Source organism: Nitrospina sp. P1_D6 (assembly GCF_052156615.1).
GTDB lineage: Bacteria > Nitrospinota > Nitrospinia > Nitrospinales > Nitrospinaceae > Nitrospina.
On sequence record NZ_JBQKUN010000007.1, the window covers coordinates 1 to 53,604 of the forward strand.

Annotated in this window: 64 protein-coding genes (1 of these 64 only partly in view); 26 read left to right on the forward strand and 38 right to left on the reverse strand. The window is 58.0% G+C overall.

Annotated features, from left to right (window positions below; all coding sequences use genetic code 11):
• The 6 genes from ACTRXA_RS11985 to ACTRXA_RS12010 all read left to right on the forward strand — a co-directional run.
• A partial coding sequence (locus ACTRXA_RS11985) for a transposase (protein WP_442427427.1) occupies positions 1-193 on the forward strand: 193 nt, incomplete at its 5' end.
• Between the two features lie 253 nt (positions 194-446).
• The gene (locus ACTRXA_RS11990; protein WP_442427428.1) at positions 447-725 is read left to right on the forward strand and encodes a hypothetical protein; all 279 of its coding nucleotides are present in this window, start codon (positions 447-449) and stop codon (positions 723-725) included.
• A gap of 777 nt (positions 726-1,502) precedes the next feature.
• Positions 1,503-1,640, forward strand: a complete 138-nt coding sequence (locus ACTRXA_RS11995) for a hypothetical protein (RefSeq protein ID WP_442427429.1) — start codon at positions 1,503-1,505, stop codon at positions 1,638-1,640.
• Positions 1,641-2,069: 429 nt separating this feature from the next.
• Complete coding sequence (locus tag ACTRXA_RS12000) at positions 2,070-2,474, forward strand: CBS domain-containing protein (protein ID WP_442427430.1); 405 nt, start codon at positions 2,070-2,072, stop codon at positions 2,472-2,474.
• 192 nt (positions 2,475-2,666) lie between these two features.
• On the forward strand, positions 2,667-4,823 hold the full coding sequence (locus ACTRXA_RS12005; RefSeq protein ID WP_442427431.1) for a caspase family protein: 2,157 nt from the start codon (positions 2,667-2,669) through the stop codon (positions 4,821-4,823).
• Positions 4,824-4,831: 8 nt separating this feature from the next.
• Positions 4,832-5,317: a hypothetical protein gene (locus ACTRXA_RS12010; RefSeq protein ID WP_442427432.1), complete on the forward strand. Its 486-nt coding sequence runs from the start codon at positions 4,832-4,834 to the stop codon at positions 5,315-5,317.
• A gap of 44 nt (positions 5,318-5,361) precedes the next feature.
• On the opposite strand, the gene ACTRXA_RS12015 is transcribed toward ACTRXA_RS12010, so the two are convergent.
• A complete protein-coding gene (locus ACTRXA_RS12015) occupies positions 5,362-5,658 on the reverse strand; it encodes a GIY-YIG nuclease family protein (protein ID WP_442427433.1) in 297 nt (98 codons plus the stop codon).
• Positions 5,659-5,893: 235 nt separating this feature from the next.
• On the opposite strand from ACTRXA_RS12015, the gene mltF reads away from it, so the two are divergent.
• The 7 genes from mltF to ACTRXA_RS12050 all read left to right on the forward strand — a co-directional run bounded on the left by mltF (position 5,894) and on the right by ACTRXA_RS12050 (position 11,818).
• Positions 5,894-7,258, forward strand: a complete 1,365-nt coding sequence (gene mltF / locus ACTRXA_RS12020; RefSeq protein ID WP_442427434.1) for a membrane-bound lytic murein transglycosylase MltF — start codon at positions 5,894-5,896, stop codon at positions 7,256-7,258.
• Positions 7,259-7,288: 30 nt separating this feature from the next.
• On the forward strand, positions 7,289-7,693 hold the full coding sequence (gene msrB, locus ACTRXA_RS12025) for a peptide-methionine (R)-S-oxide reductase MsrB (RefSeq protein WP_442427435.1): 405 nt from the start codon (positions 7,289-7,291) through the stop codon (positions 7,691-7,693).
• Between the two features lie 126 nt (positions 7,694-7,819).
• Positions 7,820-8,041 carry a hypothetical protein gene (locus tag ACTRXA_RS12030; protein WP_442427436.1) on the forward strand — a complete coding sequence of 74 codons (222 nt, stop codon included), beginning with the start codon at positions 7,820-7,822 and terminating at the stop codon, positions 8,039-8,041.
• A 15-nt stretch (positions 8,042-8,056) separates the two neighbouring features.
• The gene (locus tag ACTRXA_RS12035) at positions 8,057-8,521 is read left to right on the forward strand and encodes a tRNA (cytidine(34)-2'-O)-methyltransferase (protein WP_442427437.1); all 465 of its coding nucleotides are present in this window, start codon (positions 8,057-8,059) and stop codon (positions 8,519-8,521) included.
• Positions 8,522-8,751: 230 nt separating this feature from the next.
• Positions 8,752-9,225, forward strand: a complete 474-nt coding sequence (locus ACTRXA_RS12040; protein ID WP_442427438.1) for a c-type cytochrome — start codon at positions 8,752-8,754, stop codon at positions 9,223-9,225.
• Positions 9,226-9,264: 39 nt separating this feature from the next.
• A complete protein-coding gene (locus ACTRXA_RS12045) occupies positions 9,265-10,074 on the forward strand; it encodes a carboxypeptidase-like regulatory domain-containing protein (protein WP_442427439.1) in 810 nt (269 codons plus the stop codon).
• Between the two features lie 178 nt (positions 10,075-10,252).
• On the forward strand, positions 10,253-11,818 hold the full coding sequence (locus ACTRXA_RS12050) for an ankyrin repeat domain-containing protein (protein WP_442427440.1): 1,566 nt from the start codon (positions 10,253-10,255) through the stop codon (positions 11,816-11,818).
• Positions 11,819-11,821: 3 nt separating this feature from the next.
• Here ACTRXA_RS12050 and ACTRXA_RS12055 read toward each other — a convergent pair whose 3' ends face one another.
• The 3 genes from ACTRXA_RS12055 to ACTRXA_RS12065 form a co-directional block, all read right to left on the reverse strand.
• On the reverse strand, positions 11,822-12,646 hold the full coding sequence (locus ACTRXA_RS12055; protein ID WP_442427441.1) for a carboxypeptidase-like regulatory domain-containing protein: 825 nt from the start codon (positions 12,644-12,646) through the stop codon (positions 11,822-11,824).
• A 60-nt stretch (positions 12,647-12,706) separates the two neighbouring features.
• Entirely contained in the window at positions 12,707-13,750 is a 1,044-nt protein-coding gene (locus ACTRXA_RS12060) for a GGDEF domain-containing protein (protein WP_442427442.1), read from the reverse strand.
• 87 nt (positions 13,751-13,837) lie between these two features.
• Complete coding sequence (locus tag ACTRXA_RS12065) at positions 13,838-14,587, reverse strand: formylglycine-generating enzyme family protein (protein WP_442427443.1); 750 nt, start codon at positions 14,585-14,587, stop codon at positions 13,838-13,840.
• Between the two features lie 123 nt (positions 14,588-14,710).
• Between ACTRXA_RS12065 and ACTRXA_RS12070 the strand changes: the two genes are divergently transcribed.
• The 4 genes from ACTRXA_RS12070 (at position 14,711) to ACTRXA_RS12085 (ending at position 18,915) form a co-directional block, all read left to right on the forward strand.
• Positions 14,711-15,094 (forward strand): tetratricopeptide repeat protein, encoded by a 384-nt coding sequence (locus ACTRXA_RS12070; RefSeq protein ID WP_442427444.1) that lies wholly within the window; start codon positions 14,711-14,713, stop codon positions 15,092-15,094.
• 176 nt (positions 15,095-15,270) lie between these two features.
• The gene (locus ACTRXA_RS12075; protein WP_442427445.1) at positions 15,271-16,812 is read left to right on the forward strand and encodes a B12-binding domain-containing radical SAM protein; all 1,542 of its coding nucleotides are present in this window, start codon (positions 15,271-15,273) and stop codon (positions 16,810-16,812) included.
• 12 nt (positions 16,813-16,824) lie between these two features.
• Positions 16,825-18,360 (forward strand): glycosyltransferase, encoded by a 1,536-nt coding sequence (locus ACTRXA_RS12080; RefSeq protein ID WP_442427446.1) that lies wholly within the window; start codon positions 16,825-16,827, stop codon positions 18,358-18,360.
• The gene (locus ACTRXA_RS12085) at positions 18,361-18,915 is read left to right on the forward strand and encodes a hypothetical protein (RefSeq protein WP_442427447.1); all 555 of its coding nucleotides are present in this window, start codon (positions 18,361-18,363) and stop codon (positions 18,913-18,915) included.
• Positions 18,916-18,919: 4 nt separating this feature from the next.
• Here ACTRXA_RS12085 and ACTRXA_RS12090 read toward each other — a convergent pair whose 3' ends face one another.
• A complete protein-coding gene (locus ACTRXA_RS12090; RefSeq protein ID WP_442427448.1) occupies positions 18,920-19,126 on the reverse strand; it encodes a hypothetical protein in 207 nt (68 codons plus the stop codon).
• Between ACTRXA_RS12090 and ACTRXA_RS12095 the strand changes: the two genes are divergently transcribed.
• Both ACTRXA_RS12095 and hflX read left to right on the forward strand, forming a co-directional pair.
• Entirely contained in the window at positions 19,107-19,703 is a 597-nt protein-coding gene (locus ACTRXA_RS12095) for a toxin-antitoxin system YwqK family antitoxin (protein WP_442427449.1), read from the forward strand. The two genes, ACTRXA_RS12090 and ACTRXA_RS12095, sit on opposite strands and share 20 nt — an antisense overlap.
• A gap of 81 nt (positions 19,704-19,784) precedes the next feature.
• Positions 19,785-21,071 (forward strand): GTPase HflX, encoded by a 1,287-nt coding sequence (gene hflX, locus ACTRXA_RS12100; RefSeq protein WP_442427450.1) that lies wholly within the window; start codon positions 19,785-19,787, stop codon positions 21,069-21,071.
• A 19-nt stretch (positions 21,072-21,090) separates the two neighbouring features.
• Here the strand turns inward: hflX and ACTRXA_RS12105 are convergent, their stop codons facing one another.
• From ACTRXA_RS12105 to queG, 5 genes are all read right to left on the reverse strand, one after another.
• Positions 21,091-23,274: an ATP-dependent helicase gene (locus tag ACTRXA_RS12105; protein ID WP_442427451.1), complete on the reverse strand. Its 2,184-nt coding sequence runs from the start codon at positions 23,272-23,274 to the stop codon at positions 21,091-21,093.
• 67 nt (positions 23,275-23,341) lie between these two features.
• Complete coding sequence (locus ACTRXA_RS12110; protein ID WP_442427452.1) at positions 23,342-24,490, reverse strand: ABC transporter substrate-binding protein; 1,149 nt, start codon at positions 24,488-24,490, stop codon at positions 23,342-23,344.
• Between the two features lie 67 nt (positions 24,491-24,557).
• Positions 24,558-25,502, reverse strand: a complete 945-nt coding sequence (hemH, locus tag ACTRXA_RS12115; RefSeq protein ID WP_442427453.1) for a ferrochelatase — start codon at positions 25,500-25,502, stop codon at positions 24,558-24,560.
• Positions 25,495-26,535, reverse strand: a complete 1,041-nt coding sequence (gene hemE, locus ACTRXA_RS12120) for a uroporphyrinogen decarboxylase (RefSeq protein ID WP_442427454.1) — start codon at positions 26,533-26,535, stop codon at positions 25,495-25,497. The genes hemH and hemE overlap by 8 nt, the downstream gene beginning before the upstream one ends.
• Positions 26,536-26,563: 28 nt before the next feature.
• Positions 26,564-27,715: a tRNA epoxyqueuosine(34) reductase QueG gene (gene queG, locus ACTRXA_RS12125; RefSeq protein WP_442427455.1), complete on the reverse strand. Its 1,152-nt coding sequence runs from the start codon at positions 27,713-27,715 to the stop codon at positions 26,564-26,566.
• A gap of 86 nt (positions 27,716-27,801) precedes the next feature.
• Here queG and ACTRXA_RS12130 point away from each other — a divergent pair, with 86 nt between their 5' ends.
• The 4 genes from ACTRXA_RS12130 (at position 27,802) to ACTRXA_RS12145 (ending at position 32,585) form a co-directional block, all read left to right on the forward strand.
• The gene (locus ACTRXA_RS12130; RefSeq protein WP_442427456.1) at positions 27,802-28,737 is read left to right on the forward strand and encodes a histone deacetylase family protein; all 936 of its coding nucleotides are present in this window, start codon (positions 27,802-27,804) and stop codon (positions 28,735-28,737) included.
• 42 nt (positions 28,738-28,779) lie between these two features.
• Complete coding sequence (locus tag ACTRXA_RS12135; RefSeq protein WP_442427457.1) at positions 28,780-31,263, forward strand: ATP-dependent Clp protease ATP-binding subunit; 2,484 nt, start codon at positions 28,780-28,782, stop codon at positions 31,261-31,263.
• Positions 31,260-31,802, forward strand: coding sequence for a Gx transporter family protein (locus ACTRXA_RS12140; RefSeq protein ID WP_442427458.1), 543 nt, complete (start codon positions 31,260-31,262; stop codon positions 31,800-31,802). Before ACTRXA_RS12135 ends, ACTRXA_RS12140 begins: the two co-directional genes overlap by 4 nt.
• Before the next feature lie 99 nt (positions 31,803-31,901).
• Positions 31,902-32,585, forward strand: coding sequence for a glycosyltransferase family 2 protein (locus ACTRXA_RS12145; RefSeq protein WP_442427459.1), 684 nt, complete (start codon positions 31,902-31,904; stop codon positions 32,583-32,585).
• 13 nt (positions 32,586-32,598) lie between these two features.
• On the opposite strand, the gene ACTRXA_RS12150 is transcribed toward ACTRXA_RS12145, so the two are convergent.
• Complete coding sequence (locus ACTRXA_RS12150; RefSeq protein WP_442427460.1) at positions 32,599-33,957, reverse strand: alanine/glycine:cation symporter family protein; 1,359 nt, start codon at positions 33,955-33,957, stop codon at positions 32,599-32,601.
• A 122-nt stretch (positions 33,958-34,079) separates the two neighbouring features.
• Positions 34,080-34,787 carry a DUF4124 domain-containing protein gene (locus tag ACTRXA_RS12155; RefSeq protein ID WP_442427461.1) on the reverse strand — a complete coding sequence of 236 codons (708 nt, stop codon included), beginning with the start codon at positions 34,785-34,787 and terminating at the stop codon, positions 34,080-34,082.
• Positions 34,788-34,929: 142 nt separating this feature from the next.
• Here ACTRXA_RS12155 and ACTRXA_RS12160 point away from each other — a divergent pair, with 142 nt between their 5' ends.
• Positions 34,930-35,337: a PRC-barrel domain-containing protein gene (locus tag ACTRXA_RS12160; protein ID WP_442427462.1), complete on the forward strand. Its 408-nt coding sequence runs from the start codon at positions 34,930-34,932 to the stop codon at positions 35,335-35,337.
• A 13-nt stretch (positions 35,338-35,350) separates the two neighbouring features.
• Here the strand turns inward: ACTRXA_RS12160 and waaF are convergent, their stop codons facing one another.
• The 6 genes from waaF to rho form a co-directional block, all read right to left on the reverse strand.
• Complete coding sequence (gene waaF / locus ACTRXA_RS12165) at positions 35,351-36,421, reverse strand: lipopolysaccharide heptosyltransferase II (protein ID WP_442427463.1); 1,071 nt, start codon at positions 36,419-36,421, stop codon at positions 35,351-35,353.
• Positions 36,422-36,474: 53 nt separating this feature from the next.
• Positions 36,475-37,731 carry a UDP-N-acetylglucosamine 1-carboxyvinyltransferase gene (gene murA, locus ACTRXA_RS12170; protein ID WP_442427464.1) on the reverse strand — a complete coding sequence of 419 codons (1,257 nt, stop codon included), beginning with the start codon at positions 37,729-37,731 and terminating at the stop codon, positions 36,475-36,477.
• Complete coding sequence (prmC, locus tag ACTRXA_RS12175) at positions 37,724-38,620, reverse strand: peptide chain release factor N(5)-glutamine methyltransferase (protein ID WP_442427465.1); 897 nt, start codon at positions 38,618-38,620, stop codon at positions 37,724-37,726. Before prmC ends, murA begins: the two co-directional genes overlap by 8 nt.
• Positions 38,621-38,635: 15 nt before the next feature.
• Positions 38,636-39,709, reverse strand: coding sequence for a peptide chain release factor 1 (gene prfA, locus ACTRXA_RS12180; RefSeq protein ID WP_442427466.1), 1,074 nt, complete (start codon positions 39,707-39,709; stop codon positions 38,636-38,638).
• Between the two features lie 76 nt (positions 39,710-39,785).
• Positions 39,786-40,022, reverse strand: a complete 237-nt coding sequence (gene rpmE / locus ACTRXA_RS12185) for a 50S ribosomal protein L31 (RefSeq protein WP_005007709.1) — start codon at positions 40,020-40,022, stop codon at positions 39,786-39,788.
• A gap of 18 nt (positions 40,023-40,040) precedes the next feature.
• Positions 40,041-41,291, reverse strand: a complete 1,251-nt coding sequence (rho, locus tag ACTRXA_RS12190) for a transcription termination factor Rho (RefSeq protein ID WP_442427467.1) — start codon at positions 41,289-41,291, stop codon at positions 40,041-40,043.
• 519 nt (positions 41,292-41,810) lie between these two features.
• On the opposite strand from rho, the gene ACTRXA_RS12195 reads away from it, so the two are divergent.
• A complete protein-coding gene (locus tag ACTRXA_RS12195; RefSeq protein WP_442427468.1) occupies positions 41,811-42,788 on the forward strand; it encodes a radical SAM protein in 978 nt (325 codons plus the stop codon).
• A 434-nt stretch (positions 42,789-43,222) separates the two neighbouring features.
• Entirely contained in the window at positions 43,223-43,675 is a 453-nt protein-coding gene (locus tag ACTRXA_RS12200; protein WP_442427469.1) for a YkgJ family cysteine cluster protein, read from the forward strand.
• 70 nt (positions 43,676-43,745) lie between these two features.
• Here the strand turns inward: ACTRXA_RS12200 and rplQ are convergent, their stop codons facing one another.
• From rplQ to rpmC, 20 genes are all read right to left on the reverse strand, one after another.
• On the reverse strand, positions 43,746-44,369 hold the full coding sequence (rplQ, locus tag ACTRXA_RS12205) for a 50S ribosomal protein L17 (protein ID WP_442427470.1): 624 nt from the start codon (positions 44,367-44,369) through the stop codon (positions 43,746-43,748).
• Between the two features lie 56 nt (positions 44,370-44,425).
• The gene (locus ACTRXA_RS12210; protein WP_442427471.1) at positions 44,426-45,451 is read right to left on the reverse strand and encodes a DNA-directed RNA polymerase subunit alpha; all 1,026 of its coding nucleotides are present in this window, start codon (positions 45,449-45,451) and stop codon (positions 44,426-44,428) included.
• 96 nt (positions 45,452-45,547) lie between these two features.
• Positions 45,548-46,174 (reverse strand): 30S ribosomal protein S4, encoded by a 627-nt coding sequence (gene rpsD, locus ACTRXA_RS12215; RefSeq protein ID WP_442427472.1) that lies wholly within the window; start codon positions 46,172-46,174, stop codon positions 45,548-45,550.
• A gap of 40 nt (positions 46,175-46,214) precedes the next feature.
• The gene (gene rpsK, locus ACTRXA_RS12220; RefSeq protein WP_005007698.1) at positions 46,215-46,607 is read right to left on the reverse strand and encodes a 30S ribosomal protein S11; all 393 of its coding nucleotides are present in this window, start codon (positions 46,605-46,607) and stop codon (positions 46,215-46,217) included.
• An 18-nt stretch (positions 46,608-46,625) separates the two neighbouring features.
• A complete protein-coding gene (gene rpsM / locus ACTRXA_RS12225; RefSeq protein WP_442427473.1) occupies positions 46,626-46,997 on the reverse strand; it encodes a 30S ribosomal protein S13 in 372 nt (123 codons plus the stop codon).
• Between the two features lie 43 nt (positions 46,998-47,040).
• A complete protein-coding gene (gene rpmJ, locus ACTRXA_RS12230) occupies positions 47,041-47,154 on the reverse strand; it encodes a 50S ribosomal protein L36 (protein ID WP_042250588.1) in 114 nt (37 codons plus the stop codon).
• Positions 47,155-47,177: 23 nt separating this feature from the next.
• Positions 47,178-47,396 (reverse strand): translation initiation factor IF-1, encoded by a 219-nt coding sequence (gene infA, locus ACTRXA_RS12235; protein WP_005007695.1) that lies wholly within the window; start codon positions 47,394-47,396, stop codon positions 47,178-47,180.
• Between the two features lie 2 nt (positions 47,397-47,398).
• Positions 47,399-48,040, reverse strand: a complete 642-nt coding sequence (locus ACTRXA_RS12240) for an adenylate kinase (protein WP_442427474.1) — start codon at positions 48,038-48,040, stop codon at positions 47,399-47,401.
• Between the two features lie 3 nt (positions 48,041-48,043).
• Positions 48,044-49,360, reverse strand: coding sequence for a preprotein translocase subunit SecY (secY, locus tag ACTRXA_RS12245; protein ID WP_442427475.1), 1,317 nt, complete (start codon positions 49,358-49,360; stop codon positions 48,044-48,046).
• Positions 49,361-49,798 carry a 50S ribosomal protein L15 gene (gene rplO / locus ACTRXA_RS12250; RefSeq protein WP_442427521.1) on the reverse strand — a complete coding sequence of 146 codons (438 nt, stop codon included), beginning with the start codon at positions 49,796-49,798 and terminating at the stop codon, positions 49,361-49,363.
• Positions 49,799-49,812: 14 nt separating this feature from the next.
• Entirely contained in the window at positions 49,813-50,316 is a 504-nt protein-coding gene (gene rpsE / locus ACTRXA_RS12255) for a 30S ribosomal protein S5 (RefSeq protein WP_442427476.1), read from the reverse strand.
• A gap of 48 nt (positions 50,317-50,364) precedes the next feature.
• Complete coding sequence (gene rplR, locus ACTRXA_RS12260) at positions 50,365-50,733, reverse strand: 50S ribosomal protein L18 (protein WP_442427477.1); 369 nt, start codon at positions 50,731-50,733, stop codon at positions 50,365-50,367.
• Positions 50,734-50,750: 17 nt separating this feature from the next.
• Positions 50,751-51,296 (reverse strand): 50S ribosomal protein L6, encoded by a 546-nt coding sequence (gene rplF / locus ACTRXA_RS12265; protein ID WP_005007686.1) that lies wholly within the window; start codon positions 51,294-51,296, stop codon positions 50,751-50,753.
• Between the two features lie 14 nt (positions 51,297-51,310).
• Complete coding sequence (gene rpsH, locus ACTRXA_RS12270; protein WP_442427478.1) at positions 51,311-51,703, reverse strand: 30S ribosomal protein S8; 393 nt, start codon at positions 51,701-51,703, stop codon at positions 51,311-51,313.
• Between the two features lie 38 nt (positions 51,704-51,741).
• Positions 51,742-51,927, reverse strand: a complete 186-nt coding sequence (locus ACTRXA_RS12275) for a type Z 30S ribosomal protein S14 (protein ID WP_005007684.1) — start codon at positions 51,925-51,927, stop codon at positions 51,742-51,744.
• Between the two features lie 23 nt (positions 51,928-51,950).
• Positions 51,951-52,496 carry a 50S ribosomal protein L5 gene (gene rplE, locus ACTRXA_RS12280; protein WP_442427479.1) on the reverse strand — a complete coding sequence of 182 codons (546 nt, stop codon included), beginning with the start codon at positions 52,494-52,496 and terminating at the stop codon, positions 51,951-51,953.
• A gap of 27 nt (positions 52,497-52,523) precedes the next feature.
• Entirely contained in the window at positions 52,524-52,850 is a 327-nt protein-coding gene (gene rplX / locus ACTRXA_RS12285; protein ID WP_442427480.1) for a 50S ribosomal protein L24, read from the reverse strand.
• Positions 52,850-53,218 (reverse strand): 50S ribosomal protein L14, encoded by a 369-nt coding sequence (gene rplN, locus ACTRXA_RS12290; RefSeq protein ID WP_442427481.1) that lies wholly within the window; start codon positions 53,216-53,218, stop codon positions 52,850-52,852. Before rplN ends, rplX begins: the two co-directional genes overlap by 1 nt.
• Positions 53,219-53,223: 5 nt before the next feature.
• A complete protein-coding gene (gene rpsQ, locus ACTRXA_RS12295) occupies positions 53,224-53,484 on the reverse strand; it encodes a 30S ribosomal protein S17 (RefSeq protein WP_005007679.1) in 261 nt (86 codons plus the stop codon).
• A 35-nt stretch (positions 53,485-53,519) separates the two neighbouring features.
• Positions 53,520-53,604: the end of a 50S ribosomal protein L29 gene (rpmC, locus tag ACTRXA_RS12300; RefSeq protein WP_005007678.1), read on the reverse strand. It continues 149 nt past the right edge of the window; only the last 85 of its 234 coding nucleotides appear in the window; the start codon falls outside the window, past its right edge; its stop codon occupies positions 53,520-53,522.

A 53,604-nucleotide genomic window follows, 5' to 3' on the forward strand; every position in this document is an offset into this window, starting at 1 on the left:
GAAACTGCGGCCGGGCATCGAGGGCAAGTTGTCCGAGATGAAGCGGTACCACGGGCTGACGCGGGCACGGTACCGGGGCATAAGAAAGGTCGGTCTGCAATGTTACTTCACGGCGGTGGCGGTGAACATCAAGCGGTGGATCAAGCTGGAGATGGAGAGACTGAAAGTCCCGCCCGATCCCGCTCCAACTTGATCAAGATGAAAAAAATCCCGAACGCATACTAAGTCAACAAAAGGAAACAAAGAAACGGAGGTGAAACAGAGGAACCCGGAGAGCCAAGATAGGCCGAGGTCGAAATCATCAGGCCCGGCACACCCAAAACTCCCGGCATCTCCACGCCAGCACTGGATCATCCGGGGTTTTCAGACGGTATCACGTCCTTGCGGACCCTATAAATTCCGTAGATCCCAACGGCAAGGTTCCACCTGCAGCGATTGCAGCGATTGTGGGTGCTGGGAAAACGATAGGGGGCGTTGCGTTTGGGGTTTTTGCGGGGGCATCAGGCGGCGCTATATCTGGTGGCAAGGTGGGAGCGGTGATAGGTGGCATCGTTGGAGGGTTTGTAGCAATTGTAAATCCTCTTGGATCGAAAGAATTCGGTCTTTTTGCAGGCGCTTTAGCTCAATCTGCGATAGCTTCTGCTGAAAATATTGCGGCCCAAATTTTAGGTAATATTGTTAGGCATTTTCAAGGGCAACGTACTTTTTTATTTGACCCCTATTGAGGCTGTATTTGCTGGATTAGGCAATCTCTTTGGTAGGGGATTAGCCAAACCTTCCGATTTCGGTGGGGGTATTCAATTTCTGGATGCAATTTTCTCCGGGGGTGGTGCTCGAGCCGGTCAAATGGTCGGAGGGCAATTATCCGGGAAAGAAAATGGGCAAATTTGTCTCAGGAATCCTTTCTAATGAAAAGGATTAAAATATGTCCCCTATTGTAATCTATTTATTAGTATGTGTGGTCGTATTGTGGCTAATTATTTTATATGTCAATAAATTCCATATTCCATGTTTATATAAAATTGCATTAGGTGACAATACAGAGAATATTAAAATTCTGAAACAGTTTTTTTTAGCACTTGGAAGTTTAATATTTATATCTTTGACTGTAGTAATCTTGGCATATTTTTTTTCTAAATTAGCTTTAAAGATTTCTCTTTACTGGTTGATAGCACCGCAGGCAATTGCTTTTTTGTATGTGCTTTTTTTTAAAAGTCAGAATATTATTGAAATTAAATCAATTTTGAGTGGTAAACGGCCAAAACTATAGGTCTCTTTGGCTGAAAATATTTATTTACAACATTTCTATGCTATAGCCGCGGTTTTAGCACAACAGTGGTCATGTACCGCGTCTATTATGTGTGCAGTGATGGTATCCCCCTGGCACCGACGACCGCCTGTCGTCGGTCACGGATGGCGACGGAGATGTCACCACCTTCTCGCGCAACGCGTCGGGCGACCTCATCACCATCACCTCGGCCGACGGGCAGGACACCACCGTCATGCTGGACGCCAACGGCTACCTCGCGGCGCTCACCAATCCCGAGCCGGAGACCACGAGCTTCACCTACACCCCGGACGGCCTCATGCTCGCCAAAACCCTGAGAGCGAAATCCGTTAGTTTTATTTCCCCTTTGTAAGGACGCGGCCCCCAACCCTTCCCCATCCCTGAAAAGCTTTTAAATTGTCGAGATATGGGTTACAAAGGGTGAAGGTGTTGAAAGAAAGGTTTAAGGGCTTCGGCAAGCAAAGTAATATACCGCGGATTGCTGGACCCATTTCAGTACTTTTTTCAATAAAATTTTGTGTGTAATTCCTGTGTAATCCTTCCCGGAAAAGGGGCGATTTTCCGGGATTTCGCTGGACTCCCTGCAAACCATCGAAAGGCTCTAACTCTAATTATTCCGAAGGTTTTAGAATCATTGGGAAATTTCCCGAAAAATTTGTTAGTTTACTTCTAATCCGTAGGTCGGGCGTTCGAATCGCCCCAGGCGCGCCATTTCACTGGGGAAACGACCCCTTTACGCGGGGATGGAACATGGACGACAACCTTTAACTCAGGAGTCGGTATGACCACCGGAAACACCGTAGGCGATCAGATGAGCAAAACCCTGTTCTTCACGGGGCCGGAAACCACCGCCTTCGATGCGGTGGACAAGATGTATCACAACAAGGTGAGCGCCCTGCTCATTCAGATTGACGGAGAATTCAAAGGCATCTTCACCAAAACCGACTGGATGCACCTGACCATGGGAGGCCAGGCCGACCCGCACGGGGTGAAAGTCGGCGACCTGATGAGTTCGCCTATCATCACGATCGACCGCAAAGAAACCGTTGGGAAGGCCACCATGATCATGGAAGAGAAGGTCATCCGTCACCTCGCCGTCACCGATAACGGCAAGATCGTCGGCATGCTTTCGGTGAAGGACCTCGAAAAGTTCTATTACAAGATGCATCAGAAAACCAACTTCTGACGCCCTCGATACCATTCGGCCCTCGGTAAAAAAGCTTTGCCTCCCGGCCCGGTCCCGGCCTGAATGAGCCATACCCGCCCGCCTGCGTTGCCTCCAAATCCAAAAGAGGTGTATATTAGAACAACCGCTCAACCTGGATGGCAGACGATGCCGAACCCGATTCGACAAATAGAGCCTCCACCCCGAAATGGGATGCACCACGCCGCATTTCCAAAAATCGTCGTGGCGTTCCTGTTTTTTCTTTTCGCGTCAACGCCCCTCACCTCTTCCGCCGAAGTACCTCGAATTCTGAGCGGACATACGGCTGCAGTTCAGGGCGTGGTGGTCTCTCCGAACGGCAAATATATCATTTCAGGGGGAGACGACGGGACGCTCATCATTTGGGACGCCCGCACAGGCGACAGGCAGAAAACCTTGAGCGGTCACAGTGGCGCAGTGAACGCTGTCGCAATTTCCCCTGATGGGAGATCGCTGGCGACAGGCGGAGCGGACACGCTGGTCAAGGTGTGGGATGTGGAATCCGGGAACGAGGTGCGGTCGCTGTCGGGCCATTTCGATGCGGTCACCGGCCTTGCCTTTTTTCCCGATGGAACGCGCCTCGTCTCCAGCGGACTCGGGGAATCCATCATCTTGTGGGACGTCCGAACAGGCCAGCCCCTGCGCGTGTTCGGCGATGAAAACGATTCAGGGCCCGAGTTTGTTGCACTGGAACCGGTGCGATCGGTGGCCGCTTCTCCTTCCGGCAAAACCCTGATCACCGCTCAGGGAGACGCATTGAAACTATGGGATGCCTCGACCGGAACGCGCCTGCGGACCTTCTCGCGTCACAACGGCAAACTCTTCGCCACAGCGTTTTCTCCCGACGGCAAAAGCATCGTCTCCGCCGGACAGGACGGCGTCGTGCGGCTGTTTTCCACTGCCACCGGAGAACTCCTGCATACGTTGAAAGGCCACAAGGGGAAAGTCAATGCAATCACGTTTTCCCTGGACGGTGCGCACCTGCTTTCTGCCGGAGACGATGGCACGGTCCGGTTGTGGAATGCGGAAGATGCCGCGCTCCTGCACACGTTCGAAGGCCACACACAAGGCGCGACCTCCGTTGCCTTCTCGCCGGACAACCGCTTTGCAGTTTCCGGAAGCATCGACAAAACGGTGCGGTGGTGGGACCTGGCATCGCACGTCCAACCGGCTGTGGTGGCGGAAGCGCCTGAATCGAAAACCCCGCTAACGACGGAAACACCCGTCCCCGAGACGGGCCCCAAAACTCCGGCGCCCACTCTGCCTGTGGAGGCTCCCGACACCGACCCGCCAGACATCGTCATCACGTCGCATGAAATCCTGCGCGGCATCGTGGTCGTGCCCGCATTGCCGGAAACCTTCGTCGAAGGACGCGTGACCGACAAAAGCGGCATCGCCCGCGTCACCGTCAACAACCGCCCGGCGCGCGTAGACGTGTCCGGCAACTTCTCCGCAGGGGTGCCGTTAGAGGAAGGCAAAACCAAAATCGTGGTCATGGCCGAGGACACGCGCGGCAACCTGGCATGGGAAACTTTCTGGGTGGAAGGAGAAGCTCCCGTTTCAAAAGAACGGGTGGCAGACAAGGAAAAATCCCAATCGGGGGTTCCCGGCAAAGGCCACTACCATGCACTCATCATCGGCATCAACCAGTACCGCCACCTGCCACCGCTCAAAACCGCGGTGCATGACGCGCGGGAAGTGGACCGCATCCTGCGCGATCAGTATGGATTTGAGACCACGCTGTTGATCGATCCCGGCCGCGACGCCATCATGGACGCGTTCAACGGCATCCGTCTCCGTTTGACCGCGGACGATCATTTTCTGATTTATTACGCGGGCCACGGTGAGTTCGACAAAACCGTCAACAAGGCATACTGGCTTCCCGCTGACGCCCGCCCCAACAGCGACACGAAGTGGATCATCGTGGACAACATCACCTCCAACATCAAGCGCATGGCGGCGCGGCACGTGCTGGTGGTGGCGGACAGTTGTTATTCCGGCACGCTGACACGCTCCGCCATCACGCGGCTGAGTACGGCTGAAGAGAAAAGACGGTTTCTGGACAAGATGAGGTCGCGTCCCTCGCGTACCCTGATGGCCAGTGGCGGCAATGAGCCTGTGGCCGACGGTGGGGGCGGTGGGCATTCGGTGTTCGCGCGCGCCTTCATTGAAGCGCTGCAACAACCGGAGAACCCCGTGTTCACTGCCGAGCAGTTGTTCCACGACCAGATCAAGGAACGCGTCGCGGGGTCTGCCCAGCAGGTGCCGGAATACAACATCATCAAAAACTCCGGCCACGAGGGCGGCGATTTCGTGTTCATCAAAAAATGAAAATGGATATGAAACGGATTTTACTTTTTACGGTTGTTTGGTTGGTGCTTGCGTTTCCGTTTCCGGGTTCGGCGCAGGAAGGGATGCTGTCCCTGATCAAGGAAGGACTGGACCCGACCTTCAGCGGCACCACGTGCAGCGGCATTTACGAGGTCCACCGCGGAAAGGATATCAAGCACCTGCGCGGTTTCCGGCTCTATGCCTGCCAGGGACGCTACACCCTGACGCTCGAAGGGAAGCGCGGGGACGTGGTGACCCTGTTCGGCCGCAGCGAATTCGGCAAAGAAAACGGTTTCCTTGTCATCCGCAAAACCGACGACCGCAAGGTGTGGTTGATCGACCTCGAATCGCTGCCCGAAGGAAGCTGGGTGAAGCGGGGACCCATCGACCGGTCGGGGGGACTGCACGTGTACTACCAGCCCGCTCCCAATTTCAGCCAGAAAATCTCTTCCGTCAAATGGGGGCGATGGTGGAACGGATCACAACCGGAATGAACCGTGCACGCCTCTCCATTCCCACAAGGAAATAAAGGGACTCTTTAATTCCCGGAACGAGGCGTTGACAGCAGGGTGTGCAACGCGACTTCCCTGCGCACCAGCCTCTCTTTATCTTCCTTGCGCAGTTTTTTGATCGCCGCTTCAGCACGAAGCGCATGCGAGCGGTCCCCTACAGCCTCCTGGAATACCAGCTCCAGCGGTCCCTTGCCGCGAAAGAACTTGGCCCCGCGCGAACCGCCGGAAGCGTGCTCCGCCACACGGCGTTCGACATCATTGCTGACCCCCGTATACAGGCTCCCATTCTGCGCCCGCACCAGGTACACCGACCATTCCGGCATCCAGCGTTTTTCTCCCAAAAATTGTAAGCGGTGATATCCGGCATAAAACAAACCGCGAATGATTTTAACCATACCCGTCCGCTGTTTTTTTTACCAGAACAATTGTTTTTGCGTACCGTGATCATGCCCCTGACCGCATTTACCTTTCCCTTCTTGTTTTCACGGGTTTCTTTTTTTACTCTGTATAAGAACGTTTTATTTACGAAGGGCAACGGAAACCATCCATCACGCGACCATGCCAATTTTGAATCGCATTTTTCCGGCCGGCATCCTCCTCCTGATTTTTTCAGGATGCGGGAGTCCGATTGGAGGCGACCACCGAAGCCTCGATGAAATCAAGGATTCCGGCAAGCTGGTGGTCCTCACACGCAACGCGCCCACGACGTATCATTTCAATGCGCAGGGCAATCCCACCGGGCCCGAATACGACCTGGTCGCCGGTTTCGCCCAATCGCTGGGCGTCGAGCCGCAGTTCATCATTAAAAATTCGATGACCGAAATCCTCGACGCCATCAAGAAAGGCGAAGCCGACCTCGCCGCCGCGGGCATCACCAAAACCGATGTGCGTGGCAAACAGTTTCTGTTCGGTCCCACTTACCAGGAAGTGACGCAACAGGTCGTGTGCCGCCGTCGCAGTGTACGGCCCGAATCTTTGGAGGAGTTGATCGACCAGAAGGTGAACCTCGTGGTGGTGGCGGGCACCAGTTACGAGGAAAACCTGGAACGCTTGAAATCCAAACATCCGGGTCTCAGCTGGAAAGCCACCACCGACATGGATACCGAGGAAATCTTTGAACAGGTGTGGGACAAGGAAATCGACTGCACCGTCGCCGACTCCACCATCGTGAAAATCAACCGCCGTTATTATCCCGAACTCACGGTGCAGTTCGACATCACCCCGCCCGAGCCTCTGGCATGGGTCCTGCCCCAGGGGGCAGACGAATTAAGCGATGCCATCGACAGCTGGCTGAAAGAGTTCAGTCACAGTGGCGATTTCGACTCGGTGATGGCGAAGTACTACAAGTACATTCCCAAATTCGATTACGTCAATATCGCCACCTTCAACCGGCATATTCGCAAGCGTTATCCCAAATACAGGAAACTGTTCGACAAGGCTTCGGAAAAATTCGGCCTGCCGCACAACCTGCTCGCGGCGCAGGCCTACCAGGAATCCCGCTGGAATCCGCGCGCCAAAAGCCCCACCGGTGTACGTGGCATCATGATGCTCACGCTGGTCACCGCCAAATCGCTGGGCGTGAAAAACCGCATGGATGCGAAAGCCAGCATCATGGCCGGCGCTCAATACCTGCATGAACTCAAACAACGGTTCCGCAAGGAAATTCCGGAACCCGACCGAACGTTCATGGCGCTCGCCGCCTACAATGTGGGCCGCGGCCACATGCACGATGCTCAAAAACTGGCACGCGATCTGGGCAAGGACCCCCACTCCTGGACGGAATTGCGGGAGGTGCTTCCCTTGCTCAGCCAAAAAAAGTATTATAAAAAACTGAAATACGGATACGCCCGCGGCCGGGAACCGGTCCGCTACGTGCAACGCATACGGGACTACGCAAATATCCTGGCGCGGGAGTTGAAGTGATGAAATCACCCGTTCGCATGAGTTCCTCTAATGGATAAAATCCAGAAAAGTGATCAGGAATGGAAGGACCAGCTGAGCCCGGAACAGTACCGCATCTGCCGCCAGCACGGCACCGAGCCGGCCTTCACCGGGGAGTACTGGGACACCAAGACCCCCGGCATGTACCACTGCATCTGTTGTGACCAGCCGTTGTTCGAAGCAAACACCAAGTTCGACTCCGGCACCGGCTGGCCGAGTTTTCATTCTCCGCAGGCGGAGGACGCGGTGTCGGAAAAAGAGGACCGGACTCTGTGGATGCGGCGAACCGAGGTGCTGTGCTCGCGATGCGACGCTCACCTGGGGCACGTGTTCAACGACGGTCCCGCCCCGACGGGCCTGCGGTATTGCATCAATTCCGCTTCGCTCAAACACAAACCGTCCGGGTCCGGTGCCTGAAGGATTGGGCGGTTTTCCGACAGGCAGCTCGCATCCCGGCAGTTATCCGTTCCATTCCTTTCGGGTTGTGGTATATATATCGTGGTTTCCACGACGAAATCCCCTCTGCAAGGATGTGAACCCGAAATGCGAATGGACAGGTACAAGATCAAAATGGAAGACATATCACCCTATCCCATAGAACGCTCCGCCGACTGCCAGGAATGGGAGGACGTACCCCACGAGGAGCTGGAATCCATTCTGGACACGGTGCCGGAGGACAAGGTCCGAACCTTTCTGGGCGTGGTCCGCAACGGCAGTTTCGCCGCCCTGGACGGATACTTCTACCGCATCCGTCCCCGCAGCTGACCCGCACCCGCAGGCATGCCGCACAACCTGAACGTCGTTTTGCTGGAACCGGAGATCCCGTCGAATACGGGGTCCATCGGCCGGTTGTGCCTGGCGACCCAATCCACCCTGCACCTGGTGGAACCGCTCGGCTTCGAAATCACGGACAGCCGACTGAAACGGGCCGGCCTGGATTACTGGCAACACCTGGATGTCATGCGGCACGCCCACTGGAATGCTTTTCTGCAAACCCTGCCTGCCAACGCGCCCTGCATCTTTTTCTCCAAAAAAGCGAAAAGACTGTATTCCGAGCACCGTTACCAGCCGGGCAGTTACCTGATCTTCGGCAAGGAAACGCTGGGATTGCCGGAAGAATTGATCGACGCTCACCCGGAGACCGCCGTCCGTGTCCCGCAATACGATGACCGCGTGCGGTCGCTGAACCTGTCGAATGTCGTCTCCATTGCCGTGTACGAAGCCCTGCGCCAGCTCGGCTACTGACCTCTCACTCCTCCCACTCCCTTTTATCTCGGCTTTTTCATTTCTTTTCTGACCGTACTTCACGGTCATGCGTTCACCACATTAACCGTCCCTAATTAAAAAGTTTTAAGCCCGCCTTAAGGGTCTCTTAATTTTCACCTTCTATATTGAAAGGTGAAAAGGACACTCGACGCAACAAAGGGAGTTCGCAAAAAGTCACAGATCATTCACCCACAGGAAAGGAATCGATCATGCTTTCTCACCGACCCCGTTTGAAACGGACTGAGGGAACCCGGGCAACGACGGTGCTGGCTCTGCTGACGCTGGGCCTGATGCTGACCGCCGGCCCGGCGCTTGCGGCCAAGGACTGTCCGCAACCGCGCAAGACCAAAACCGCTCCGTCCAAGTTTCAGAAAATGGAGATTCCCAAAAACGCCAGTGCCCAGAACGGAGAATCCCTGTTCCAGAAATCCGCCAAGCCGATGGCCTGCAAAATGTGTCACGGAGACAAAGGCGACGGCAAGGGGCCCCTGGGCAAGGCGCTGAAACCGGCTCCGCGCAATTTCACCTGCGCCAAAACGATGAATGACATTTCGCCGGGGCAGATGTTCTGGGTCATTAAAAACGGTTCTCCCGGCACCGGCATGGTGGCCCACGGAAAACAACTGAGCGACAAGCAAATCTGGGACCTGGTGAAGTACATCAACACGTCCCTTGCAAAATAAACCGCAATGCCAACCCGCTTCCAAAGAGGAGGTGTCATCATGAAGACCCAAATGCTTCCGACACTCGCCGGAGCGATGGCGCTCTGGCTCGCCACCGGAACCGGCCTCGCGCAGGCAAAAGGCTATGAGGCCATTGACGTGAAAAACGGCGGCACGCTGACCGGCACCGTGCTGTTCAAAGGCACGCCTCCGGACCCGATCATGGAGGACTTGTCCAAGGGCAAGAACGCCGAGTTCTGCGCACAGCACCCCGACGCCACGAAGGACGGAATGCGTCCACGGCAGAAGGTGCAGGTGACCGACGGCAAACTGAACGGCGCCGTCGTGTTCATTCAAAACATTGACAAGGGTAAGGACTGGAACGCAGAAATCATCCAGTTCGATTTCAAGGACTGCGACATCTTCCCGAAGGTGTCTGTCGTCCGCCGCCCCCCGCGCGGAGTTCGTGAAGGCCTCGTGCAGATCGTCAACCAGGATCCGGATATCCTGCACAACCCGCACGGCTATGCAGTGAAGGGCGCACAGAGGAAAACGCTGTTCAACAAACCGCTGCCGAGCAAGGGAGACGTGGCCGATGTCACGAAGAACCTGATGCGCATGCGGCCGGGACGCGACCAGCATTTCTTCCTGCAGTGCGACCAGCACAACTTCATGGAAGCCGATGCGCGCGTGGTGTGGAATCCGTACTACGCAGTCACCGGCAAGGATGGTGCGTTCACGCTGGATCAGGTTCCTGCAGGCACCTACAAAATCACCGCGTGGCATCCTTACGTCGGTGAGGTAACGAAGGAGGTGACCGTCGGCGCTGACGGAACCGCGAATCTGGACTTCGAGTTGACTTCGAAGTGAGTCACCTCCCCTGAACCTCCCTGGTGCGGCGCCGGGCTTCGGCCCGGCGTCGCCTTCCCCTTTTATTCCAGATTCCCCACGAGATGCCTGTTCAAAACAATGGTTGAATCAACCGGATCGAAGGAGTATAACTCGGGACAGAAGTGATCGCGGTTGATTCACCCGTTGAGACACTCGTATGATATCCCGCCTCTTTATCCGACGTCGGTCCCATCTTTTTGTTTTGATCCTGTGTTTCACCTTGCTTGCCTGCGGACCTTCTTCGGAACGCAAGGACGGCGGAATTCCCCCCGAAGCCGTTAAGGAACTGATCCAGTACGCCCGAGCCGGGGATATTGCCCAAATGGACATGTGGGTGGCCGGACACGGCAAGGACCCCGACGCACTGGCGGTGGCCCTTCTCGCAGCGGTGGAAGCCGACGCGCGCAGTGCGGCTTCGTGGCTGGTCAACCGCGGCGCTCCCGCTACGGCTTCCGATTCCAACGGTTTCACCGCTCTCATGCACGCCTCCCTCAATGGCAACGCCGAGCTGGCAACCTCCCTGATCCAACTGGGAGCCGATCCCCTTGCGCGGGATCATGACGGGCGCACGGTCTTGATGAGCGCGGTTGCCGGTGGCAATCACCATCTCGTACAGACTCTTTTCCCCCTGAAAGTCGATCCCAACCACCGCGACCAGTTCGGCTTCACTCCCCTCATGTGGGCCGCCACCATGGGCGACCCGGCCATGGTCAAATTGTTGATCGACCACAAGGCCGAGGTGGATCTTCGCGACCGAAACGGGTATTCGGCTTTATGGCTGGCCGCCATGCGCGATCAGTCGGAAATCGTGTACTTGCTTCTGGATCACGGTGCCAAAGCCAGCGTGCGAAACAACGACGGCTTCACTCTGCTCATGGATGCGGCCGTCGGTGGCAAAATGGACATCCTTCCCGTTCTTCTTCAACATGGCGCGAACATCAATGCGACGGACTCGTTCGGCCGCACCGCGCTCATCGACACCGCCTACCGCGGCCGTCAGGATATGGTCCGCCTCCTTTTAGAACACGGTGCGGATGTCAACCTGAAAGACCACGATGGATTGACCGCTTTGATGGCCGCATCTCTGCGAGGCGACGCGGAAACGGTACAGACTTTACTGGACAAGAAAGCCGACGTGCATGCCAGCGACCGCTTCGGCAGAACCGCGCTGGCGGGTGCCGTGCGAGGGGAACACGAACCGGTGGTCCGCCTTCTCGTCGAATACGGGGCGGATGTAAACACACGTGACGAACAGGCCATGACACCGCTCAAGATCGCCGCCTCACGCGGACACCTCGGGCTGGTGCGGTGGCTGCTGGACCACGGGGCCATGCCCCGGTTCGGGAAGAACGAGCCGTTCACTCCGCTCAACAGTGCCGCATTCGGAGGAAACCTCGAGATCGTCAAACTCTTTCTCAGCAAGGGGGCCGACGTCAACCAGGCGGACAGCCGCGGCCTGACACCGCTGATCAGCGCCGCCTTCGGCAATCATGGAGATACGGTCCGTCTGTTGTTGAATAAAGGCGCGAAAGTCAATCAACAAGCGGACAATGGCTGGACCGCTCTCATGAGCGCCGCGTTTGAAGGCAACCGCGAGATCGTGCAACTGCTTCTGGAACGGGGAGCCAATCCGCAGGCGCGCACACAGGATGGGTGGACCGCCGCCCAAAGCGCCCGCCTGGGCGGGCATACCGAACTGGAAAAACTGCTGGAGGCAGGATAAAAGTTACTTCTCGTACTTCAGGTTACGGCTTCCTTTGGGGTTGTAAACGTACATCAGGAGAAGAGCCCAGTTGCCCTGCGTGTAGCCGGTCGTCCCCCCCTCCGTGGCGAGCCGGGTGGGATCGAATTCAAACTTCGCATAGTGCCGCCCGTCACGGGTCCGCACGTAAAACACCCCGCCCGGCTTGTCAAAATCCATCGACAGATTTTCAGCGTACCCTTCCGGCGGAGCGCGGTCGGTGAAAACCAGGAAATCGCTTTCCACTTCCAGTTCAGGGCCGGAGACAAATTGCAGCCCACCCCCACCGGTTACCGCCAGCCGGATGTGGTTCCAATCCGTCCTCGATCCAAACATGGGAAACACATCCGCCTCTTCGGGATCCAAAGCGCGTCGCCCATCCTTGAAGGACCACCCGAACGGCTGATGGTTTTCCACCCCGATCCGCATGAGACCGGATTTCACCGGGTGGCGGACAGGATCTTTCCGTTTGATTTTGATGACGGCGGTGGATTCGCTTTCATACCAGTGTATGAACGGGACGTATCCCTCACGGGTGGCCTGAAGCTTGGCGCTGTCCGCACCTTCGTATTCCAGCCGGAACCTCCCCTGGGCGTCGGTCCGCGTATCGTAAACCGTGGGGTGATCCCACACAATGCTGTCGCGGCTGATCTTCCAGCCGTATTGCCGAGTCTGAACCCGCACATCGGATACCGGCTCGCGGGTATCGTAATCGACCACCGTGCCTTCGATGCTATGCTCGCCGGAACAGGCGGCCAGAGTCATAGCCGGAACCAGAAACAGGAAATTGATTACGCGTAGGGTTTTCATAGACTGCACCCGGCGATGGAATCATGAAGGGCCGCAAGCTTTTTTCAGGATCGATTGATTTTAGCTGCTGGCAACGCGGTTTTTTCCCTGAAGCTTGGCCCGTTCCAACGCGCCTTCCGCTCGTTTGAACAATGTTGTTTTCGTATCGCCTTCCTTAGCCTGCGCAAGTCCGGCACTGACGGTCACACGCACGCGGTTTCCAAACTTGTCGTTGATGTCGTTCATCAGGTGCGTCCGCACGGTCTCGACGCGATCACGCAGGCGCTCGGCGGCACCCCGCACATTCTTGTACGAGGAATTATGAAACAGGACGGCAAACCGGTCCTGCGTGTACCGGTACACAAAATCCGACTGCCGCACTCCGTCACGGATCACCGCCGCCACACTGCACAATGCGTTGTTCGCCGCTTCCGCCCCGTACTTGTTCTGTATCGATAGAAAATCATCGATGTCGAACAATGCGAGAAAAAACGGTTCCCGCGTTTTGTGAAAGGCTTTTAAATTCTCTTCGATTTTGATGTCGTAGGCCGACCGGTTCAGGACCCGGGTCAATCCGTCCAGAACAACCTGTCCCTGCGTGTCGGCACGCTCCTGCAGGGTGAGGCAATGCTGGTGCAGACGTTCGACCTCCTGCCGCACGATGCCGAACCGCTTCTGAATCTGTTCGGTGACGTCCAGCATCCTGTCGCGGATGGCCAGGGTGTGCCGCAGTTCGCGCGCTTCTTCCAGTTCGTCGATGATTTTTTCCAGGCCCTGATCGAGTCTGCTTCCCTTGCCGAACATCGATGTGAGAGACCGGGCCAGGGCGCGGATGATCTCCACCAATCCGGCCCTTTCCAGCAGCCGCAAGTCGGTGTTCTTTTTTAAAAAATCAAAGCCCTGTTCGAGCTCCTTTTGCAGCGGAGCATCGAGACCCGGAGCCACCGGCGGCAGCCGGTTTTTCAGCAGATCCAGCTTATCGTGCAGGTCGTGATCCTGGGGCAGGCCCCGCGCGGTTCCTTCCACAAACACACGCAACAGGGCCAACAGGGATTCAACGTCCTCCGGGGTCACGGTGCCGCCACCGCGCAGTTTGAAAGAAGGCTGTTCGGATTGAGTTCCCATTCTCACCTGAAACGACAATTTATCTTCATTTCGATTGTACCAGATTGGGAACCCGGTCAGCGCGGGGAACCATCCTTGGTTCAGGCCTTATGGCGTTTTTGGGGCATCCATGGCACAACGGAACCCGAAATTGGAATTACGCAGGTGTGGCTCCGACCAGAACCGGGTGGCGCTCATCTGGTGACGCGCGCCGGAATACCACGATCCGCCGCGCAATGTTTTTTCCGTTCCGGTCTCGGGCCCCTGCGGGTTGGCGGGGGGACTGCGTTCGTAATAGGTTTTGTCGTACCAGTCGGACACCCACTCCCAGACGTTGCCGGACATGTCGTAGAGACCGAACGCATTGGGCTTTTTCTGGCCGACCGGGTGTGTTGTCTCGTCCGAATTGTCCTCGAACCAGGCATACTCCCCGCTGTGTTCGTCGCCCCAGAAATACACGGTCTGCGTGCCCGCACGGGCGGCTTTTTCCCACTCCGCTTCGGTGGGCAGGCGTTTGCCCACCTGTTTGCAGTAGGCGCTGGCTTCCAGCCAGGTGACCTGGTCGGCAGGATGATTTTCCCCCTCGAATTTCGAAGGGTTGGCCCCGCGAATGGCCACGTACTCTTTTTGCGTCACCTCAAATTTGTCGAGAAAAAATCCATCCACGAACACTTTGTGAGGGTATTTGTTGCTGGCTCCTTCCAGACCCATGGTGTACGTCCCCGGCGGGATGTACACCATGCCTGCCGGAGGTTGCAGTGGGGCCTCCGCGCGGACCAGCCCCGGATGAAAGGCGACCCATGCCGCCGTCATACACCACACGGCCACAAGGGCCCGCTTGAATACTCCGAATTTCATTTTCATTCCTTCAACCAATAAAATTTTCAGTAAAACGAATCGATGTCCGATGCATCCTAACATTATATAAACCCGAACGCACGACGACATATTTCCTACACGAACTGGGTGAAGAAGGAATCCATGGGACTTCTCGACTGGCTTAAAACAGACAAGATCAAGGAATGCCAGGAACGCCTGCGGCACCATCCGGAAAACCCGCGCCTGCATTTCGAGCTGGGCGTGGAATACGAACGGCTGGGTAAAAACCAGGAGGCGCTGGCGGCGTTTCAGGAAACGGTGCGCCTGGATGAAGGCTCGGCGGAAGCGCATTTCAACCTCGGTTGCCTGTACGAAAAGGTGGGCGACGGCAGGAACGCCATCGTGCACATGATCAAGGCGGGCAACCTGTTCGCGCAGAGAAACGCGCCCGTTCAGAAAGAAACCGCCCGCACCAAAACGCAGGAGCTGTACCACAAATTCAAACTCGATCCCGGCGAGTTTGCCCCCGGAAACAGCAAAAGCTGAACCCCCTGTAAAATCCCCTTTTAGCGGAACCCGGTCCTCCCCCCTCCCGGTGGCCGCCGTTCTTCCCGCCGACCCTATCCTCCTGGCTCACGATTCGCTTGAGATGGGGATTTATCCTGTTACACTGAAAAGACAGCCGTTCACACACTCCGCCCGCAGCCGGGACCGCTTTTTTTATGAAAATTTGCCTGATCGAGCCATCCAAATTCGTATCGCTGACGAACTTCGTCTCGACCATCAGCATGCCGCCCATCGGCCTGGCCTACATCGCCGCCGCCCTGCGGGAGGCGGGCCACGAGGTGGCCGTGGTGGACGGACCCGGCTCCGCGCCGCGCAAGTTTTTCGAGTTCCGGGGCATAAACATCCGCGGCCTGGAGAACGGCGAGATCATTGACCGCATTCCGGAGGACGCCGACGTCATCGGCCTCGGTTGCATGTTCAGTTCCAACTGGGTGTACGTGCGCGACCTGGTGAAAGGCATCCGTGACCGGTTCCCCCACAAACGCCTTCTCATGGGCGGCGAACATGTCACCGGCTTTCCCGAATTTTCCCTGGAACAGGCGCCGCTCGATGCGGTGGTGCTGGGCGAAGGCGAAGAAATCATCGTCCGTCTGCTGGACCGCTGGCAGGAAAATAAACCGATTGACGACCTCGCGGGCATTGCGTTTCGCCAACCCGATGGCACCATCCAGACCAACCCGCGTCACAACCGCATCCGCGACATCGACTCCATTCCCTGGCCGGCGTGGGACCTGTTCGACATCGAGCAGTACAACGCCGTCAACCAGCCGCACGGCGCCTCGCAGGGCCGCTTCATGCCCATGCTGGCGACACGCGGATGCCCGTTCCAGTGCACCTTCTGCACCAGCCCGCACATGTGGACAACGGAGTGGACGGCGCGCGACCACAAAAACGTGGTCGATGAAATGCAGACGTACATGGAACGCTACGGCGTCACCGATTTCCAGTTCGAGGACCTCACCGCCATCGTCCGTCGCGACTGGATGCACGCCTTCTGCGACGAGGTGCTGGCACGCGGCATGAAGATCACGTTCCAGATGCCGTCGGGCACGCGCAGCGAGGCCATCGACTACGACCTCGCAAAAAAACTGAAGGCGGCAGGATGCCACGAGTTTGCTTTCGCCCCGGAATCCGGCGACCCGGAAGTGCTGCAGGCGATCAAGAAGAAGGTCGATCTCGACAAGATGTTCCATTCCGCGGGCGAGGCGCTCCAGGCGGGCATCAACGTCGGCTGCTTCTTCATCATCGGCTTTCCCGAGGACACATACAAAAGCGTGTTCAGAACCTACGCCGCCATGATCAAATGCGCCATGCTCGGATTCACCAACGTGAACCTGAACGCCTACTCGCCGCAACCGAACACCGAGTCGTTCAACCAGCTTCGCGAAAACGGCAGAATCCCCGAGCTCGACGACGACTACCTGATGAGCCTGTTCACGTTCCAGGATTTCGGCGCACGCAAGACGTCGTACAACCCGCGCTTCGGTCACCGCGAGTTGTCGTTCCTGGTGATTTTCGGGCAAGGCCTGTTTTACGTGTTCTATTTTCTGCGCAAGCCGGTGCGCATCTATTACCTGTTCCGCGATTTCTTCTCCGACCGCGCCGCCAACAAGAGCAACAAGATGGTGAAGTCGATGCTCAAGGACGCCTTCAGCCTGCTCAAGGCGCGGCTCGGCCGCCTGTTCAAAACCGCATGAGGAACCTGCCCGATGGATGTGGTGGACGCCCTGCGTGAGCGCGAACGCGCGCGCATGCATTACTGGGACCGCAAGGATTACTTCATCCCGCACCGCCTGAAATGGCGGGCGCACATGGCGCGCCACCTGTTCCATCTCCTGCCCGGCGAATCGATCCTCGATCTCGGTTGCGGCGACGGGCGCTGGACCCGTGAGATCGCCGAACTGCACGACCACAAACACCCCGTCACCGCGGCGACCTTCAATCCCGATTACTTTGATGAACTCAACGCGAACAAACCGGAGAACGTCGAGCCGGTCCTGCTGAACGAATTCCCCGGCTCGCTTGCGGGACGCAAATTCGACACCGTGGTCGCGTGGCACATGCTTCCCAACCCAAACTACGGCGCGTTTCTGCACGAAGCGCGCAAACTGTTGAAACCCGGCGGCCGCTTCCTGCTGTTCGAGCCCAACCCGTGGAACCCGTATTCGCAACTGCGCCGCCTGGTCACGCGCCTCATCCCGTTCGTCAAACTGCGGGAAGAAGGACCGCGCTTCAACCGCATCGAGATGATGTCGATCCTCTCGGAAATCGGCTTCACCGGAATCCGCATTCTTCCCTACGATTTTCTGTTCCCCCCCCTGCCGAAAGCCCTGTTGTGGCCGGTACAGAATCTGAGTCTCATCCTGGAAAACATGCCTTACGTGCGCAACTTCGCCGGCGAGTTGTATCTCAACGGACAGAATCCCGCGCCGGAAGACTGGAAGCGTCCGTATGTCCCGCTCACCGAACACGCGTCGCTCAAGGGCCGGGTGTCGGTGGTGGTGCCGTGCCACAATGAAGAAGCGAACCTGAAACCGTTGGTGGCCAACCTGACGGGTTACTTTGACGACTACATCCAGGAGATCGTGCTGGTCGACGACAACAGCACCGACCGCACGGCGGAGGTGGGCGAAACGTTGCATGAACAGGACCCGCGCGTGCGGCTGGTGAGGCGCACGCCGCCAAACGGGGTGGGCCGGGCGCTGCGCGACGGACTCGCCGCCGCTCAAGGCGATTACGTACTGCTCATGGACTGTGATTTCCAGCATATCCTGCCGGAGTTGACGGGGCTGTTCGACGCGGTGGCCGGTGGCGCGGACGTGGCCATCGGTTCCCGTTTCTCACGCGACAGCGTTCTGCTCAATTACGCGTTCACCAAGATCCTCGCCAACCGCGCGTTTCACCTGCTGGCGCGCATCCTGTTCCGCAAGTACCTGCGCGACCTCACCAACAACCTCAAGCTGATGAAACGCGAGGTAGCGCAAAACCTTCAGCTGGAAGCGCACGATTTTGCCGCCAATGCCGAAACGGGGCTGCAACCGCTCCTGCTCGGGTACAAGGTGGAGGAAGTGCCCATCTCGTGGATCAACCGCTCGGTGGACATGGGCTTCTCCAGCTTCAACCTGCACAGGACCGGACCCAATTACCTGAAAGTGTTCCTCCGCCTGTTCTGGCGGCAGTGGCGCGGCAAATCCATCACCCTGCCCGTCGAACCCTCACCTCAACATCCTGCAACACACAAATAAATGGACCTTCGCTTTCCCTGCCGACGTTTTCTGAAAACGGCGGTGTCTTTCGTGGCCTGGTTCTGGATCGGTGCGCCCCTGCCCGCTTTCGCCAACGGGGACGATCACGACCATGAATCCGGCGATTCGTTCCTGGAGGAAGTGAGCGACGCACTGGGCGTGCTTTCCCTTTGGGGCCTTGTTCTGCTGAATGCGCTCTGGTATTACCACATGGGGGTTCGCAAACTGCCCCGCAGTGTGCGCGAAGCGCTTCCGGATTTTGTCGTCCGCAAGCCGGTGCAATGGAAAGTGCGCTGGCGCAATTACCACTACTGGGGCAATCCGGTGATGCTCGGACTGAGCTACTTGCACGGCTGGTGGGCGGAGGACAGCAACTGGGTGCTGTGGGCGGGGTGGGGCCTGATCGGTGTGCTGTGTCTGTCGGGTCTCGCCATGAAACTGCAAGGGGCCGACCAGCCCGGCGCGAAGGTCACGCGCCTGCTTCACACCCAGCACACGCTGTCGGTGGTGATGGTCGTCCTGTTGTGGGTCGGTCACCTGTTCGCCGACGATTGAAGCGTCACTCCTTCGGGGTGTCCGGTTTGAACAGGCCGGTGATAAAATAGACGAGGTAGGGAATCAACACGCCGAACACCAGCAGGCCCCAGGTGAGACCGCTTTCGCCGTACTTGAGTTCCAGCGACTGGATGGGACCGCGCCAGGCCCACACGGCGTAGACCACACCCCCCACAACCAGCAGGATGATTTTGATTCGCTTCGCTTTCATGCCCGCCTCCTTCGCCGCCACCTTGCTGTGGCTCGCGGTGGCGTGTCCCGTCCCGGCGTCGGCCGAACGGGAAACCATCATTCAATCCTATCCCAACGGCGCGGTGCATTTCGAGATCCAAATCGATGAAAACCGGTTCCGCCACGGCTGGACACGCGAGTTCCGCAGGAACGGGTCGCTCATGAGCGAGTACATGTACGAACACGGCGTGAAACAGGGGCTGGCCCGTTTTTATTATGACAGCGGCGAACTGATGACCGTGTGGGTGTACGAGAACGGCCAGCGGCACGGCCAAAGCATCGGCTACTTCAAGGACGGGGCGGTGAAGGACCGCGGGTTTTACCAGAACGACCTTCTGCACGGTCCGGTGACGCTGTACCATCCCGACGGCACGGTGAAGGCGCAACTCGAATTCAAAGAAGGCCGCCGCCACGGCGAGAGCAAAACGTATTACGAAGACGGGCAGGTGCAGTTCGTGTACCGCCACGATAACGACCGGATGCTGGAAAGCGAACATTACGGCCGCGACGGGCAACTGCTTGAAAAGCAATACTATCCACACCCCGGAGGGCGCTGACCGGTTTCAAACGAATTTTCCAGGCCGGGAGCTTTGCAATTGTTTGGCACGGCCTCGGGTGCCGCGATATAATGGGAGCGAATGAAGCCTGTCTATTTTGATACACAGAAAGTGAACAACCACCAGCCCCGCGCCATCCTCGTCGGCGTGGAGACGAACCAGGGCTCGGGTCCCCCGGTCGGCGACTCGCTGGACGAGTTGTCCGGGCTCGCCACCACGGCGCATTACGATCCCGTCGCCCACCTCACCCAGCGGCTGGCCACGATCCACCCAAAAACCTATCTCGGCAGCGGCAAGGTGGAGGAACTGCACCAGGCAGTGAAGCACCACGATGCGGAGATCGTCATCTTCGACGAAAACCTGTCGCCTGCACAGACACGCAACCTGGAAAACCTGCTCAAGTGCAACGTGGTGGACCGGTCGTGGATCATCCTCGAAATCTTCAGCGACCACGCGCGCACCAGCGAGGCGAAAACCCAGGTGGAGCTGGCGCGGTTGAAATACTCATTACCACGATTGACACGGATGTGGGGTCATTTGTCGCGCCAGCGCGGCGGCATCGGCATGCGCGACGTGGGTGAAACGCAGATCCAGCTTGACCGGCGCATGATCCGCGACCAGATTTCCAAGCTCACGAAGAAGCTCAACCGCATTCACAAGGAAAAACAGACGCAGAGAAAAAGCCGGCAGACCACCTACCAGGTCGCGCTGGTGGGCTACACCAACGTCGGCAAATCGACGCTGATGAACTGTTTGACGGGCGCGGACACGCTGGTCGAGAACAAACTGTTCGCCACGCTGGACGCCACCGTGCGCAAGGTGAAAAAGAATTTTCCGTACCCGATCCTGCTTGCCGACACCGTCGGGCTCATCGACAAACTGCCGCACGATCTGGTCGCGTCGTTCAAAAGCACGCTGGACGAAGTGCGCAATGCGGACCTGCTGGTGCACGTCATCGACATCAGCCACCCGCATTACCGCCGGCAGATGGCGACGGCGGAGAACGTGCTCAACGAACTCGGCATGCACGACACCCCCACCGTGAACGTGTTCAACAAAATCGACCGTATCGAAAACGCGCAGGACGTGGAAGAGATGCGGCGGTTGTATCCGGATGCGGTGTTCGTGTCCTGTCGGAAGGAAGTGGGACTGGACGACCTGCGCCACGCCATCGTGCACCACTACGAAGCGCGGCTGGTGCCCTACCAGGTGGAGCTCGACTACACGCGCTCGGACCTCATTCCCGAAATCCGCAAGCACGCGCTGGTGGTGGACGAGCGCTACCACGACGAGACCATGACGCTCGACCTGCGCATCTGGCCGCACCACAAGGCCCGCCTGATGGAACTGTTGAACGGCTACGCCTGAAGCAGACCGCCTTTTAAATTCAAACCACGATGAGGTTGGCGTGGGCGACGACGAGTTTTTTCTTTCCCGCCTTTTTGAAAAACACCACCACCTTCATGTCGTCGTCACTGCCTTCGCGGTTGACCACCACGCCGGAGCCGAACTTCGGATGCAGGACTTTCGTGCCGACGGCGAACCCGGTGTCGGTGGCGGGCGGCGATGCGCCCGCGGGCAGTGACCACTCGTCACCGCCGTTTCTTGACGCGTAGGATGAAGAATAGGAAGACGATGTCGTCATTGCGGGGGCGCTGGACTCCATCGTCATCACCTCGCGCGGAATGGCATTGATGAAATCGGAGGGCTGGTAGGTGAAGGTGCTTCCGTAAATGCGCCGCCTGCGCGCATTGCTGACCATCAGCCGCTTGCGCGCGCGGGTGAAGCCGACGTAACACAACCGCCGCTCTTCTTCATACTCGTCGTTGCTCGACAGGGAACTGGCGTGCGGCAGGAGCCCGTTCTCGAAACCGATGATGCACACCGAATCGAACTCCAGTCCCTTGCAGGTGTGGAGTGTCATGAGCGCCAGCACACCGCGGCTGTCGTCCAGGTTGTCGAGGTCGGCGACCAGCGTGGTGGTGTCGAGGAACTCCCGCAACGAGCCTTTGCGGTCGATGTCCACGAACTGTTCGACGGCGGAATACAACTCGTTCAGGTTCTCCAGCCGGCTTTTCGCCTCCTGCGTGTTCTCTTTCTGCAGGGCCGTGAGGTAACCTGTTTTTTCGAACACCTCCTTCAGCAGATCGACCGCCGAGTGATCTTCCACCACCTGCTGAAAGCGGTCCATCATGGCGACAAACTGTGCGATTTTTTTGGCCGGGCCCGTGCCCACAATCCCCCCTGCCTTGCGGAACCCTTCCAGTAACGTCAGATGGTGTTCGCCGCAGTACGCCTCCACCTTGTCTACAGAGGCCTTGCCGATGCCGCGCACCGGCGTGTTGACGATGCGCTTGAGGGACACGGAGTCGTTGGGATTGAGGATCACGCGCAGGTAACTCAGGATGTCCTTGATCTCCTTGCGCTCGTAAAACTTGAGGCCGCCGATCACCTGGTAGGTCACACCCAGGTGGCGAAGCTGGTCCTCCAGCACCCGCGACTGCGCGTTGGTGCGGTAGAGGATGGCGATGTCGTTGAGCGACGCACCGTCCTTCACCCACTGGTGGATGCGTTCGCACACCGCGCGGGCTTCGTCGATTTCATCCTCGGCACGGTAATACAAAATGGGCTCGCCCGACTCGTTGCGCGTCCACAAATTTTTCTCGCGGCGCGCCGCATTCTGCCTCACCACCGCTCCGGCCGCGTTCAGGATGGTCTGCGTCGAGCGGTAGTTCTCTTCCAGCTTGATGACGGTGGTTCCGGGAAAATCCCTCTCGAAATGCAGGAGGTTTTCCAGGTTGGCGCCGCGCCAGCGGTAAATACTCTGGTCGTCGTCGCCCACCACGCACACGTTGTGATGCGCCCGCGACAGCAGTTGAATGAGATGGTACTGCGTGAGGTTGGTGTCCTGAAACTCATCGACCAGGATGTAGCGGAAGCGGTCGTTGTAGTGATCGCACAGTTCTTTGTTCGTCTTGAACAGTTTCACCGTCATCATCAGCAGGTCGTCGAAATCGAGGGCGTTGTTTTCCTTGAGGGCATTCTGGTAGTGTGGGTACACGTGCGCCGCCTTCAGCTTGTGGCCGTAGGGCAGGGCATCGAGCTTGATGTGTTCCGGCAACTGGTAATCGTTTTTGAATCCGCTGATGTGGTTCAGGATGGTTTTGGGCGGAAACGCCTCTTCATTCACCTCCGCCGCCTTCATGCATTTCTTGACCAGCGACAACTGGTCCTGCGCATCGTAGATCACGAAATCTTTCGTGTATCCGGAAAACTCCATGTGCTGGCGCAGGAGGCGCAGGCACAGCGAGTGGAAGGTGCTGATCCAGGGTGCACGGCCGCCGTCGCCCATCTGGCCCAGCACGCGTTCGCGCATTTCACCCGCGGCCTTGTTGGTGAAGGTGATGGCCAGGATGTTCTCCGGCGCAATGCCTTTGTCGCGGATCATGTGCAGGATGCGGAATGTGATGGCGCGGGTCTTGCCTGACCCGGCGCCTGCAACCAGCATGAGCGGACCTTCCGTGTGCCGGACGGCCTGCAGTTGTTGCGGATTGAGTTCGTTGGTATCCATGTAACAAAAAGGGCGGGAGAATCTCGAAGGGCGGGCACCCGTCACGCTCCACGCATCACGCGCGCGTTCAGTGCGTCATGATGGTTTGAAAGTAATCGAAAGTGTAATCCTCGACCTTGAAAATGTCGATGGGTTTTTTCACAGCGTGAATGGATTCAAAACGGATTTCCCCTGTGGCGCCCTGAAACCGCGATTGTTCGATGTGCTGGCGCATGGATTCGGCATCGAGTTTGCCCGCGAGCAGGGATTGCAGGATGATGGTCGCAGCGTCGTAATAACTGGCGGAATACAGGTTGGGTTGCACGCCGTACTGCGTGGTGAAATGTTTGACGAATTCCCGCACGTGCGGTTTCGGCGATTTGAGCCGCCAGTTCATGGCGGAAGCGAAGGTGTTGCGCGCCGCCTCGCCTGCGATGTCGATCAGGTCCTGGCTGTACACCCCGTCACCGCCCAGGAACGGCGCTTCCAGCCCGATGTCCCGCGCCTGCTTGAGAAGCAGTCCCCCTTCCGCCGGATACGTGAGGAAGAACACCGCGTGCGGGTCCAGGTCCTTCACTTTTTCCAGCGTTGCCGAAAAATCCGTCGTGCCTTTGGCGATGCCGTGCACCCAGTCGACACTCCCGCCCAGCCGGGTGAACTCTCGGTGCACCACCTTCTGGAACCCGCGCCCGTAATCGTTGTCGAGGTAGAGGATGACGCCCTGCCGTGCGCGCAGGATTTCATAGGCGAACCGCGCCAGCGCCCGGCCCTGGCGGTCGTCCGGCGTGACCAGCGTGAAAGCGTAGTCGCCCGCTTTGCGGATCATGGGGGTGGTGGCGCTTCCCGACATCAACACCACCCTGTTCTCCTGCACGATGGGCGACATGGCGAGGAACACGGGGGAAGTGAACGGACCGACGATGGCCTGCACCTTCTCTTCGGCGATCAACGCGCGTGTCACCTTTTTGCCCTGTTCGGGATCGGAGCGGTCGTCCACCATCACCATCTTGACCTTGAGACCCTTCCTGGCCAGGGCAGGAGCGTGGGTCTTCAACGCAAGCTGAATACCGCGTTCGGCATCGGTGCCCTGCGACGCGTTCTCGCCGCTCAAAGGCAGGACCGCACCCAGCACAACGCGGGTTTCCTTTCCTTCGGCCGCGGCCATCTGTGGACAGAAAAAAGCGCTCAACGCGAAAAGCGCCAGCGCCCAGGTAAAAAATCGGTAAGAAAATTTCATGTCGAATCACCTCAATACCAACAGAGTATCACTGTTGGAAGAGGGAAATCCATAGAAGGAAACGGGGTCAGATAAGGTGTTCCCAGATGGCTCCGGCCAGGGCTTCGATGAACAGGGGAGAGGTGTTGAGGGATTCCGTGCGGAACAGGGAAAGACCCTTTTCTTCCGCATATTTCTTGAATCCGATGTCGATATCGTAAAGAATTTCAATGTGATCGCAGACGAACCCGACGGGGAAAATGAGCACCGCCTTGCCGCCCTCGCTGGCGATCTTGTCGAGGATTTCTTCCACGCTCGGTTCCAGCCACGGACAGGGGATCATCCCCTGGCTCTGGTACGCCTGATGCCACGGCTCCATCGGCACCTGTTGGCGGATGCCGTTCAGCGTTTTTTCGTATTCCTGCACGTAGGGATCGATTCCCTCCTCCACGTACGCGGAGGGAATGCTGTGCACCGTGAACACAGTGTGGAACGTGTCATAACCCTTGGCCTTGAGATCCGATTCGGCCGCTTGATACCGTTCCACAAAGGCGTCGATCAACGACGGCTGGTTGGGCCAGCTTTTGATGAACTGCACCGGAATGCCGCCCGCATCGCACGCACCCAAAGCTTCGTTGAACGAGTTCAGATAACGCTCGGTGCTCCACTTGCTGAACTGCGGAGCGAGACACAGCGTGATGAGGCGGTCCACACCGTCGGCCTTCGCCTTCTGTACGGCTTCTTCAATGAGCGGGTACCAGTTGCGCATGCCGATGTACACGCGAAAGCGGTCGCCTTCCTGGTTGAGGAACTGCTCCAGCGCCTCCGCCTGCGCCTCTGTGATCTCGAGCAAAGGCGAACTGCCGCCGATGGCTTCGTAGCGTTCGGTGATTTCGCGGATCACTTCCGTACTCGACGCCGTACCGCCGCGAATGCGTTTCAGGTATTCGGGGATGTCGGCGACGCGCGTGGGCGCACCGTGGGCGAGCAGGATGACGCCCGTCTTCACGTTCTGTGCGGTGGGATCAGCCATGCTGGTACTCGTGCACCATGTCCACCACGGCTTTGACGTGGTCGACCGGCGTGTGTTGCAATATGCCGTGGCCGAGGTTGAAGATGTGGCCCGGCCGCCCTTCGGCACGTTTCAGGATATCGAGCACCTTTTCACGGATCAACGGGATCGGCGCGAACAGGATGTTGGGATCCAGGTTGCCCTGCACCGGCGTGTCCATACCGATCTGCCGGCGCGCGTCGTCGAGATGAATACGCCAGTCGAAGCCCATGACGTCCCCGCCGGACTGCCGCACCAGCGGCAACATGGTCGAGGTGCCCGTACTGAAATTGATCACCGGCACGCCGCATTCCTTGAGGCCTTCGAATACGCGTTTCGTGTGCGGCAGAATGTAGCGTTCGTAGTCGCCTGGATTGAGGCAGCCGACCCAGCTGTCAAAAATCTGGAGGGCCTGCGCGCCCGCTTTCACCTGCATCTTCAGGTAATCGACCAGCACGTCCACCACCTTGTCCATGAGCAGGTTCCACGTCTCCGGCTCCTTGTACATCATGAGCTTGGTGGTGGTGAACTCCTTCGACTTGCCGCCTTCCACCATGTAGCTGCTCAGGGTGAACGGCGCGCCGCTGAACCCGATGAGCGGCAGTTTCCCCGCAATTTCCTTGCGCACCAGTTTGATCGCATCCCCGACGTACCCCAGCTGCTCCTCACTGTTGACCGGACGCAGGTTATCCACATCCTGGCGTGTGCGCACCGGCCGCGGGATGGAGGGACCGTCACCTGCCGTGAACTCCAGCCCGGTGCCCATCGGCTCCAGAGGCAGAAGGATGTCGGCGAAGATGATGGCCGCATCGACGCCCAGTACGTCCAGGGGCTGGAGCGTGACCTCGGTGGCCAGCTCCGGTGTGCGGCACATTTCGAGGAAGGAGTACTTCGCCTTGAGGTCGCGGTACTCTTTCATGTAACGGCCTGCCTGGCGCATGAACCAGACCGGGGTGCAGTCCACCGGTTCGCCCCGGCAGGCCTTCAGAAAGCGGTATTCTCCGTTTTTGTCCATGGTGCTCCTGATTTTGGGGAAATGCCGATTATAGGCCGTTTCCGCCCAGATTATCAACGGGTTTTAGGCGCTCGATTTCGGTCAGAACGGCAGGGTCGGCCTCGCCCGTCAGGCAACCCTGTACCGCCTGCCAGGCCTCGTTGCCCAGCAGTTCCCCCAGCGCCCACACGGCGTGCGCGCGGATCAGCGGTTCCGGGTCGCAAAGCGCCTCCAGAAGCACGGGAACGGCCTGCGGGTCGCCGCTGTTGCCCAGGGCGACGGCGGCATTGCGCAGGAGGCCGCGCCGTTTGATGCGTTTGACCGGGCTTTTGCGGAACCGCTCCCGAAACCCGTCCTCATCGAGGCGCATGAGGTCGATCAGCAACCGCGTGCCGTCGCGTTCCTGGAACGCGGGTTCGTCTGTGGTGACGGCGTACGAGTTCCACGGGCACACGATCTGGCAGTCGTCGCATCCGTAGATGCGGTTGCCGAGGGCCCTGCGGAACTCGAGCGGGATGACGCCCTTGAGCTCGATCGTCAGGTACGAGATGCACCGCCGCGCGTCCAGCACGTAAGGGGCGACGATGGCGCGCGTGGGGCAGATGTCGATGCAGCTCGTGCAGGTGCCGCAATGGTCGGTGGCGGGCTCGGAGAGCGGCAGGGCCACGTCGATCAAAATCTCGGAGAGGAAGTAATACGATCCCAGCCCTTCGGTGAGCAGGTTCGAATGCTTGCCGATCCATCCCAGCCCGGATTTTTGTGCCAGCGCTTTTTCCAGCACGGGGCCGGTGTCCACGTACGCCTTGCTGGCGCATCCGGGAAACAGTTCCCATAAAAAATGTTCCAGCTTGTGCAGGCGCGGTTTGATGAGGTCGTGGTAATCGACGTTCCACGCGTAGTTGGAAATATCGCCCGTCTGCGGCTGATTCAAAAAGTCGAGGGATTTGGCCCGTGTGTGGTAATTGGTGCGCAGACACAGGATGCTTTGGACTCCGGGCAGGATGAGCGCGGGATCGAGACGCTTGGCTTCGCCGCGTTTCATGTAGGCCATCTCGCCGCCGTGTCCGCGGTCGAGCCATTCCAAAAACCGTTCCCCGTCCTCGCCGACATCGGGGGGGGCCACGCCCAGCGCGTCGAATCCCAGCTCCCGCGCGCGGTCGCGCAGGGCGTTCATTTTTTCGGGGAGGGTTGCGGTGTGCATGCCGTTCAAACCGATTGCGGGGGGTGGGCGATTTTGCTATTCTCGGGACTCACGCTTGCCGTTCCCCCTTTTCATCCCGGAAACCCATGAAAAAAACCGGATACATCTACCATCCGCTGTACCTGGAGCACGAAACCGGAAGCCACCCGGAAAACCCCGGCCGACTGCGCGCCATCACGCAAAAGCTGGAGGAATCCGGCCTGAGCTCGCGCCTGTCCACGCTGGAGCCGCGACCCGCCACGGCGGAGGAAATCGCGCTCAACCATCCGGAAAAATACATGGATTCCATCGCCCGCGCCTGCGAGTCCGGCATGAGCCGCCTGGACATGGACACGGCCATCAGCACGAAGTCGTACGACTCGGCCCTGCTGGCTGCGGGAGCGGGGCTGACCGCCGTGGATGCGGTGGTGGACGGCGCCTGCGACAACGTGTTCTGCGCCGTGCGCCCGCCGGGCCACCACGCGGAGGAAACGCGGTCGATGGGCTTCTGCCTGTTCAACAACGTCGCCGTCGCCGCCCGTTACGCGCTGGCGAAAAAGGACCTCAACCGGGTGTTCATTTTCGACTGGGACGTGCACCACGGAAACGGCACCCAGCACTCGTTTTACGCCGATCCTAACATTTATTATTCCAGCACTCACCAATTTCCTTTTTATCCGGGAACCGGCGACAAGGACGAAACGGGGACGGGCGACGGGTTGGGCACCACGCTCAATTTCCCCATGCGCGCGTTTTCCAATGATGCGGATTACATCTCGGTGGTGAAGGACAAGCTGATTCCGGAGATGTTCCGCTTCAAACCGGACCTCATCATCATCTCCTCAGGATTCGACGCTCACGAGGACGACCCGCTGGCCAACGTGTCGCTCACCACGGAGTGTTTCGGGGAGATGACCCGGCTGATCCGCGGGGCGGCGGACGAAATCTGCCAGGGCCGCCTGATATCCATGCTGGAAGGCGGCTACAATTACGAGGCACTGGCGGACTCGGTGTACATCCATCTTGAAAATTTGTTATCATAAAAAGAAATCATTTCACTCACCCACATTCATCCGACTTGAATCATGCTTCAACAATATTTGAGGCAATTCACCGATAAAGTCATCGACGCCCTGAACGTCGGCGCCATGGAAATGGTGAACCTGCGCCAGACCCTGCTCACGCCGGAGTTCGTGCTGATCGGCCTGATCGAGGCGCAGGATTCCCGCCTGAAACGTTTCTTCGAAACCTATTATCCCGAAAACAAGGACCTCTCAAGGCAGCTCCTCGACCGCCTGTTCGAAACCGTCTCGCCGGAAAGCCCGGAGGAGATGCAGCAGATCCAGCAGATCCACCTGTCCCCGGAAACCAACATCCTGTTTGAAGTGGCGCAGGATGAAGCCAAGAAGTTCGGCGACCGCTACATCGGCGTCGGCACCATGTTCCTCGGCATGCTGGACTCCCGCATCGGGCGCGTTGCCGATATCCTGCAGGAATTCGGCTTCAAATACGCCAAGGTTCACGAAGACCTGGAGATCATGCGCGGCGGCACCACCATCGACGAGCAGAACGCCGAAGGCAAGATGGACGTGCTCAGCCAGTACACCACGGACCTCACCGACCTGGCCCGGCGCGGCGAGCTCGATCCCGTCATCGGCCGCGAGAAGGAAATCGACCGGCTCATCCAGATCCTGTCGCGGCGCAACAAGAACAATCCCGTGCTCATCGGCGAGCCGGGAGTCGGCAAGACCGTCATCGTGGAGGGCCTGGCCCAGAAGATCGTCAAGGCCGAGGTGCCCAACAGCCTGCTCAACAAACGCGTCAAGATGCTGGAGCTGTCGGAGATCATCGCCGGCGCGAAGATGCGCGGCGAGTTCGAGGAACGCATGAAAGCGGTGAAGGACGAGATCGTAAGCGCCCACGGCAACGTCATTCTCTTCATCGACGAGTTGCACACGCTGGTCAGCGCCGGTGCGGGCGCGGGCGGAGTGGATGCTTCCAACATCCTGAAATCGGCGCTCTCCCGCGGCCTGCTCCAATGCATCGGGGCCGCCACACTGGACGATTACAAGAAATCCATCGAACAGGACAAGGCGCTGGAACGCCGCTTCCAGCCTGTCATGGTGTCGGAACCGTCGGTCGAGATGACCATCGAGATGCTGAAAGGCATCAAGGCGCGGTACGAACGGCATCACTCGATCATTTACAGCGACAACGCCGTCCGCGCCGCCGCCAAGCTGTCAGAGAAACACATTTCCGACCGCGCCCTGCCGGACAAGGCAGTGGACCTGCTCGACGAAGCCGGGGCGAAAAAACACCTCGCTCTGATCTACGTGCCGCCAGTCATCCAGCAGCTGGAAAAGGAGAAAAACGATCTGCTGAAAGCGCAGAAGGCGGCGTTCGACGAACAGGATTTCCGCAAGGTGGCGGAACTGCGGCAGGAGGTCATCGAGATCGACCACAAACTCGCAGACGAAAAACAAAAATGGAATGATGAACTCAAGGACGTCGATCACTCGGTGACGGAAGAAGACATCGCCAATGTGGTGGCCACGTGGACGGGCATTCCGGTCAACAAGATCCGCGAGACGGAAACCGAAAAACTCCAGAACATGGAGGACAACCTGCACAAACGGGTCATCGGCCAGCACCAGGCCATCGTTGCGCTCAGCAACGCCATCCGCCGAAACCGTGCGGGGCTCAAGGACAAGAACCGTCCCATCGGGTCGTTCCTGTTTCTCGGTCCGACGGGCGTCGGCAAGACGGAGCTGGCCAAGGCGCTTGCCGAGTTCCTGCTCGACGACGAAAACCGCCTCATCCGCCTCGACATGTCCGAGTACATGGAAAAGCACGCGGTGTCGAAGATCATCGGCTCGCCGCCGGGATACATCGGTTACGACGAAGGCGGGCAGTTGACGGAAAAAGTACGCCGCCAGCCCTACTCCGTCATCCTGCTGGATGAACTCGAAAAAGCGCACCCGGATGTGTTCAATATACTCCTGCAGCTGCTCGACGACGGGCGCCTGACCGACGCCCAGGGCCGCGTCACCAGCTTCAAGAACGCGATCATCATCGGCACCTCCAATATCGGCACGCAGTTCATCACCGAAGGCAAGACCAAGGGCATCGGCTTCGCCACCATGGACGATCCTGACCGCGACTACAACCAGATCCGCTCGCTCGTTCTGAGCGAAGTGCAGAAGCTGTTCAAGCCGGAGTTCATCAACCGGCTGGACGACCTGATCGTCTTCCACAAACTGGAGCCGGAGCACGTGCGCGCCATCGCCGACCTCATGCTGAACAACCTCAACAAGCGCTTGCAGGAAAACGACATGAGCGTGAAAGTGACCGAACGCGTGAAAGCCCAGCTTGCAAAGGAAGGATTCAGCGACACCTACGGGGCACGCCCGCTGCGCCGTTTGATTGAAGACAAAATCGAAAACGCGATCTCCATGAAGATCATCAACAGCGAACTCACGCAGGGCCACGCCATCCTCGTCGATTACGTGGACGACGAGTATGTATTCTCCGCGAAGGAAGCCGAGCCGGAGGCGGTGCCCGCATCATGACCGCCACACCCCCGCCCAGCGCGACGCCCGACAACCGCAAGCTCGTGGTGCTCGCCATCCTGGTCGGACTCGGAGTGGTCCTTCACCGCGTGGAGGCGATGCTCCCCCTGCCCTCCCCGTGGGTGAAACTCGGCCTCGCCAACGTCATCACCCTCGTCACGCTGGTGCGCTACGGGTTTTCTGAAGCGCTCACCGTCACCGTGCTTCGCATCTTTCTGGGCGGCATCTTCGGCGGCACGTTCCTCGGCCCCACGTTTTTCCTCAGCCTGACCGGTGGCCTCGCGGCAATGGCCGTCATGGGACTCGTGCATCACCTTGGAAAGCGCTGGTTCAGCCTGATCGGCGTCAGCGTATCCGCCGCCTACGCGCACACCACCGCCATATTCCTCTGCGTGTTCTTTTTCTTCATTCAGCAGAAAACATTCCTGCAACTGCTGCCCGTGTTCCTCACCTTTTCACTGCTCACCGGCATCCTGACCGGCGTTCTCGCCAACCACGTGCTCGAACGCATGCGCGAGGAAAACGTCACTGTCCCCTGAGTTTCCCGCCCCAATTTAATTTAGACATCCTGGGCCTGATGCCTTACACTGGGACAGTTGACCCCAATGAAAACCACGAGTTACACAGGCTGAGGCTCCGTGAAAATCTCTGTCGTCATTCCCGTTTACAACGAAAAAAACACCGTCCGCACCCTGATTGAGCGCGTGGAAGCCACGCCGTACGAGAAAGAAATCGTGCTTGTGGATGACTATTCCACTGACGGCACACGCGAGATTTTAAAGGAGTATGAAGATAAGGAAGGGTTCCGGGTCGTCTACCACGACAAAAACCGGGGGAAGGGCGCGGCTTTGCGTACGGGTTTCAAAAACCTGACCGGGGACGTGATCATCATTCAGGATGCCGACCTCGAGTACAACCCTTCGGAGTATGGCGTTCTGCTCGAACCCATCCTCGACGGACGTGCGGATGTCGTGTACGGGTCGCGGTTTTTGAGCGGGCCCCACCGCGTGCTCTTTTTCTGGCATTACGTCGGCAACAAGGTGCTGACCACGCTGTCCAACATGTTCACCAACCTGAACCTGACGGACATGGAAACCTGTTACAAGGTATTCACAAAAAAAGTTCTGGATTCCATCACGCTCAAGTGCGACCGATTTGGTTTCGAACCGGAATTCACCAGCAAGATTGCGCGCAAAAATTTCCGCATCTATGAAGTGCCCATTTCCTACAGCGGACGGGATTATTCGGAAGGCAAAAAGATCAACTGGAAAGACGGCGTCGCCGCCATCTGGTTCATCATCAAGTTCCGCCTGACGGGTTGAGCAGGACCCGGGTTCAATCGTATCGCCGGATGGTTCCGTTTTTGAGACCTTCCTCAAACTGCCTGGTTTCGCGCCTGATCAGGTTGCTGAGAGCGAGAAGGGCGATCAGGTTGGGCACGGCCATGAGTGCGTTCATCGCATCGGCGAAGTTCCAGACAAGATCCAGCTTCACCACCGCCCCCACGAACACCACCGCGCACCAAACCGCGCGGTAATACCATACCCACTTCACCCCGGCCAGGTACTCAAAGCATTTTTCCCCGTAATAGCTCCATCCCAGGATCGTCGAAAAAGCGAAAGTGACGACACCCAGGGTAACAATCCACTGTCCCCATTGGCCGGGAAGCCCCGCAGAAAATGCCTGCATGGTGAGCGCCACACCGGTCTCGCCGGAAGTCCACACCCGGGTGGTCGCCAGAACCAGACCGGTGAGCGAGCAGACGACGATGGTGTCGAGGAACGTTCCCGTCATCGACACCAGGGCCTGCTTGGCGGGTTGGTTGGTCCTTGCCGCGGCGGCTGCGATCGGGCCGCTTCCCAACCCGGATTCGTTGGAGAACAATCCGCGCGCCACGCCGAAGCGGATCGCCTGCGCCAGGGTCGCACCGGCGAATCCGCCGGAGGCGGCGGTGCCGGACAACGCGTCTTCAAACAGCATGGCCAGTCCGGCCGGTACCTGTTCCCAGTTGCCAAGCAGAATGAGCACCGATCCGCCGAAATACAACACCACCATGACCGGAACGAAAAACGACACCACCTCGGCGATCCATTTGACTCCGCCGAAGATGACCAGTCCCGTGAGAACCATCAACACCCCACCGACCACCGTCCTGGACACCCCCGCCACGCCGACGATGGCCTCCGCCGTGGTGTTGGCCTGCACCATGTTGCCGATTCCGAACGCGGCGATGGCTCCCGCGAACGCGAACACCACACCCAGCCACCGCCAGCCCAGTCCTTCTTCCAGGTAGTACATGGGGCCGCCTGAGATTTCCCCGCGCGCGTTGGTGGTGCGGAACCGCACGGCAAGGAATCCTTCCGAATACTTGGTGGCCATCCCGAACAACGCCGTGATCCACATCCACACCACCGCCCCGGGTCCGCCCAGAGCGACCGCTGTCGCCACACCGGCGATGTTGCCGACGCCGATGGTGGCAGAAAGCGCGATCATGAGTGCCCCGAAATGCGAGATGTCGCCCTCCCCCTCCCGCTCGCGTGAAAACGTGAGGCGCAACGCGTACCCCAGCATGCGGAACTGGATTCCGCGCAGGCAGATGGTGAGCCAGATTCCGGTGCCGACAAGCAGAATCAATAGCCACGGTCCCCAAAGGAATCCGCTCAGGCCGGCAAAGAATTCATTGATCGCGGTCATGCTGCCAGTCTAACGGGAGTGGATGGTAGATGGTTTAAAAGGAAGGAACGCATGAAATGAAAAGGGGGGAGGCTTGCTGCCGGTAACAGGACCCCGCATCATGGTGGAAGAAATGAAAAGAGTTACTTCTTTGCCGCTTCGGCTTTTGCCTTTGCTTCCGCTTTATCCTGGTTTGATTTTTGAATCGCCTGATCGATTTTCTGAATCAGGTTCTGCGCCTGTTGGGATTCGGATTCGAAACGCGCATAAATATCATAAATCTTCCGCTTGGGGGTGCCGGTGTTCACCACCGTGTTTTCATCCTGGGAAATACTGCTTTGCAGAAATCCCCGGGCCTGCACCAGCAGCGGATTTTTTGCCTTGCCAAGCTTGTCCACCAGACCTTTTTTCACGGACAGGTTGCCCTGGATGTCACCGTACATTCGACGCCCGTTGGTGAAATTTTTCTGGACATCCTTATACTTACCGCCCAGCGGCACCATTCGGTTCAATACCGACTTGACCTCGTTCATCAACCGTTCCTGCTCTTCGGAGAGGCCAACCTGCTCCTGGTCCGTGGACCCGGTTGACTTGGACGGGCCGGAGCCGCCACTTCCTTTCGATGCCTGATCTTCTCCGCCTTTGGATTGCGGTTTCTTGTCCGGAACGAATTTGGCCCGCGCCTTCCCACGGTACCTGGGCGGCACGCCACTCAGAAAATCCGAGTAATGCACCACACCCTGATCGTCGGTGTATACGTAGATGTAACGGGCTTCAGCGGGTGGAGCGAACGAGACCGCAAAAAAGAGTGCCATAAGGAGGACAGGCATTCGGGCATGGAAATGTCGCATGATCGGCTCCGGTTGGGAGTTCATACAGGCTGCGACCAGGTGCCACGGGGCAATACGGTCATCACAGAATTATACAACAACCTATTGATAAATTTGATATAATTTGCGGCAAATCAAACAGCCACCCCAATCCGGGCACAACATGACTCTGAGTCCCCTGCGTTACCACGACGACAACATTTACGACCTCCGCAGCGAAGAGCGCCTGGTCGGGTCTTACGTGTACGACAAGGACATGCGCGAAATGGCGCGTATCCGCGGTGTGCTGGCGGAACCGGACACACACCGCGTACGCTACATTGTATTCATCGAAGGCGGGTTCCTGTCCACACGCGGTAAAACCGTTTTGTTTCCCATCGACCACCTGGCAACGATCGATTCCGCCAAAGTACAGGCCCAGTATACGCGCGAGGCCATTCAGCAGGCACCCAACCCGGAAGACATCGAGGCCCTGACGCGGGAAGAGGAACAGGTGATTTTGAGCTATTTCGATCTGGAGCCCTACTGGGACGAAACGGCGGCACCGGAAGAGACCGGCTTAGAGAGTTGACCCTGCAAACCCCTCAAACGCGCTGCAGAAGGCGCTTCACCGCCTGCATCACTTCCTCCACCTGAATATCTTCAATGCAGTACGGCTTATTGTTGGGTGAGGGTTCGCATTCCTCAAAGAATCGGTGGCGGCAGGGGGAACATGGAAAGTTTTTGGTGACGATCTCTTTTTTCTCCGGGGCGATGACGGGGTCGGTGGTGAGCACGTTACCGGGACCGAATATCGCGACCACCGGCGTGCCCACCATGGCGGCGAGGTTCATGATGCCGCTGTCATTGGCTACCAGAAACCGACAATTTTTGATCACACCCAGAACCTCGTGCAGAGGCAGGCCGGTTAATGCCACGCATTTTTCAGGCGGGCAAAGGGCGCGGACTTCATCGATCAGCCCCGACTCCGCCTGACTTCCCAGAAACACGAATTGCGCGTCCTGTTCCTGCGCCAGCCTGCGGCACAGCTCGCCGAAACGTTCCGCGTGCCAGCGTTTTTCCGGCTTCGAGGCACCCGGTTGCACCGCCACCAGGCAGGGAGTATCGCCGATTCCCTTTTCTGCCAGCATCGTCTTCTGACGCAGCACATCGTCATCGGTCAGTACCGATTCGAACGAGCGCTCCAATGCCGGTGCCCCCAAAGTTTCCGCCAGGCGGTAATAATATTCGACCGCATGCATACTTCGGGAATCAATGGTTTGAACCGGGTGTGTCAACAGGCACCCCCGCCATTCCGTGCCGTAACCAAGGCGCCGGCGCGAACCGGATAGCCGCGACAACAAGGCGGTGCGTATGGCATTGGGAAACAGGATGGAGAGGTCGAACCGGTACTTACGCAGGGCCCGCCCGAACTGCAAGGACGCCAATGCACCCTCGCTGGCTCCGTAGGGAATGGGAAGGACGCTGTCGAATGCGGGATGGTGAATTAAAAAATCGTCGGCGGGACGGCGCGCGAGCGCTGTGAAGCGGGCCTCGGGAAACACTTTGCGGATTCCCTGCACTGCCGGGAGAGCAAACACCACGTCACCCAGCCAGTTTGGCATCCACAACGCAATGTGATGGATATTTTCTTTTTTCCAATCGGTGGATCGCATGGTTTTATCATTTCAGGACTTCGGTAGCATTACCCGCAGCCCACCATCACCCATCAGGCGCGCACCCGTCGAATGGCGGCACCCAACCGGGACATTTTATCTTCCATGGTCTCATAGCCGCGGTCGATGTGATAGACGCGGGAGATAACCGTTTCCCCTTCCGCAGCCAGCCCGGCCAGTACAAGCGAGGCGCTGGCCCGCAGATCGGTAGCCATTACCGGCGCACCGCTCAACTTCTTCACTCCGGTGACGATGGCGGTATGCCCGTCGAGAAGGATATTGGCTCCCATCCGTTTCAATTCCGCCGCATGCAGGAACCGGTTTTCAAATACGGTTTCAGTAATGACACTCTGTCCTTCAGCAAGGGTCATCAATGCCATGAACTGCGCCTGGATATCAGTGGCGAATCCGGGATACGGCTGCGTGATGATGTTCGCCGGGTTCAGGGACCCCGAACGGCGCACCCGTACCGAGTGATCCCCTTCCGTCAACTCCACTCCGGCCTCTTTCATTTTGTGCAGAACCGGTTCCAGGTGTTGCGGCAGGCAATGCGTCACCTCCACATCCCCGCCGGTGATGGCGCCTGCGACCATGTAGGTCGCCGCTTCAATACGGTCCGGGAAGATGGAGCAATGAATCGGTTTCAACGACGGGACCCCCTGGATGACCAGCGTATCGGTGCCGCCACCCTCGATCTTCGCACCGCACCGGTTCAGCACATCCGCGAGGAAAGTCACCTCCGGTTCGCGTGCCACGTTTTCCAGTATGGATTCTCCATCCGCCAGCGCCGCCGCCATCATCACGTTCATGGTCCCGGTGACGGTGGTCGAGTCGAAACAGAAACGCGTGCCTTTCAGTTTGTCGGCGTGGCCCTTGATATAACCGCCTTCGATACTGAGTTTCGCACCCAGGGCACGCAGGCCTTTGATATGCAGGTCGATGGGACGCGCGCCGATGGCGCAGCCGCCGGGAAGCGACACCTCCGCCTTGCCGAGACGCGCCAGAAGAGGACCCAGTACCAGGCACGATGCACGCATGGTTTTCACCAGATCGTACGGCGCTTTGTGATTATGGATGTTTGCGGAGTCGAGCACTATCCGGTCGCCTTCGAACGACTCCGTCTTGCATCCCAGGTCTTCAAGCAAGCGAACCAGCGTGAGCACATCGCGCACGCGTGGGATGTTGGTGATTTCGTTTTTGCCGCCGGTGAGGAGCGTGGCGGCGAGAGCCGGGAGCACGGCATTTTTGGCACCGCTGATGCGCACCGTCCCCTTGAGAGGCCGTCCGCCTTCGATGCAGATCTTATCCACGGACCGCTCTCCTTTTCGCCGAAAGCACCCGTTCCGCGCCCGTGTAATCACTTGCCCGCTCAATAGCCTCGAAACCGTTGTTTTCCGCCACGAGCTGATTGACCCCCGGTCCCTGGTCGTTTCCGAACTCCAGCAAAAGCGATCCGCCGGGACGAAGCAACATGGCCGCCAACGGAATGATTTTCCGGTAAGCGTCCATGCCGTCCGGTCCCGCCAGCAGGGCCTGTTTCGGCTCGTACTCGCGGATTTCCGGCGCCAGGGTCTCATAAGTTTCGTAATCGATATAAGGGGGGTTGCTGAGGATGTAGTCGAACGGCGCACCTTCCCAGAACTCGCGGTGAAAATCGCCCTGAACGAACTGAATCTGTGGCAGAACATTGTGCGCCGACGCGTTGTGCCGCGCCACGTCCAGCGCCCGGTCGGACAATTCCATCGCCGTAACGGTGGCCGTGGGACACTCGCGTGCGGCAACGATGGCCAGGATGCCTGATCCCGTACCCACGTCAAGGATGCGGGGGGCCTCCACGCCGTCGCGTTTGACCAGTGTGAGGAAATGCTCGATCAAACACTCCGTGTCCGGGCGGGGAATGAGCACATCCGGGTTCACGGTGAAATCCAGCGACCAGAATTCCTTGCGACCCAGCAGGTAGGCCACCGGCTCGCGCTGTTCGCGGCGCTCCAGCCAGGCGGTGAACGCCGTTCTCTCAACAGGGGTCACTTCCCGGCCCGCATCCGCCATCAATCCCGTACGCGTGGTGTGCATCGCTTCCGCAAGCAGGACCTCGGCATCGAGGCGGGGCGTATTCACGCCCGTCTCTTGCAGGCGGTTTTCCGCCTCTTGCAGAATTTCGCCGACGGTTATGAGAGTGTCGGATTTCAATGTGGACATCGGGAATCTTACGGTTCAGGAAGCGCCGCTTTTCTGCAAGGCTTCGGTTTGATAATGGTAAACCAGTTTATCGATCAACTCGTCGAGGTGCCCCTCCATGATCTGCGTCAGCTTGTGCAGGGTCAGGCCGATGCGATGATCGGTAACCCGTTCCTGCGGAAAGTTGTAGGTCCGGATACGTTCACTGCGGTCGCCGGTTCCCACCTGCGACTTGCGATCCTGCGCCATCGCTTCCTGCTGGCGGCGCTGTTCTTCCTCGTACAAACGTGCGCGCAGGACCTTGAGGGCGCGCTCCTTGTTTTTGTGCTGGGACTTTTCATCCTGGCAGGTGACGACGATCCCACTGGGCACGTGGGTGATGCGCACGGCGGAATCGGTGGTGTTCACGCTCTGTCCGCCGGGGCCGGATGAGCGGTACACGTCGATCTTGAGATCGCCCGGGTTGAGCTGCACGTCCACCTCCTCCGCTTCCGGCAGGATGGCGACGGTGACCGCCGAAGTGTGGATGCGTCCCTGTGTTTCTGTGGCCGGAACGCGTTGCACGCGGTGCGTTCCCGCCTCGTACTTGAGGCGGCTGTACGCGCCTTTGCCCTGGATGTTGCACACAATTTCCTTGTAGCCACCCACGCCGGTGATGTTGCTGGTGAGCACCTCGATTTTCCATTTTCTGTCTTCAGCGTAACGGGAATACATGCGGAAGAGGTCCGCAGCGAACAGTCCCGCCTCATCGCCACCGGTCCCGGCTCGGATTTCCATGATGACGCTTTTGTCATCACGCGGGTCCTTCGGCAGCAGCATCAACTTCAACTGCGCTTCGTGTTCTTCTTTCCGGAGAGTGAGTGACTCGACCTCCTCACGCGCCATCTCGATCAGTTCGCGGTCGCTTTCCTCATCCAGCACCCTGCGGTTTTCCTGCAACTGGCGGTCCGCCCGTTTCCATTCCCGGTACCCGGAAACGATGTCGCTCAATTCCGAGTGTTCGCGCGCGCACTTCTGGTATTCGGCAGGGTTGCCGTACACCTTGGGATCGCTCATCAACTCATTGAGCTTTTCGTAACGCATTTCGATGTCATCGAGTTGTTCAAACATGGGATTCGGCCCTCAGGCCGGGTTCGGGGTGAAAAGGAGGGTTCTTCGCCGTCGGGCTTTCCGGAGGATGGAAAAGCTAGTTGGGGGAGGCCTGCTTGGCGGCTTTCGCTTCCTGGGCTTTCTGGTACTTGCGCGTGAACTTCTCGATGCGGCCGGCGCTGTCGATCAGCTTCTGCTTGCCGGTGAAAAAGGGATGGCAGGCGGAACAGATTTCCTGATGGACGTCTTTCACCGTGGAACGGGTTTTCACCTGATTGCCACAGGCACACGTGATGGTGGTCTCGAAGTATTCCGGATGGATATCCGCTTTCATTCTACGTTCTCCGAACGATCAGGAATTCATCGTCTGGATGAATTCCGCATTGGTTTTGGTTTCTCGCATTTTCTGCAGGAGGAGTTCCATCGTATCATGGATGCCCATCGGCAGTAAAACTTTTCTCAACAGCCAGATTTTCTGGAGTTCCTGCTCCTCGATGAGCAATTCCTCCTTACGCGTGCCGGAGCGGTTGATGTCGATCGACGGGAAAATGCGTTTTTCGGCGAGTTTCCGGTCGAGCACGATCTCCAGGTTGCCGGTGCCCTTGAATTCCTCGAAGATGACGTCGTCCATGCGGCTGCCGGTATCGACCAGCGAGGTGGCGATGATGGTGAGGCTGCCGCCTTCTTCCAGGTTGCGGGCCGCGCCGAAAAAGCGTTTCGGCCGCTGGAGGGCGTTGGAATCCACACCGCCGGAGAGCACTTTGCCGCTGGGCGGCACGATGGCGTTGTAGGCACGTGCAAGGCGCGTGATGCTGTCGAGCAGGATCACCACGTCCTTGTTGTGCTCGACCAGCCGCTTGGCTTTTTCGATGACCATTTCGGCGACCTGCACGTGACGTTGCGCCGGTTCGTCGAAGGTGGAGCTGATGACCTCGCCGCGAACGGAGCGTTCCATGTCCGTCACCTCTTCCGGGCGCTCGTCGATGAGCAGCACGATCAGTACATTCTCCGGATGGTTGGTGGCGATGCTGTTCGCAATGGACTGCAACAGCATGGTCTTACCGGTACGGGGCGGGGCGACGATGAGGCCGCGCTGGCCCTTGCCGATCGGCGTCATCAAATCCATGATGCGCGCGCTGTAGTCTGTGCAGTTCGGCGTTTCCAGACGGATGCGCTCCATCGGGTAGAGCGGCGTCAGGTTGTCGAACAGGATCTTGTCTTTGGTCTTGTCCGGGTTCTCGAAGTTGATCGCCTCGACCTTGAGCAGGGCGAAGTAACGCTCGTTCTCCTTGGGCGGGCGGATCTGGCCGGAGATGGTGTCGCCCGTGTGCATGTCGAATTTCCGGATCTGCGAAGGCGACACGTAAATGTCGTCGGGGCCCGGAAGGTAGTTGTACGTCGGCGCTCGCAGGAAACCGAATCCGTCGGGCAGAATTTCCAGCACGCCCTGTCCGAACATCAAACCGTCTTTTTCGATCTGGGCCTGGAGGATTTTGAAGATGAGGTCCTGCTTGCGCAAACCGCTGTGGCCGGGAATTTTCAGCGACTTGGCCATGTTGGTCAACTCGGATATGGTCTTGGTTTTGAGTTCCTCGATGTTCATGGATGGTGCTTGTGTTTGTGCTTGCATGGTATGTGGTTGGATTCAGGTTTGAGTGGATGATTCGGTTTAAGACCTTGCGATGTTTCCTCGATTGAGGATGTGCTGGAGCCCGTCCTGCTTATGGGGTTTTCGCTTCAATGAACTGGGTTGAGGGTTTCGGGCGTCGGTTGTTCAGAGGTTTTTTGTAGGAAGCATTGCTTCTTGGGGTCGATTACCAAGTTATACGCTTCCCGCACGCTTGTCAATCATTTTCTTATTACGCTTTCCGGCCCAAATTCAAATGCTTTCCGCACCCATCGGGCCGGATTCCGAAGGCAGCAACGCGGGTTTCGACTTGCCTGAAACGGGACGGGGCGATGGGATTTCAATCCTCCGCAAAAGGGCGTCCCCGGCGGTGGAATTAACTTCGCAATTCGGAACTGGGCTGGTCCGTTGGACCGCGGTGGGCCCGGGACCTCCTCTGGAAGTCGCTTCCAAAAATCGATATCATGGGGCGATTGTCAACCAAAGAGGGTCCGCATGTCCAGCCCGTTTACCATCAACTCCGAGGAATTTGAGTCTACGTATTTGAAGCTGCACCGTACGGGTGAGCTGTTCCGCCGCTCGCGCGAAGCCCTGCGGGCGCTCAGGAACTGCAGGGTGTGCCCGCGCGACTGCGAAGTGGACCGGCTGAACAACGAGTTCGCGCTGTGCAAGACGGGTCGCTACGCCTACGTCTCCAGCTTCTTCCCCCACTTTGGCGAGGAAGACTGCCTGCGCGGCTGGAACGGGAGCGGCACCATTTTCTTTTCCATGTGCAACCTCAAGTGCGTGTTCTGCCAGAACTACGACATCAGCCAGAAACACGACGGCGACGAGGTCGGTCCGGAAGCCCTGGCGCAAATCATGCTCCGCCTGCAGGCGATGGGGTGCCACAACATCAACTTCGTCACACCGGAGCACGTGGTGCCGCAGATCCTGGAGGCCCTGCCCATGGCGGTGGAAATGGGCCTGCGCCTGCCGCTGGTGTACAACACCGGCGCCTACGATTCGCTGGAAAGCATCGAGAGCCTGCGCGACATCGTGGACATCTTCATGCCCGACTTCAAGTACTGGGAGGAGGCCGACTCGTCCACCTACCTCAAGGCCAAAAGTTACCCGGATGCAGCGCGCTCCGCCATCAAGGCCATGCACGACCAGGTGGGCGACCTGGTTTTCGACGAGAAAGGCCTCGCCAAACGCGGCGTGCTGGTACGGCACCTGGTGATGCCCGACAGCGCCGAGAACGTGAGGCCGATCATGCGCTGGCTGGCCAGTGAACTATCGCCCGACACCTACGTCAACATCATGGACCAGTACCGCCCCGCGGGCAAGGTGACCCAAAGCCGCTTTCGCGAAATCTGCCGCAGAACCACATCCGAGGAACACGCCGAGGCGGTGCGCATCGCAAAGGAGGAAGGCCTGCGCCGCTTCGATTCGCGCGACCCGGAGGCGTTTCTGGCCTACGCCCTGCCCTGAACCCTGCTTGTACTGCTTCGCCTGATGGTGGACCACCCACCGCATTGCCCGTGACTGAAAACACCGCGGCTATTCGTTCGGCCAATTCCGCGGCCCGCCCGGCCGGCGCTGGGATGACTTCGTGCACGAGGTGGACGCATGGGTCATGGTTGCGGAAGGCCTTATGGAGAATGAGACCGAAGGCGCGGTGAGCCGTCCCCAACCGGGTGAAGAGGTGTTCATCCCGGCACGTCCTCCTGCTGGTTGTGCGGCTACCGGAAAACGACCTGAACACACCTTCCTTTCATATGTTTTCGACATAAACCATTCCTGTTTTTTATTTGTAGAATTTTGTTTTTTTTGGATGCGGGGGGTTGCGCTTATTCGGCGTTGCCCCTAGCATAGGGGCGTGCAGGGGCGAGGCGTCTATTTGTTTATCCTGAGGACAGGTTATTATGGCTAAAGCGAAGATCAAGGATCCGTGGGATCAATGTAAAAAATGTTTGCCGGCGAAGTGCTGTACGTATTTCGCGTTGCAGGTGGATGAACCGGAGTCACGCAAGGACTACGAAGCGATGTTGTGGCAGATCGCGCACAAAGGCGTTTCGTTTTACATCTACCGCAAGGGCTGGTACATGATGGTGGAGACGGTGTGCAATTTTCTGCGCGATGACAACAAGTGCGCCATTTATGAAACGCGGCCGTACATCTGCCGCGAGCACAGTATCGAAAATTGCGAATACACCGGCGACGATTACGGCTGGACGGAGCATTTCAAAAGCTACAAGGAACTTCTGGACTGGATCAACGACAACACCAGCTACCGGTTCAAATATAAAGAGCCGGATTATGGCAGGCCCAACGCCAAGGGACGCAAGCTGAAAGCCATGGTTGGTTGCGGCAGTTGAGTTGGCTTCCCCCCGCATGGGGGAAATGAAACATTCGATTGAGTGAGTTGAAATCCGGCGACGGAGGGAGTTACTTGTCGTCGGATTTTTTCTTTGAAGCGGTGGACTTCTTGGTGGCGGCCTTGGTTTTCTTTTCGTCGTCTTTGCTCTTGTCCTTATCCGCTTTGGGAGCGGCTTTCTTCTTGGCCGGAGCTTTGTCCTTGTCTTCTTTCTTGGCAGCCGGGGCTTTCTTCTCCCCGGTCTCCTTTTTGTCCTTCTTTTCGCCCGCTTCCTTTTTCTCGCCGGAGTCTTTTTTGGCTTTTTTCTCCTTTGCGGGAGCGGCCTGAGCCTGTTCTTCCTCGCGGTCCACGAGTTCGATGATGGCCATCGGCGCATCATCGCCACGGCGGTTGCCGACGTGCAGAATCCGGGTGTAGCCTCCGTTGCGGCTGGCGTAGCGGTCGGAGAGCGTGTCAAACAGCTTCACGAAGGCTTCCTTGCCGTGGACCACACGCAGGGCGCGGCGGCGGGCGTGGAGGGTGCCTTTCTTGCCCAGCGTGATGGTTTTCTCCACGTGGCTGCGCAGTTCCTTCGCCTTGGCCAGCGTGGTGCGGATGCGTTCTTTCACGATGAGCGCAGTGACCAGGTTACGGAACAGCGCTTTCCGGTGAGCCGAGGTGCGGCCCAGTTTTCTTCCCGCTTTCAGGTGACGCATGGGGTGTGATCTCTCCGTTCAGTTTCGGGGGCCCGTGGGAAACGATGGGTTTCTCGTCAGGCGCGTTCTCCCTCGAGTTCCACTTCTTTTTTCTTGCGCATGGCCTGGATCTGGCGGAGGTCTTCCTCTTCCAGTTTCAGGCCCAGCGACAGGCCCATTTCCTCGAGAATTTCTTTAATTTCGTTGAGCGATTTACGACCGAAGTTGCGGGTCTTCAGCATTTCGCTGTCGCCCTTCTGCACCAGCTCGGCGATGGTGGTGATGTTCGCGTTCTTGAGGCAGTTGTAGGAGCGTACCGACAACTCCAGTTCTTCAACGCTTTTCGCCAGGTTGGTGAGCAGTTTCTGTTTCTTTTCGTCGATCTGCGGTTGAACCGGCTCCGGCTCCTCATCGAAGTTGATGAAGATCTGCATGTGGTCCTTGACGATCTTCGCGGCGTGCGCCACGGCGTCTTCGGGAGTGATGCTGCCGTCGGTCCACAGTTCCATAACAAGGGAGTCGTAGTCCGTGGACTGCCCGACGCGGGTTTTCTCGACCGTGTAATTCACTTTTTCCACCGGTGAGAACAAGGCATCGACGGGAATCATCTGTACCGACTCGGTGGTCATGTCGTGGCGGTCCGCCGGAACGTAACCGCGGCCGCGCTGGATGAGCACTTCCATGTCCAGAGTGCCGTTGCTGTCGAGCGTGGCGATCTTGTGGTCCGGGCTCAGAATGGTGACGTCCGGGTCTTCCTGGAAATCCTTCGCCACCACTTCGCCCGCGGTATCGCGCTTCAAGTACAGGCGTTTGCTGTCCTCATTGCCCTGCAGTTTCAGCTGCAGTTTTTTCAGGTTGAGGATGATTTCCGTAACGTCTTCCATAACGCCCGGAATGGACGAAAATTCGTGGAAAACGCCTTCAAATTTCACGCCGATGACGGCGGTGCCTTCGATGGAAGACAACAGCATGCGGCGCAGCGAATTGCCGACGGTGATGCCGTAACCGCGTTCAAAGGGTCCTGCCTGGAACTTGGCGTAATTGTCGGACCGGGTCTTTTTGTCAAAATCGAGACGCTTGGGTTTAACGATTCCCTGCATCATCAAGTCAATCCTCCGATTGGGTTCTGTGTCAATTGCGTATTGGGTGATGGCCGACGGGGCGGCGCAATGCGGGGGCGCGCCCCCATCCGGGTCTCATCAACGCGAATACAATTCAACGATCAACTGCTCGTTGATCGGGAGCGTGATGTCCTCACGCGAGGAGAGTTCCAGAACCGTTCCTTCGTTCTTGTCAAAATCAAATGCCAACCAGTTGGGCAGGGTTTTGCCCTTCATGGCTTCGAGACCGGTCTTGATCGGCAGCTTGTCTTTCTTGGACGCGACCAGCCCGATCACATCGCCTTTCCTGACCGCGTAGGAAGGCACGTTCACCTTCTTGCCGTTGACGGTGAAAAAGCGGTGCCGCACCAGTTGGCGCGCAGCGTTACGGGACCCCGCGAGGCCCATCCGGTAGATGACGTTGTCCATCCGCATTTCCAGGTTCTGCAGAAGATTCTCGCCGGTGACGCCTTTTTTCTGGTCGGCTTTTTTGAAGTACGTGCGGAACTGGTTTTCCAGCACGCCGTAGAGGCGGCGGACTTTCTGTTTTTCACGCAACTGCACTCCGTATTCCGAGAACTTGGTGCGGCCCTGGCCGTGCTGGCCGGGGGCGTAGCTTCGGCGGTCGATCGCACACTTGGGGGTATCGCATCGCTCAGCTTTCAGGTACAGCTTTTCCCCTTCGCGGCGACAGAGACGACAAACGGAACCAATATATCGTGCCAAAGCTACTCTCTCCTATAAATGAATCAAATCAATATTGCGGTTACACCCGGCGGCGTTTGCGCGGCCGGCATCCGTTGTGCGGAATCGGCGTGCGGTCGCGGATGACGGTGATTTCCATGCCCACGCCCTGCAGGGACCGGATGGCGGATTCGCGCCCGGCACCCGGGCCTTTCACATGCACTTCCAGTTTGCGCATGCCCATTTCGCGGGCCTTGGTGGCGGCTTTCTCGGCAGCCACCTGCGCGGCAAACGGGGTGCTCTTGCGCGAGCCTTTGAAGCCCTGCGCACCGGCGCTGGACCAGGACACGACGTTCCCCGACAGATCGCTGATGGTGACGATCGTGTTGTTGAACGTAGCGCGGATGTGGGCGACGCCCATCTCCGGCGCGGTTTTGCCCTTTTTCTTTCCAGCTTTGGGTTTCTTGTCTGCCATCGATCCTTACCTCAGTTGTTATTTCTTGCCTTTGGCGCCGACCGTCTTGCGGGGTCCCTTACGCGTGCGGGCGTTGGTGTGCGTGCGCTGGCCGCGAACGGGCAGACCGCGACGGTGCCGAAGCCCGCGGTAACAGCCGATGTCCATAAGCCGCTTCATATTCATGTTGTTGGTGCGGCGCAGATCGCCTTCCACCTGGTGATCTTTCTCAATGATCGAGCGGATGCGCGTCAATTCATCATCCGTCAAATCCTTGATCCGGGTTTCCGGAGCCACGTTGGCCTGCTGAAGGATTTTGCCCGAAGTGGTCGGGCCGATGCCGTACACATAGGTCAACGCCACATGCGCGCGCTTGTTCATGGGAATGTCCACACCGGCTATACGTGCCACACGATTTCCTTTCTTCTAACGACGCGGTTGCCCGCTACGGGGCTCAGCCCTGTTTCTGTTTGTGCTTGGGGTTCTCACAAATCACGCGCACCACGCCGCGACGGCGGATCACCTTGCAATTCTTACAAATCTTTTTGACGGATGCCTGAACTTTCATGATGACCTCTGTGACTGACGTGATTACTTGTACCGGTACGTAATGCGACCCCGGGACAGGTCATACGGTGAAAGTTGAACCTTCACCTTGTCGCCCGACAGGATGCGGATGAAATGCAGCCGCATTTTTCCTGAAATGTGAGCGAGAATCTTGTGTCCGTTTTCCAATTCCACGCGGAACATGGCGTTCGGCAGGGGTTCCAGCACGGTGCCTTCAACTTCGATGGAATCTTCTTTGGACATATTCAGTTGACCATTTCGCAAACCCGGGAAAATATTTCATCAACCGTACCCCGGCCGGGTGCGGTCTTCAGCTTTCCCTGTTTTTCATAATAATTTTTGAGCGGCTCGGTCTGTTGCTTGTAAACCGTCAGGCGCTTGAGGATCGTCTCCTCGTTGTCGTCGTCGCGCTGATACAACTCGCCGCCGCATGCATCGCACCGGCCCGCCGCCTTCGGCGGGTGGGTGGTTTTGTGGTACATGGTGCCGCATTCCTTGCAGGTGCTTCGCCCGGTAAGGCGGACCAGCAGTTCGTCCTTGTCCACTTCCAGGTCCACGACCACATCGATGTCCTGGCCCATGGACCTCAGCATCTCACCCAGCTTTTCCGCCTGCACGATGGTGCGGGGAAAGCCGTCGAGAATGAATCCGTTGTCGCAATCGGGCTCCTTGATGCGTTCTTTTATGAGACCGACGACGATCTCATCCGGCACCAACTGGCCCTGATCCATGTAGGTCTTGGCCTGCCTGCCCAAATCGGTACCGTCACTGACGGCGGCCCTCAGGATGTCCCCGGTTGAAATCTTGGGGATGGAAAACCGCTCCTGGAGCAAATTCGCCTGGGTGCCTTTTCCGGACCCAGGAGGACCTAGCAATATCACCCGCATGGATCAGCCTCGGCGACTCCGTAACCTCCCTTTTTTGATGAAACCGTCATAATTCCGCATCACCAAATGGGATTCAATTTGTTGCATGGTATCGAGGGAGACACCAACGACGATGAGCAGGCTTGTCCCGCCAAAATAAAACGGAATGTTCAGGTATTTTATCAAATAATCGGGCAAAATACAGATAAAAGACAGGTATATCGCCCCGTAAAACGTCAACTTAGACAGAATCTGGTCGATGTATTCGGCGGTCTTCGGGCCCGGACGGATTCCGGGAATGAAGCCGCCGTGCTTCTTCATGTTGTCCGCCACTTCGGTCGGGTTGAAAATGACCGCGGTGTAGAAATAACAGAAGAAAAAGATCGCACCGATGAAAATCAGGCTGTAGATCAAATTGCCCGGAGCCAGGGCCGCCGAAACCGTCTGCATCCACGGATGATCGATGAACTGGGCGATGGTCGCCGGGAACATGATGATCGAGGACGCAAAAATCGGCGGGATGACGCCGGAAGTGTTGACCTTGAGCGGCAGGTGCGAGGTCTGCCCGCCATACATCTTTCGCCCCACCACGCGCTTGGCGTACTGGATTGGGATTCGTCTCTGTCCCCCCTCTGTAAATACAATGAACCCGACCACGGCCATCATGACCAACGCCAGCAACAGCCCGATCAATACGGAAAGTTCGCCGGTACCCATCAGGTCCAGCGACATGCCGATCGCGGAGGGCAGGCCCGCCACGATACCGGTGAATATGATAAGCGAGATGCCGTTGCCGATACCGCGTTCGGAAATCTGTTCGCCCAGCCACATGATGAACACCGTACCCGCGGTCAGGGTCAGCATCGTCATCATGCGGAAGGTCCAGCCCGGATCGGGTACGATCGGCGCGCCGCCGGGGCTCTTCATCGCTTCCAGCCCCACCGCCATGCCGGAACTCTGGATGACGCTCAACAGCACCGTGCCGTACCGCGTGTACTGGGTGATTTTTTTCTGGCCCTGCTCGCCCTCCTTCTTCAACTGCGCCAGATGCGGCGACACGATGGTGAGGAGTTGCAGGATGATCGACGCGCTGATGTAGGGCATGATGCCCAGCGCAAAAATGGTCAGGCGGCTCAACGCTCCGCCCGAAAACATGTCAAAGAACCCGAGGATCGTGCCCTTGGCCTGCTCGAATATCTCCGCCAGGGCGGCGCCGTCAATGCCCGGAGTCGGGATGTGCGCGCCAATCCGGTAAACGATCAGGACGCCAAGGGTGAACAGCACCCGGCGTTTGAGTTCCGGGATCCGGAATATATTGGCAAAACTCTCGGCGCCACTCATTTAAAGGACTACGACCTTTCCTCCCGACTTCTCGATTTTCTCCACCGCCGCCTTGCTGAACTTGTGGGCGTGTATGGTGATCGCCCCGGAGAGGTCGCCATCGGCCAATACCTTGACCGCTTCGGTTTTGTGGATGAGGCCCTTTTCTTTCATCACATCGGGAGTCAACGGGCCGTCCAGCGAAATGTCTTTCAGGTCTCCCAGGTTCACCAGTTCGTAGCTTTTCTTGAAAATGTTGGTGAAACCGCGCTTGGGCAGGCGACGCTGCAGCGGCATCTGGCCACCTTCAAACCAGGGATGCGGGCTGCCGCCGGAACGGCTCTTCTGGCCTTTCTGACCGCGCCCGGAGGTTTTGCCATTTCCGGAACCCGGTCCGCGCCCGACCCGGTTGCGTTTTTTGCGGCCGCCGGGGAAACCTTTTAAATTGGATAACTCGATCATATCTGGATCACTCAACGGGACGATTTATGATGCAATTCTTTACCGCGCACTTCCTGGCACTGCTGGACGTCGCGCAGGGACTCAAGGCCGTCGATGGTGGCCTTCACGACGTTGTGCGGATTGTTGGTGCGGATACATTTGGTGAGGATGTCCTTCACCCCCGCCGCTTCCAGGACCGCTCGCACGGCACCCCCGGCAATCAGTCCGGTACCCCGGCTCGCCGGCTTCAAAAGCACTTCACCGGAACCGAAACGGCCGATGATCTCGTGCGGAATGGTGGTGCCGTCCAGAGCCACGCGGATCTGGTTTTTCTTTGCGCGCTCGACGCCTTTACGAATAGCTTCCGGCACTTCGTTGGCCTTGCCCAGCCCCCAACCCACCTTGCCCTCGCGGTTGCCCACCACGACCAGGGCACTGAAGCTGAAGCGACGCCCGCCTTTCACCACTTTGGCGACACGCTTGATCTTGACGACTTTATCGACGAATTCGGTTTGTTTGGCGGCTCGTTCCTGCAAAAGCGTTCCTCCTGCCTGGCCGGGCTTTTTCCCCGCCGGGTTGGTTTTTTAAAACTTGATTCCCTTTTCCCGCACCGCCTCCGCCAGCGCTTTCACGCGGCCGGCATAGATGAATCCGTTGCGGTCGTAATACACTTCCTTGATTCCCTGTGCGGCGGCTTTTTCGCCCAGAATGGAACCCACCAGTTTCGCCGCTTCCACATTGCCGCCCGTTTTCATTTTCGCCTGAAAATCCTTGGTCAATGAAGACGCGGACGCGAGAGTCTTGCGGTTGGCGTCGTCGATGATCTGGGCGTAAATGTGGTTGGTGCTGCGGAACACCGACAGGCGCAGTTTCTGCGGATCTTTCTGGGTCCGGTTTTTCACCCTGAATTTGCGTTTCAGCCTCAGCCGGGTTTTGAGATTTGTTTTTGACATGGTCCGTCTTGCTAAAATTATTTGCCCGCGGCGGCTTTGCCCGCTTTTCTGCGGATGCGCTCGTCGGCATACATGACCCCTTTACCCTTGTAAGGCTCCGGTGGTCGCATTTTGCGGATTTCCGCGGATGTTTGTCCCACTTTTTCCTTGTCGATGCCTTTGACCTTGATGGTGTTGGCTTTCGAATCCACCTCGAACTCGATGCCGTCGGGGCTCGGGTACTCAATGGGATGCGAATAACCCAGGTTCAGCACCAGGGCCTTTCCCTTCAGTTCCACCTTGTAACCGACGCCGACAATGTTGAGCTGTTTCTCGTAACCCTGAGAGACGCCCACCACCATGTTGTTGAGAAGCGCTCGGGTGAGGCCGTGCAAGGCGCGGTGCGTCCGGTTGTCCGACGGCCGCTTTACCAGCACCTGGTTTTCTTCCTTCTCGATCAACATCTCCGGGTGCAGGTCACGCACCAGTTCCCCCTTGGGGCCCTTGACCTTCACGTGACTGCCCTGAATGGTGCACTCGACGCCGGAAGGCAATTCAACCGGCAATTTTCCAATACGTGACATAATCGATTCCTGCCTTACCAGATGTATCCGACCACTTCGCCGCCGATACCTTTTTCGCGGCAAATCTGATCGGTGACCAATCCCTGCGATGTGGAGATGATAGCGACCCCCAGACCGTTCAGCACCTTCGGGATATGATCCTTGTCCACATAAACACGGCGGCCGGGTGTGCTGACACGCTTGATGCCGCGTACACAGGGGGAACCGTTGTGGTATTTCAGGTACACCCGCAACAACCCCTGCTTATTGTCTTCCTTGGTCTTGAAGTTGCGAATGAATCCTTCACCCTGCAAAATCTCGGCGATCCGGACCTTCATCTTGGAATTCGGCATGTCCACCGAAGGGTGGCGCACCTGCATTCCGTTCCGGAGCCGGGTGAAAAAATCCGCTATGGGATCGGTCATCATGAGATCAATGTTCTCCTAAACTTACGTAACTCATTGCCTTACCAGCTGGCCTTGGTGACGCCGGGGACTTCCCCCAACAGCGCCCGCTGCCGAAAACAGATGCGGCACAAACCAAACTTACGGAGGAACGCCCGCGGGCGGCCGCACACTTTGCACCGGTTGTACTCCCGCACGCTGAATTTCTGCTTGCGGTTGGCCTTGGCTATCAGCGATTTCTTCGCCATTTCTTGCCTCTAAAAATCGGGATTCAGTTGCGGAACGGAAATCCCATGGTCTTCAACAGCACCCGCCCCTGCTCGTCGTTTTCAGCGGTGGTGCAGATGGTGATGTTCATTCCCTTGATCTTTTCGATCTTGTCGAAATTGATCTCCGGAAAAATCAATTGTTCTCGCAGGCCGATGGTGTAGTTGCCGCGCCCGTCGAAAGACTTGGGCGACAGGCCCTTGAAATCGCGCACGCGCGGCAGAGCGAATCCAACGAGCCGCTCGAAAAATTCGTACATGCGGGAGCCGCGCAGGGTCACACGCACACCCACCGGCATGCCTTCGCGCAGCTTGAAGTTGGAGATCGCTTTTTTCGCCTTTGTCACCACCGGGGCCTGGCCGGTAATGGTGCGCAACTGCTCAACACCCGCCTCGATCAGCTTGGCGTTCTGGGTGCCTTCGCCCAGGCCCATATTGAGCACGATCTTCTCCAGACGCGGAACCTGCATGATGTTTTTCAGCCCGAGTTCCTTCTGGATCTGACTGCGGTACTTTTCGTTGTATGCCTGCTTGACATTGGGTACTGCCATGTTCTATTCCGTCAACCTTTCTGGCACTTAAATCTTGTCGATGGCGTCGCCGCATTTACGGCAGACGCGGACGCGGCTTCCGTCATCCAGTTTCTTGCTTTTCACACGCACGCCCTTGCCGCACTTGTCGCAAACCAAAAGCACGTTGGAGTAATGAATCTTACCTTCCTTCTCCACGATGCCGCCCTTATTCTGCCCGCTCGGCTTCATGTGACGCTTGTAGAGATTGAGCTTTTCCACGGTGATGCTGTCATGGTCCGGATAGAATGCCAGAACCTTTCCCTTTTTGCCGCGTTCGCGACCCTTCATCACCATCACGATATCGTCTTTTTTCAGCAACCAGCTACCGGCCATCAGAGCACCTCCGGGGCGAGGGAAATGATCTTGAGAAACCGCTTGGCGCGGAGCTCGCGGGCGACAGGACCGAAGATGCGGGTGCCGACCGGCTCCTTCGCGTCGTTTACCAGCACAGCGGCATTGGTGTCGAATTTGATGTAGCTGCCTTCCGAGCGGCGCATTTCCTTGCGGGTGCGCACCACCACGGCTTTTTTCACGTCGCCCTTCTTGATGTTGCTGTTCGGCTCGCACTCCTTCACGGCCACGACGATGATGTCGCCCACCGAGGCGTAACGCCGTCCGGTCCCGCCCAGCACCTTGATACACTGAACTTTCCGCGCGCCCGAGTTGTCCGCCACATCCAAAACTGTTCGCAGTTGAATCATCGCCGTTAAATTTCCCGTTTCTTTAAAATTTCAACCAGGGACCACCGCTTGTCCTTGCTCAACGGCCGCACCTGCTTCATGGAAATAAAGTCGCCGACATTGCACTGGTTCGTCTCGTCGTGACACTTGTATTTCCGGGTCTGCTTGACCACTTTCTTGAATTTGGGGTGAATGTACTTCCGGTCCACCCGCACCACCACCGTCTTGTCCATCTTGTCGCTGATGACGGTGCCCAACAGCGTTTGTTTGCGCTTACCTTCGCTCAACGTGCACTCCTGAGGTTATTTCTTTTCACCCGTCTTTACGACGAGGGGGTTTCGGCTTTCGGCTGGCCTGCCTGGTCCGCCGACTGTTTCATTTCCCGGTTAAGGGTCTTGAGCCGTGCA

Coding starts and splice junctions, on each gene's coding strand:
- ACTRXA_RS11995 (WP_442427429.1), top strand. CDS start 1,503: ATGCTGGACGCCAACGGCTACCTCGCGGCGCTCACCAATCCCGAGCCG.
- ACTRXA_RS12000 (WP_442427430.1), top strand. CDS start 2,070: ATGACCACCGGAAACACCGTAGGCGATCAGATGAGCAAAACCCTGTTC.
- ACTRXA_RS12005 (WP_442427431.1), top strand. CDS start 2,667: ATGCACCACGCCGCATTTCCAAAAATCGTCGTGGCGTTCCTGTTTTTT.
- ACTRXA_RS12010 (WP_442427432.1), top strand. CDS start 4,832: ATGAAACGGATTTTACTTTTTACGGTTGTTTGGTTGGTGCTTGCGTTT.
- ACTRXA_RS12015 (WP_442427433.1), bottom strand. CDS start 5,658: ATGCCGGAATGGTCGGTGTACCTGGTGCGGGCGCAGAATGGGAGCCTG.
- mltF (WP_442427434.1), top strand. CDS start 5,894: ATGCCAATTTTGAATCGCATTTTTCCGGCCGGCATCCTCCTCCTGATT.
- msrB (WP_442427435.1), top strand. CDS start 7,289: ATGGATAAAATCCAGAAAAGTGATCAGGAATGGAAGGACCAGCTGAGC.
- ACTRXA_RS12030 (WP_442427436.1), top strand. CDS start 7,820: ATGCGAATGGACAGGTACAAGATCAAAATGGAAGACATATCACCCTAT.
- ACTRXA_RS12035 (WP_442427437.1), top strand. CDS start 8,057: ATGCCGCACAACCTGAACGTCGTTTTGCTGGAACCGGAGATCCCGTCG.
- ACTRXA_RS12040 (WP_442427438.1), top strand. CDS start 8,752: ATGCTTTCTCACCGACCCCGTTTGAAACGGACTGAGGGAACCCGGGCA.
- ACTRXA_RS12045 (WP_442427439.1), top strand. CDS start 9,265: ATGAAGACCCAAATGCTTCCGACACTCGCCGGAGCGATGGCGCTCTGG.
- ACTRXA_RS12050 (WP_442427440.1), top strand. CDS start 10,253: ATGATATCCCGCCTCTTTATCCGACGTCGGTCCCATCTTTTTGTTTTG.
- ACTRXA_RS12055 (WP_442427441.1), bottom strand. CDS start 12,646: ATGAAAACCCTACGCGTAATCAATTTCCTGTTTCTGGTTCCGGCTATG.
- ACTRXA_RS12060 (WP_442427442.1), bottom strand. CDS start 13,750: ATGGGAACTCAATCCGAACAGCCTTCTTTCAAACTGCGCGGTGGCGGC.
- ACTRXA_RS12065 (WP_442427443.1), bottom strand. CDS start 14,587: ATGAAATTCGGAGTATTCAAGCGGGCCCTTGTGGCCGTGTGGTGTATG.
- ACTRXA_RS12070 (WP_442427444.1), top strand. CDS start 14,711: ATGGGACTTCTCGACTGGCTTAAAACAGACAAGATCAAGGAATGCCAG.
- ACTRXA_RS12075 (WP_442427445.1), top strand. CDS start 15,271: ATGAAAATTTGCCTGATCGAGCCATCCAAATTCGTATCGCTGACGAAC.
- ACTRXA_RS12080 (WP_442427446.1), top strand. CDS start 16,825: ATGGATGTGGTGGACGCCCTGCGTGAGCGCGAACGCGCGCGCATGCAT.
- ACTRXA_RS12085 (WP_442427447.1), top strand. CDS start 18,361: ATGGACCTTCGCTTTCCCTGCCGACGTTTTCTGAAAACGGCGGTGTCT.
- ACTRXA_RS12090 (WP_442427448.1), bottom strand. CDS start 19,126: ATGAAAGCGAAGCGAATCAAAATCATCCTGCTGGTTGTGGGGGGTGTG.
- hflX (WP_442427450.1), top strand. CDS start 19,785: ATGAAGCCTGTCTATTTTGATACACAGAAAGTGAACAACCACCAGCCC.
- ACTRXA_RS12105 (WP_442427451.1), bottom strand. CDS start 23,274: ATGGATACCAACGAACTCAATCCGCAACAACTGCAGGCCGTCCGGCAC.
- ACTRXA_RS12110 (WP_442427452.1), bottom strand. CDS start 24,490: ATGAAATTTTCTTACCGATTTTTTACCTGGGCGCTGGCGCTTTTCGCG.
- hemH (WP_442427453.1), bottom strand. CDS start 25,502: ATGGCTGATCCCACCGCACAGAACGTGAAGACGGGCGTCATCCTGCTC.
- hemE (WP_442427454.1), bottom strand. CDS start 26,535: ATGGACAAAAACGGAGAATACCGCTTTCTGAAGGCCTGCCGGGGCGAA.
- queG (WP_442427455.1), bottom strand. CDS start 27,715: ATGCACACCGCAACCCTCCCCGAAAAAATGAACGCCCTGCGCGACCGC.
- ACTRXA_RS12130 (WP_442427456.1), top strand. CDS start 27,802: ATGAAAAAAACCGGATACATCTACCATCCGCTGTACCTGGAGCACGAA.
- ACTRXA_RS12135 (WP_442427457.1), top strand. CDS start 28,780: ATGCTTCAACAATATTTGAGGCAATTCACCGATAAAGTCATCGACGCC.
- ACTRXA_RS12140 (WP_442427458.1), top strand. CDS start 31,260: ATGACCGCCACACCCCCGCCCAGCGCGACGCCCGACAACCGCAAGCTC.
- ACTRXA_RS12150 (WP_442427460.1), bottom strand. CDS start 33,957: ATGACCGCGATCAATGAATTCTTTGCCGGCCTGAGCGGATTCCTTTGG.
- ACTRXA_RS12155 (WP_442427461.1), bottom strand. CDS start 34,787: ATGCGACATTTCCATGCCCGAATGCCTGTCCTCCTTATGGCACTCTTT.
- ACTRXA_RS12160 (WP_442427462.1), top strand. CDS start 34,930: ATGACTCTGAGTCCCCTGCGTTACCACGACGACAACATTTACGACCTC.
- waaF (WP_442427463.1), bottom strand. CDS start 36,421: ATGCGATCCACCGATTGGAAAAAAGAAAATATCCATCACATTGCGTTG.
- prmC (WP_442427465.1), bottom strand. CDS start 38,620: ATGTCCACATTGAAATCCGACACTCTCATAACCGTCGGCGAAATTCTG.
- prfA (WP_442427466.1), bottom strand. CDS start 39,709: ATGTTTGAACAACTCGATGACATCGAAATGCGTTACGAAAAGCTCAAT.
- rpmE (WP_005007709.1), bottom strand. CDS start 40,022: ATGAAAGCGGATATCCATCCGGAATACTTCGAGACCACCATCACGTGT.
- rho (WP_442427467.1), bottom strand. CDS start 41,291: ATGAACATCGAGGAACTCAAAACCAAGACCATATCCGAGTTGACCAAC.
- ACTRXA_RS12195 (WP_442427468.1), top strand. CDS start 41,811: ATGTCCAGCCCGTTTACCATCAACTCCGAGGAATTTGAGTCTACGTAT.
- ACTRXA_RS12200 (WP_442427469.1), top strand. CDS start 43,223: ATGGCTAAAGCGAAGATCAAGGATCCGTGGGATCAATGTAAAAAATGT.
- rplQ (WP_442427470.1), bottom strand. CDS start 44,369: ATGCGTCACCTGAAAGCGGGAAGAAAACTGGGCCGCACCTCGGCTCAC.
- ACTRXA_RS12210 (WP_442427471.1), bottom strand. CDS start 45,451: ATGATGCAGGGAATCGTTAAACCCAAGCGTCTCGATTTTGACAAAAAG.
- rpsK (WP_005007698.1), bottom strand. CDS start 46,607: ATGGCAGACAAGAAACCCAAAGCTGGAAAGAAAAAGGGCAAAACCGCG.
- rpmJ (WP_042250588.1), bottom strand. CDS start 47,154: ATGAAAGTTCAGGCATCCGTCAAAAAGATTTGTAAGAATTGCAAGGTG.
- infA (WP_005007695.1), bottom strand. CDS start 47,396: ATGTCCAAAGAAGATTCCATCGAAGTTGAAGGCACCGTGCTGGAACCC.
- ACTRXA_RS12240 (WP_442427474.1), bottom strand. CDS start 48,040: ATGCGGGTGATATTGCTAGGTCCTCCTGGGTCCGGAAAAGGCACCCAG.
- secY (WP_442427475.1), bottom strand. CDS start 49,360: ATGAGTGGCGCCGAGAGTTTTGCCAATATATTCCGGATCCCGGAACTC.
- rplR (WP_442427477.1), bottom strand. CDS start 50,733: ATGTCAAAAACAAATCTCAAAACCCGGCTGAGGCTGAAACGCAAATTC.
- rplF (WP_005007686.1), bottom strand. CDS start 51,296: ATGTCACGTATTGGAAAATTGCCGGTTGAATTGCCTTCCGGCGTCGAG.
- rpsH (WP_442427478.1), bottom strand. CDS start 51,703: ATGATGACCGATCCCATAGCGGATTTTTTCACCCGGCTCCGGAACGGA.
- ACTRXA_RS12275 (WP_005007684.1), bottom strand. CDS start 51,927: ATGGCGAAGAAATCGCTGATAGCCAAGGCCAACCGCAAGCAGAAATTC.
- rplE (WP_442427479.1), bottom strand. CDS start 52,496: ATGGCAGTACCCAATGTCAAGCAGGCATACAACGAAAAGTACCGCAGT.
- rplX (WP_442427480.1), bottom strand. CDS start 52,850: ATGGCCGGTAGCTGGTTGCTGAAAAAAGACGATATCGTGATGGTGATG.
- rplN (WP_442427481.1), bottom strand. CDS start 53,218: ATGATTCAACTGCGAACAGTTTTGGATGTGGCGGACAACTCGGGCGCG.